Source organism: Erysipelatoclostridium sp. AM42-17 (assembly GCF_003480255.1).
Classification (GTDB): Bacteria; Bacillota_I; Bacilli_A; order Erysipelotrichales; family Coprobacillaceae; genus Faecalibacillus.
The window spans coordinates 1-46101 of sequence record NZ_QUIN01000021.1; the positions used below are offsets into that span (position 1 = coordinate 1).

General features: G+C 29.6%; 46 protein-coding genes, 2 tRNA genes and 1 riboswitch. Of the genes, 32 read left to right on the forward strand and 16 right to left on the reverse strand.

Annotated elements, in window-relative coordinates; translation table 11 throughout:
- Positions 1-151: 151 nt before the first annotated feature.
- The 6 genes from DW911_RS11355 to DW911_RS08320 all read right to left on the reverse strand — a co-directional run bounded on the left by DW911_RS11355 (position 152) and on the right by DW911_RS08320 (position 5095).
- Complete coding sequence (locus DW911_RS11355; RefSeq protein WP_118432478.1) at positions 152-247, reverse strand: Rieske 2Fe-2S domain-containing protein; 96 nt, start codon at positions 245-247, stop codon at positions 152-154.
- 116 nt (positions 248-363) lie between these two features.
- A complete protein-coding gene (locus DW911_RS11260; RefSeq protein ID WP_118432337.1) occupies positions 364-660 on the reverse strand; it encodes an FAD-dependent oxidoreductase in 297 nt (98 codons plus the stop codon).
- Positions 642-1373, reverse strand: coding sequence for an NAD(P)/FAD-dependent oxidoreductase (locus DW911_RS08305; RefSeq protein ID WP_158568179.1), 732 nt, complete (start codon positions 1371-1373; stop codon positions 642-644). Before DW911_RS08305 ends, DW911_RS11260 begins: the two co-directional genes overlap by 19 nt.
- A 59-nt stretch (positions 1374-1432) precedes the next feature.
- On the reverse strand, positions 1433-2356 hold the full coding sequence (locus DW911_RS08310; RefSeq protein ID WP_118432341.1) for a glycosyltransferase family 2 protein: 924 nt from the start codon (positions 2354-2356) through the stop codon (positions 1433-1435).
- Entirely contained in the window at positions 2349-2750 is a 402-nt protein-coding gene (locus DW911_RS08315; RefSeq protein ID WP_233541834.1) for a GtrA family protein, read from the reverse strand. Before DW911_RS08315 ends, DW911_RS08310 begins: the two co-directional genes overlap by 8 nt.
- A complete protein-coding gene (locus DW911_RS08320; RefSeq protein WP_118432343.1) occupies positions 2729-5095 on the reverse strand; it encodes a YfhO family protein in 2367 nt (788 codons plus the stop codon). Before DW911_RS08320 ends, DW911_RS08315 begins: the two co-directional genes overlap by 22 nt.
- Positions 5096-5237: 142 nt before the next feature.
- Between DW911_RS08320 and DW911_RS08325 the strand changes: the two genes are divergently transcribed.
- The 3 genes from DW911_RS08325 to DW911_RS08335 are packed head-to-tail and all read left to right on the forward strand — an operon-like array spanning position 5238 to position 8451.
- Positions 5238-5876, forward strand: coding sequence for a PIG-L family deacetylase (locus tag DW911_RS08325; RefSeq protein WP_118432345.1), 639 nt, complete (start codon positions 5238-5240; stop codon positions 5874-5876).
- 36 nt (positions 5877-5912) lie between these two features.
- Positions 5913-6608 carry a response regulator transcription factor gene (locus DW911_RS08330; RefSeq protein ID WP_118432347.1) on the forward strand — a complete coding sequence of 232 codons (696 nt, stop codon included), beginning with the start codon at positions 5913-5915 and terminating at the stop codon, positions 6606-6608.
- A complete protein-coding gene (locus DW911_RS08335) occupies positions 6601-8451 on the forward strand; it encodes a HAMP domain-containing sensor histidine kinase (RefSeq protein WP_118432349.1) in 1851 nt (616 codons plus the stop codon). Before DW911_RS08330 ends, DW911_RS08335 begins: the two co-directional genes overlap by 8 nt.
- Before the next feature lie 30 nt (positions 8452-8481).
- Here the strand turns inward: DW911_RS08335 and DW911_RS08340 are convergent, their stop codons facing one another.
- The 3 genes from DW911_RS08340 to DW911_RS08350 are packed head-to-tail and all read right to left on the reverse strand — an operon-like array spanning position 8482 to position 9465.
- Positions 8482-9099 (reverse strand): manganese catalase family protein, encoded by a 618-nt coding sequence (locus DW911_RS08340; protein WP_118432351.1) that lies wholly within the window; start codon positions 9097-9099, stop codon positions 8482-8484.
- Positions 9063-9338 carry a spore coat protein CotJB gene (locus tag DW911_RS08345; protein WP_118432353.1) on the reverse strand — a complete coding sequence of 92 codons (276 nt, stop codon included), beginning with the start codon at positions 9336-9338 and terminating at the stop codon, positions 9063-9065. Before DW911_RS08345 ends, DW911_RS08340 begins: the two co-directional genes overlap by 37 nt.
- Positions 9331-9465, reverse strand: a complete 135-nt coding sequence (locus tag DW911_RS08350; RefSeq protein ID WP_118432355.1) for a spore coat associated protein CotJA — start codon at positions 9463-9465, stop codon at positions 9331-9333. Before DW911_RS08350 ends, DW911_RS08345 begins: the two co-directional genes overlap by 8 nt.
- Before the next feature lie 127 nt (positions 9466-9592).
- Here DW911_RS08350 and DW911_RS08355 point away from each other — a divergent pair.
- The 19 genes from DW911_RS08355 (at position 9593) to DW911_RS08445 (ending at position 30910) form a co-directional block, all read left to right on the forward strand.
- Positions 9593-9668, forward strand: a tRNA-Glu gene (locus DW911_RS08355).
- Positions 9669-9674: 6 nt separating this feature from the next.
- Positions 9675-9748 (forward strand) — tRNA-Trp (locus DW911_RS08360).
- A gap of 105 nt (positions 9749-9853) precedes the next feature.
- A complete protein-coding gene (locus DW911_RS08365) occupies positions 9854-11455 on the forward strand; it encodes an ABC-F family ATP-binding cassette domain-containing protein (protein WP_118607699.1) in 1602 nt (533 codons plus the stop codon).
- Between the two features lie 86 nt (positions 11456-11541).
- Entirely contained in the window at positions 11542-12375 is an 834-nt protein-coding gene (gene dapF / locus DW911_RS08370; RefSeq protein ID WP_199669468.1) for a diaminopimelate epimerase, read from the forward strand.
- 11 nt (positions 12376-12386) lie between these two features.
- On the forward strand, positions 12387-13091 hold the full coding sequence (gene dapD, locus DW911_RS08375; protein ID WP_118432361.1) for a 2,3,4,5-tetrahydropyridine-2,6-dicarboxylate N-acetyltransferase: 705 nt from the start codon (positions 12387-12389) through the stop codon (positions 13089-13091).
- 8 nt (positions 13092-13099) lie between these two features.
- The gene (locus tag DW911_RS08380) at positions 13100-14230 is read left to right on the forward strand and encodes a M20 metallopeptidase family protein (RefSeq protein WP_118432363.1); all 1131 of its coding nucleotides are present in this window, start codon (positions 13100-13102) and stop codon (positions 14228-14230) included.
- Between the two features lie 2 nt (positions 14231-14232).
- Positions 14233-15423, forward strand: coding sequence for an aspartate aminotransferase family protein (locus DW911_RS08385; RefSeq protein WP_118607701.1), 1191 nt, complete (start codon positions 14233-14235; stop codon positions 15421-15423).
- Positions 15424-15496: 73 nt separating this feature from the next.
- The gene (locus tag DW911_RS08390) at positions 15497-17521 is read left to right on the forward strand and encodes a cysteine peptidase family C39 domain-containing protein (protein ID WP_118607702.1); all 2025 of its coding nucleotides are present in this window, start codon (positions 15497-15499) and stop codon (positions 17519-17521) included.
- Positions 17522-17529: 8 nt separating this feature from the next.
- On the forward strand, positions 17530-17991 hold the full coding sequence (gene ybeY / locus DW911_RS08395) for an rRNA maturation RNase YbeY (RefSeq protein WP_118432368.1): 462 nt from the start codon (positions 17530-17532) through the stop codon (positions 17989-17991).
- Between the two features lie 12 nt (positions 17992-18003).
- Entirely contained in the window at positions 18004-18897 is an 894-nt protein-coding gene (gene era / locus DW911_RS08400; RefSeq protein ID WP_118432370.1) for a GTPase Era, read from the forward strand.
- Positions 18887-19636 carry a DNA repair protein RecO gene (recO, locus tag DW911_RS08405; protein WP_118432372.1) on the forward strand — a complete coding sequence of 250 codons (750 nt, stop codon included), beginning with the start codon at positions 18887-18889 and terminating at the stop codon, positions 19634-19636. Before era ends, recO begins: the two co-directional genes overlap by 11 nt.
- A 76-nt stretch (positions 19637-19712) precedes the next feature.
- Positions 19713-21557 carry a YgiQ family radical SAM protein gene (locus tag DW911_RS08410; RefSeq protein WP_118432374.1) on the forward strand — a complete coding sequence of 615 codons (1845 nt, stop codon included), beginning with the start codon at positions 19713-19715 and terminating at the stop codon, positions 21555-21557.
- The gene (locus tag DW911_RS08415) at positions 21554-22468 is read left to right on the forward strand and encodes an alpha/beta fold hydrolase (RefSeq protein WP_118607703.1); all 915 of its coding nucleotides are present in this window, start codon (positions 21554-21556) and stop codon (positions 22466-22468) included. The genes DW911_RS08410 and DW911_RS08415 overlap by 4 nt, the downstream gene beginning before the upstream one ends.
- A gap of 134 nt (positions 22469-22602) precedes the next feature.
- Entirely contained in the window at positions 22603-23976 is a 1374-nt protein-coding gene (locus DW911_RS08420; protein ID WP_118432378.1) for a glycine--tRNA ligase, read from the forward strand.
- A gap of 14 nt (positions 23977-23990) precedes the next feature.
- Positions 23991-25748: a DNA primase gene (dnaG, locus tag DW911_RS08425; RefSeq protein ID WP_118432380.1), complete on the forward strand. Its 1758-nt coding sequence runs from the start codon at positions 23991-23993 to the stop codon at positions 25746-25748.
- A 3-nt stretch (positions 25749-25751) separates the two neighbouring features.
- Positions 25752-26993 carry an RNA polymerase sigma factor RpoD gene (rpoD, locus tag DW911_RS08430; protein ID WP_118432382.1) on the forward strand — a complete coding sequence of 414 codons (1242 nt, stop codon included), beginning with the start codon at positions 25752-25754 and terminating at the stop codon, positions 26991-26993.
- A 2-nt stretch (positions 26994-26995) separates the two neighbouring features.
- On the forward strand, positions 26996-27688 hold the full coding sequence (locus tag DW911_RS08435) for a tRNA (adenine(22)-N(1))-methyltransferase (protein WP_118432384.1): 693 nt from the start codon (positions 26996-26998) through the stop codon (positions 27686-27688).
- Positions 27675-28433, forward strand: a complete 759-nt coding sequence (locus tag DW911_RS08440; protein WP_118432386.1) for a Nif3-like dinuclear metal center hexameric protein — start codon at positions 27675-27677, stop codon at positions 28431-28433. Before DW911_RS08435 ends, DW911_RS08440 begins: the two co-directional genes overlap by 14 nt.
- 65 nt (positions 28434-28498) lie before the next feature.
- A riboswitch (cyclic di-GMP riboswitch) is annotated at positions 28499-28580 on the forward strand.
- A 44-nt stretch (positions 28581-28624) separates the two neighbouring features.
- Positions 28625-30910, forward strand: coding sequence for a fibro-slime domain-containing protein (locus DW911_RS08445; RefSeq protein ID WP_118432388.1), 2286 nt, complete (start codon positions 28625-28627; stop codon positions 30908-30910).
- A 28-nt stretch (positions 30911-30938) separates the two neighbouring features.
- On the opposite strand, the gene DW911_RS08450 is transcribed toward DW911_RS08445, so the two are convergent.
- Positions 30939-31790 (reverse strand): Cof-type HAD-IIB family hydrolase, encoded by an 852-nt coding sequence (locus tag DW911_RS08450; protein ID WP_118607704.1) that lies wholly within the window; start codon positions 31788-31790, stop codon positions 30939-30941.
- 110 nt (positions 31791-31900) lie between these two features.
- On the opposite strand from DW911_RS08450, the gene DW911_RS08455 reads away from it, so the two are divergent.
- Positions 31901-33235, forward strand: a complete 1335-nt coding sequence (locus DW911_RS08455; protein WP_118432392.1) for an MATE family efflux transporter — start codon at positions 31901-31903, stop codon at positions 33233-33235.
- 10 nt (positions 33236-33245) lie between these two features.
- Here the strand turns inward: DW911_RS08455 and DW911_RS08460 are convergent, their stop codons facing one another.
- Together DW911_RS08460 and DW911_RS08465 are read right to left on the reverse strand one after the other, a co-directional pair.
- Positions 33246-34157, reverse strand: a complete 912-nt coding sequence (locus DW911_RS08460; RefSeq protein WP_118432394.1) for a 4-hydroxy-3-methylbut-2-enyl diphosphate reductase — start codon at positions 34155-34157, stop codon at positions 33246-33248.
- Between the two features lie 18 nt (positions 34158-34175).
- On the reverse strand, positions 34176-34508 hold the full coding sequence (locus tag DW911_RS08465) for a hypothetical protein (protein ID WP_118432396.1): 333 nt from the start codon (positions 34506-34508) through the stop codon (positions 34176-34178).
- 77 nt (positions 34509-34585) lie between these two features.
- Between DW911_RS08465 and DW911_RS08470 the strand changes: the two genes are divergently transcribed.
- The 3 genes from DW911_RS08470 to DW911_RS08480 are packed head-to-tail and all read left to right on the forward strand — an operon-like array spanning position 34586 to position 37769.
- The gene (locus DW911_RS08470) at positions 34586-35479 is read left to right on the forward strand and encodes a LysR family transcriptional regulator (RefSeq protein ID WP_118432398.1); all 894 of its coding nucleotides are present in this window, start codon (positions 34586-34588) and stop codon (positions 35477-35479) included.
- Positions 35480-35535: 56 nt separating this feature from the next.
- Positions 35536-36906, forward strand: a complete 1371-nt coding sequence (locus DW911_RS08475) for a DEAD/DEAH box helicase (protein WP_118607705.1) — start codon at positions 35536-35538, stop codon at positions 36904-36906.
- The gene (locus tag DW911_RS08480; protein ID WP_118432402.1) at positions 36906-37769 is read left to right on the forward strand and encodes a deoxyribonuclease IV; all 864 of its coding nucleotides are present in this window, start codon (positions 36906-36908) and stop codon (positions 37767-37769) included. Before DW911_RS08475 ends, DW911_RS08480 begins: the two co-directional genes overlap by 1 nt.
- On the opposite strand, the gene DW911_RS08485 is transcribed toward DW911_RS08480, so the two are convergent.
- The 4 genes from DW911_RS08485 to rpsT form a co-directional block, all read right to left on the reverse strand.
- Entirely contained in the window at positions 37742-38002 is a 261-nt protein-coding gene (locus tag DW911_RS08485) for a hypothetical protein (RefSeq protein ID WP_118432404.1), read from the reverse strand. The genes DW911_RS08480 and DW911_RS08485 overlap by 28 nt on opposite strands.
- Before the next feature lie 48 nt (positions 38003-38050).
- A complete protein-coding gene (ispG, locus tag DW911_RS08490; protein WP_118607706.1) occupies positions 38051-39106 on the reverse strand; it encodes a flavodoxin-dependent (E)-4-hydroxy-3-methylbut-2-enyl-diphosphate synthase in 1056 nt (351 codons plus the stop codon).
- A gap of 76 nt (positions 39107-39182) precedes the next feature.
- On the reverse strand, positions 39183-40949 hold the full coding sequence (gene pepF, locus DW911_RS08495) for an oligoendopeptidase F (protein WP_118432408.1): 1767 nt from the start codon (positions 40947-40949) through the stop codon (positions 39183-39185).
- A 35-nt stretch (positions 40950-40984) separates the two neighbouring features.
- On the reverse strand, positions 40985-41245 hold the full coding sequence (gene rpsT / locus DW911_RS08500; protein ID WP_118432410.1) for a 30S ribosomal protein S20: 261 nt from the start codon (positions 41243-41245) through the stop codon (positions 40985-40987).
- 128 nt (positions 41246-41373) lie between these two features.
- On the opposite strand from rpsT, the gene gpr reads away from it, so the two are divergent.
- The 6 genes from gpr (at position 41374) to DW911_RS08530 (ending at position 46050) form a co-directional block, all read left to right on the forward strand.
- Positions 41374-42324 carry a GPR endopeptidase gene (gene gpr, locus DW911_RS08505; protein ID WP_118432412.1) on the forward strand — a complete coding sequence of 317 codons (951 nt, stop codon included), beginning with the start codon at positions 41374-41376 and terminating at the stop codon, positions 42322-42324.
- A 50-nt stretch (positions 42325-42374) separates the two neighbouring features.
- On the forward strand, positions 42375-43091 hold the full coding sequence (locus DW911_RS08510) for a stage II sporulation protein P (RefSeq protein ID WP_118607707.1): 717 nt from the start codon (positions 42375-42377) through the stop codon (positions 43089-43091).
- Entirely contained in the window at positions 43088-43375 is a 288-nt protein-coding gene (locus DW911_RS08515) for a hypothetical protein (protein WP_118432415.1), read from the forward strand. Before DW911_RS08510 ends, DW911_RS08515 begins: the two co-directional genes overlap by 4 nt.
- Positions 43376-43387: 12 nt before the next feature.
- Positions 43388-44341, forward strand: a complete 954-nt coding sequence (gene fmt, locus DW911_RS08520) for a methionyl-tRNA formyltransferase (protein ID WP_118432417.1) — start codon at positions 43388-43390, stop codon at positions 44339-44341.
- Positions 44342-44451: 110 nt separating this feature from the next.
- The gene (locus DW911_RS08525) at positions 44452-45288 is read left to right on the forward strand and encodes a Cof-type HAD-IIB family hydrolase (RefSeq protein ID WP_118432419.1); all 837 of its coding nucleotides are present in this window, start codon (positions 44452-44454) and stop codon (positions 45286-45288) included.
- 24 nt (positions 45289-45312) lie between these two features.
- Positions 45313-46050, forward strand: a complete 738-nt coding sequence (locus tag DW911_RS08530) for a MurR/RpiR family transcriptional regulator (RefSeq protein WP_233543054.1) — start codon at positions 45313-45315, stop codon at positions 46048-46050.
- The last annotated feature ends 51 nt before the right edge of the window (positions 46051-46101 follow it).

The following is a 46101-nucleotide window of genomic DNA, read 5'->3' on the forward strand; positions in this document are numbered from 1 at the left end:
CTGCGACCCCCTGGTCCCAAACCAGGTGCACTACCAAGCTGTGCTACTTCCCGCTGTTGCCTTATCTATTATACGGATTTATATATATAAATCAAGTAAAATTTCAAAAATATTTATATTTTTTATATAAATAAAAAAGATCTTATTCTTTTTAGGAATGTAGATCTTTGATAGATGGATTATTTATGATGGCTCCCGTATCTTTAAATGATGATCCATGACAGGGACATTCGTAGTGTTGACCTATTTTTTTTTAAATGACATCCTAGATGAGGACATCTTTTTCCTTTAGTAAAGAGAAAATGATAAAGGACAATACCCATTTGTTTAAAAACGGGGATGAGAGGATATGGACGATATGGTTTAAATCATATCTGATATAATTTTGGCTGCAAGCATTGAAGAAGTAAAGCCCCATTCGTTATATCCTGTAGCAACATATAGATTGTGCGATAAAATGCTGTATTTACCAATATAAGGGATTTGATCAAGTGACATACAATCTTGATTAATCCATCTTTTTACTTCTATTGCTTGAGGAAAATGTGTTGCTACAAATTGTTCAATTTCCTGATAAAGATTTTTTGTACATCCAGTTCTTTTAGATGGACTTACTACAAGTGTATAGTCACCATAACTTCTTAAGGAAAGGGACCATATGCCTCAAGATACATGTTGTCTAGAGGTTTAATGTTTTTATATGCAATAATAGCACTTTTTTGTTGATATAATTTTAAGGGATATAGGCCTTTTATTTTCAAAATTGGATAGTGAGTGGCTACGATGATCATATTTGCTTTAATTTTGTATTGATGTGTATAGGCACTATGGTTTTCTATTTTGATGATGCGTGTATTTTCATATATATTGAGATTTTGTGCTAGACAGTGAATTAATTTTAAGGGATTGATTTGTAATTGATTTTTGAAACCAATCATATAATTATTTTGATATTTTTTAAATAAATAAGGAATTTTTAATTTTTTGTATGCATTTATCTCAGCTTCAAGTTCAGAAATATTTTTACTAAAAATATAGTGATCTTTTATTTCTAAATCAAAATCATATTTTTTGCTTAAGTCTATATATTGATTAAGAGAATATTGCATAGCTTGATAATATAATTGAGCTTTCTTTTTGCTAAGTTTATGATAGATTAAACCATGTTGACTTGTTACTTTAGCTGTAGCGTGACCTGTACTTCCTTGACCGATATGCCTTGCTTCAACAATCGTTATTTTTTTATTTGTATCTTTTAGAAAGTAAGCAGTAAGAATGCCGGTTAAACCACCACCGATAATTAAAATATCAGTAGTGAGATTGTTTTTTAGAGTAGGATATGTTTTGTATGGTTGATACCAAATCGTATTCATATAATCACCATTATTATTCTTAATTAAAATAAAAAAAATATACATATGAGATGTATATTTTATTGAGTTAAATTTTTGCTTGTTTCTTTCACAATATAAATAGGACGTTGTTTACTTTCTAAATAGTCCTTGGTTGTATACTGTCCAATAATTGCAACAAATAACATTTGTAGACCACTTAGAAATAAAATGAGACATACAAGTTTAAAAAATTGTGAAGTATGGAAGACTAACCCAAATAATATAATAACAATAGAAATTATCATAATCATACAACCAATATTTCCAATCCATACAACAGGTGCAGTTGAAAAAGAAAACATACCTTCTAGTGCATAAGAAAAGAGTTGTCTAAAGTTCCATTTGGAATGACCAGCAGCTCTTGCTACATTATGATATTCAATCCATTTAGTATCAAAGCCAACAAAAGAAAATAGACCTTTCATATAACGATTATATTCCTTAAGTTCTAAAATGGCATTGACCATTTGTCTTGACATCATTCTAAAATCTCCAGCGCCATCTGACATATCCATTTTACATATTTTTTGCATGATTTTATAAAAACTATGTGATAAAAAATTACGAAGTTTACCTTCACCAGTGCGATCAACTCTTTTTCCGGCGCAACAATCATAACCTTCCTGATTGACAGCGTGATACATTTCTTTTAGTAAGTAGGGAGGATGTTGTAAATCAGCATCCATGATGACAACATAGTCACCATTAGCTTTTTTTAATCCTGCAAACATAGCGGCTTCTTTACCAAAGTTTCTAGAAAATGAAACGAATTCACAATGCTGATCTTGATTACAAAGAATTCTTAAAAAATCTTTGGTATGATCACTTGAACCATCATCAATAAATAAGATCTCATAGGTAATATTTTTTATTCTTTCTAATGTTTGTTTGACTTGTTGATAAAATAAAGGTAATACTTCTTCCTCGTTAAAACAAGGAACAATGACACTGATTTTATTCATAAATAATTCCCTCCTTTTGGGTAAAAATATGTGTTTTACATAACCAATAATTACTTATAACAGTAACAATACTGACAATGATTTTAGATATCATGTTAGGTATGCTTAATAAATCAATAAATAAGGCTAATGATACATTTTCAATAATTAAGGTAACAAATCTTAATTGTAAAAATGTCCAGAGTTCATTTTTTATACAATTATGTGAATGGAAGACGAATTTGCGATTGCTGATATAAGCAAAAATAACAGCGCCACACCATGCTATTGTATTGGCGAAAAACCAATGCCAATGAATATACAGACATAACCAATAGATTAAGTAATTAACAATCGTTGTACAAATACCGATTATTCCATAATAAATAAATTCTATAATCTTCTTTTTTTCCATAATAAATACCCCCAAATTAATGATGAAATAATTGTTAGCGTAAGCCCCAGTTGTTTACCTGGTGCTTTAAATTCAATAGTAATTTTATGTTTTCCTTTACTGATAGGACATCCTAAAAAAGCTTTGTTTACTATTTCTGGTGTTACTTTTTTACCATCAATGATAATGGTGTATCCTTTTTGATAAGGTAATGAGGTGACAAAATAACCATCTTGATCATGATTGATCGTACCTTTTAAAATTTCATGATCTTGCGTCTTTTTTTGATTTAATGGTGTTAGAGTAGAAAGACGATTCTGTAAAGCGTTTTTATTTAAAGAATAGAAATGTATATTTTTTATTTCATAATTTCCTTTTGAAAAAGTCATTTTTAATGTGTTGAGATTTTTTGATGATAATATATAGGTAAAATGAGTGTTATTGTTATAGTAAATAAAATTCTTTTTAGATAAGGTATTCGTAAGTTGATCTATTTTTATTTTGACTTTTTTGTTAGTATGATTGATGACGTCAAAGTCTACCAAAAGATATGAATTAATATTTTTGTTTAGTTTCATTAGACAAGAACTTTTTTTAGAAGAAAAGATATGATATGTATTTTTCTTTTTATTTATAGTAAGAGATTTTGATTGATGGATGAATTGAGGTGTTAATGATTCTTTTTTGATTTGACTTGTATAAGTGTTATCTTGAGCTTTGCTTACAACAGTACGGTTAAATAATGTATCTAGTGTATAGGGATAATGTAGTTTATTAAAGTTTTTTTCACTTATTAAATCACTTGTACCATAAGCTAAAGGAAAGACGTGTTTATTTTCTAATAAGTAGTAGAATCCTTGTTGATCTTTTATATGATAGCCAGGGTAATCTTTTTCTTTAGAAATAATATTTTGAATGGACATCATTTTTTCAAAAAAGATGTTGGGACTATCGGCGTTAACAGTTCTATTTGTTTGGGATATTGGATTTTTAATGATATCGTAGAAAAAATAATTATAAAGTGAATTACTTGTTGAAGTATAAGAAGATGTTTTATATTCGTTTAAATGATAAATGCGATTACTTGTCTGATAAACATCATCTAAGTCTAGTGTTCGATTATTTAAATTGTTTCTTGAAACAAGGAGTTGTTTATTCTTGTTGAAAACACGATGATATTGTTGAAAGGATAAATAAGATGTATTGGAACTGATAAAAATACTGATGGGAATTAAAAGATAAATAGTTAGTAATTTTGGGTGATGATGGAAATACAGATAGATCAGTAAAGTACACATTATACCATCAATAAAAGCCACTTTCGGTAGTAGACAAAGTAAACTAAGAACAAGAGGTAACCATGCTATTTGCTTTTCATTAAGCCACGAGCAAAGAATATATAAAATAAGTGGTAAACATAATATAAGAATCTTAAAACGAGCATACAGTGTACCGTTAAGGATATAGCTGAATATAGGGAAGATAAAAAAGCAAATAAGCAAGTAAGATAAGTATTTTATTTTTTTAATTTTTGTTCCTTGCCCCAAAGCAATCCAAGTTATAGCCGTTAATCCACAACCATAATGACTATAGAGTAATCCTTTTGGATAAAACTGAGGAATAAATAGTTGAGTAAATGAAATTGCAGATGTTTGTCTTTTGTTTTCTAAAATATAAAGACCAGTAGGCAGCCATAAAAATGAGGCTAACAAGATGCCAAGTAAATTCCAAAGACAAAATTGAAGGCATTCTTTTTTGTTTGGCTTTAAATAGAAAAAATAGATCAAACTCATGATGAGGGCACCAATGCTATAAAAATAACTATGTATTAACATATTAAAAACAATAAGAGGAATCCAATAGTATTTTTTTAAATCAATAACGAGATACATTAAAAATAAAAATGGTAAGATATTAACAAATATGATTTGGCGATGGGTATGGAAAAAGCATAATGCAAAAGTACATAAAATACTTACAAATAAACAAAGTGAACGAGAGAAACATTTATTTCTTAACCAAATATAACAAAGCATACCAGTTAATGACCAAAGTAATAATGCATAACCAATAATAAAATAATAAACAGGGATATTTTTAAACAGATAAGAAATGAGAATATCTGGTCTTAATAACCCATAGTAAGAATAAGCAAATGTATTAGAACCTCCTTGTAAATGGGGTAAAAAATCTGGAATCAGTTGATGGTTTGTATAAAATAGTTCTCTTAAATATTCAGGAACTGTAATATGTTGTGACAACCAATCTATTGATGATCCGTATATTTTTCCATGTGATAGAATTAACGCTAATAAAATTGGAATTAAAAATAAAAGTATTAAGTTTTTTATATCATTTTTTTTCATGCTTCTAGTATGGCATTGAATTCTTAAATATTGGTTTAAATAAATATTAATTTTTTCTAAACTATTTAAGAATTCTTAAGAAAATTCTAAGACGTAATTTAAGAAGTAATTGGTATGCTATCAATTGGAAGGAGAATCTATAATGAAAATAAAATTAATATTAATAATAATGATAGTTATTTCACTTATTCCTTTGCCTGTTCAAGCAAGTGAGGAAAAATCTTTAATGATTGTTGCTCACCCGGATGATGAAACGATATGGGGTGGTAGTCATTTGTTAGAAGGAAAGTATACAGTATTATGCATAACAAATGGGAATAATAAAAAAAGAAAAAAAGAGTTTTTAGAAGCAATGAAAAAAGCAAAGGTCCAAGGGGTTATTTTGAATTATCCAGATAAAACAAAAGGGAAAAGAGATAATTGGAAAAAATGTTATTCAAAGATTAATCAATCTATTAAACAGTATATAGATAGTCAAAATTGGAAACAGGTTGTGAGTCATAATCCAGACGGGGAGTATGGACATATTCATCATAAAATGGTATCTAAAATGGTGACTAAAGTCATGGAACGGGAAAATAAAACGCAACAATTAATTTATTTTGGACGTTATGTAGCGAAGAAGAATAAAAGAAAATTACTCATTAGAAAACCAGTAGCTTTAAAATTGTATGGTAAAAAGAAAACAATGATTCAATGTTATCCATCACAGAAAAAAGTAATGGATCATTTAGGTCATATGCTTCCTTATGAAAATTGGGTGGCTTATTCAAAATGGTAATGGCCGTGATATAATGATAAAAAGGGGGAATTCATATTGAAAGAGCGTATCTTAGTGGCAGATGATAATGGAGAAATTAGAGAAATATTAAAGATATTATTGTCAGGTGAAGGGTATGAAGTAATCGAAGCCAAGGATGGTCAAGAAGTTATAGAATTGTTTGATGAAAATATTGATTTGGTTATTCTTGATATTATGATGCCGTACTTAAATGGTTATCAAACTTGTATGAAATTAAGGGGAAAAAGTAATGTGCCTATTTTCTTTTTAACAGCAAAAGGGATGGATTGTGATAAAACATTAGGTTTTTCTAGTGGTGGTGATGATTATTTAGCAAAACCTTTTTCTTATAGTGAACTTATAGCAAGAGTTAAAGCAATATTAAGAAGATATCGAGTTTATCAAGGAAAAAATCATGAAATAGTTGAAGAAAAATTACTACAACGAAAAGACTTGGTTTTAGATTGCCGGCATGGACAAGTAGAGATAAGAGGTAAAAAAATAGAACTTACAGATATTGAAATGAATATTTTATCGTTGTTGATGAATAATCCAAAGCAGATTTTTTCTGCAGAAGATCTTTATGAAAAAGTCTGGCATGAACCTTATTATTACTCTGCTAATAATACGATTATGGTACATATTCGCAATTTAAGAAAGAAAATAGAAAAAGATCCTGCTAATCCTTGTTATATAAAGACAGTATGGGGAAAGGGTTATTGTTTTGATTAAGAAAATAAGATGTTTTTATTTATCTTTTTTATTGTTTTGTTTATGTTTCTTTTCCATTTATTCTTTAAGATTGTATGTCTATGATTTTATTCATGATACATATGGGTATAGTGATACGTTAAATAAAGATGAAATAAAAAAGATAAAAAAATATTTAAAAAAAGCTAAACAAGAGAAATTGACACTTACGCAAAAGTCTATAGATTTAAATGCCTTAATTACAAAAGGAAGTTATCAGCTAGTATGGCGTGATGTAGATAAATCAGGAAACGTTAAAGATTCATGGATATCGTTTAATGGACAGGTTCCATCAAAACATATTCAAAAATATAAAATAATAATTAGTATAGAGAAGCATAGTTTTGTTGAATGGATGCCATTGTTTGAACATTATTATTTTTATTATCGTATTTTTGATTTTTTAGTGAGTATTTTTTTGATTGTTTTATTTAATAAATATATACATCATTCGAAGTTATACTTATTTATTAGAAATCATCTTCAATTAAAAACATATTATTCTTTATCGTCTAAAATGGCGATGACATTTTTGATTTCAACGTGTTTTGTTTTTGGTTCTTTTGCTTTTCTTTATTATCATCGCTCATCTGTGTTTGAATTTGTAATGGATACATTTTATCAAAGTGAAAACTATGATGATTGTGCTCATCATATAATGGAAGAAGTAAGAGAAATTGATTTTACCAAAGACAATAAAAATCAAATTCAACAAGTTATAAAAAAATATGTACCACATCACGCTATGGTTTATATTTATGATCAAGATGGAGTATACTTTACAGGTAAAACAGCACCTTTATTAAAACAAAATTCTATTGTTGGTGATCATGATCAAGAGGATATTATGGATACGCCTTTATACTATACTTATGCTTTATCATTAAAAGAGCAACATGCTACTCTTATCATTACATCTTTTCCCTTAATGGAATATTTTATTCCTTATTTAATTGTTATATTATTTATTTCTTTTTCCTTTTATTTCATGTTTTTTCAAGAATTTATCAAGAAAAGAATGAATGCTATCCAAAATCTACAAAAAGATGTTTTTTGTTTGGCTCAGGGAGATTGGCAACATGAAGTGAGCATAGATGATTTAGATGAAATAGGGTTACTAGCACAAGAATTAAATACAATGAGGAAAGCTTTTTTACTCAGTCAAGAAAATGAACAAGTAGCTAAAAAAGCAAATCGGGAATTAATTAGTTCTTTATCACACGATTTAAGGACGCCTCTTACTACTTTAAAAGGATATTTAGAAATTGTTCAACTAGAAAAAGAAAGCGAAGAGAAACGTAAAGAATATTTACAACGATGCTTAAATAAAGTAGAAGAAATTAGTGATTTATCAAATAAAATGTTTGAATATACGCTGGTTTTTTCAACTGAAGATCAAATCAAGTTAGAGCCATTGTCTACTGAAAGCATTCAAATGATGATTCAAGATCATATTCAGTATTTAAGAGAATTGGATTTACATGTAAATGAATGTTTATGGGATAAAGAACATTTTATTTATGGTAATACTATGTTGATACAAAGAATTTTAAATAATATTTTTTCTAATATTCAAAAATACTGTGATCCATGGCAAGACATTATAGTACAAACATTCGTTGAAAAAGAGTCATATAAAATGTGTTTTACTAATACAATTAATCAAAAACTTGATAAAGTAGAAAGCAATGGAATTGGACTAAAAGGTGTCGAAAAGATGGTCAAGATGCAAAAGGGAACATTTTATAAAAAAGATGTTAATGATCTATTTATTATTGTGATTACAATACCTTTGCATAAAAGTTATTCACAAAAAAGTGAATAACTTGTGCGTTATGTGAATAAAAGACTTGCGTTATTGGCAAGTCTTTTTACATTGGGGCTGAAATGCGGGATTAAAAGCGTAATAATTACTAGAATCTAAGTGACATTTAACGTATTCAAGTGCTTCTGCAAATCTTTGATAATGGACAATTTCTCGTTGTCTTAAGAAAGTAATGACTTTATTGACTTCTTCGTTTTGACTTAATGTCAAAATATTATCATAAGTGACTCTGGCTTTTTGCTCAGCTGCCATATCTTCTGTTAAATCAGCAATTGGATCACCAACGGATTGGAAAGTTGCGCTACTAAATGGAACACCAGCACTATTAACAGGATAAATTCCTAGAGTATGATCTGTAAAATAGGCATCTAAACCACTTTCTTTAATATCTTTAGGACAAGCTCCCTTGGTTAATTGATAAAAAAGAGTACTAATCATTTCAACGTGTGCTAGTTCTTCTGTTCCTATATCTGTCAATAACGCTTGGATATTAGGGAAAGGCATGGTAAATCTTTGACATAAATAACGTAAAGCAGCACCTAATTCTCCATTCGGTCCACCTAATTGTGAAATAACAATTTTTGCGGTAGGTAAATCTGGTTCGGTGATATTTATTGGAAATTGCAATCGTTTTTCATAGCACCACATGTGTTTTCCCCTCCATCCCATGGAAATGGTTCATTAATATATTGGTTGAGATTGGCACATTGACGATTTGTTAGTGCACCACCACGTTGAATAAAGGCTTGTTTTAATCTTTGAAGACGACAGCAGGCTTCTTGATAATAGCGCATGGCTTCTTGATCACAAGGGTGAGTATCTAAAAATAAACAAACGTCATTGACACAAAAATCTAATTTACTAATTTCTAAAAGCATCTCATTCATGACATGACCCCCAAGGTTTATCTAAATCTTTAAAGATAGTTCCTCGACAAAATGCAATATTTGATGGATAAATATTTTCAAAACATTGTATTTTAATTGATGAAATTGTTAATTCTAAGCAATTCATATTTTTCCTCCTTCAAAATTAGAATATGTTATATTTTTGTAATATTTTAGGTTTTATACCTATAAAAATTGAAGAAAAGACTTGCTTATAATGAAAAAGCATGTTATATTGATTAGGCATTGGATTTGGCTCGTTGGAGAAACGGTTAACTCACATGCCTTTCACGCATGCATTCACGGGTTCGAATCCCGTACGAGTCACCAAAAAATAGGGGTATAGTTCAATGGTAGAATACCGGTCTCCAAAACCGTTGATGTGGGTTCGACTCCTACTACCCCTGCCATTAGAAATCAAATCCTGATTATTCAGGATTTTTTTATACTATAAATATTGTATGTTTATGATATTTATGACATAATCATTCAATGGTTGAAAGGAGAAAGTATTGATGATATCAACACAAAATGTTTCTTTACGATATGGTGATCGTGCATTATTTGAAAATGTTTCGGTTAAATTTACTGAAGGAAATTGTTATGGAATTATTGGTGCTAATGGTGCTGGTAAATCTACTTTTTTAAAAATTTTATCTGGTGAAATTGAACCTAATAAAGGGGAAGTTGTCATTGAACCAAATAAAAGACTTTCTGTTTTAAAACAGGATCATTTTGCTTTTGATGATAATAAAGTAGTAGAAACGGTTATAATGGGTAATAAACGTTTATATGAAATTATGCAAGAAAAAGAAAAACTATATGCTAAACCAGATTTTAATGATGAAGATGGAATTCGTTTAGGTGAATTAGAAGGCGAATTTGCTGATATGGACGGATGGAATGCAGAAGCAGATGCTGAAACAATGCTTAATGGTTTAGGAATTACTTCACAATATCATGATTTATATATGAAAGATTTAGACGGTAATCAAAAAGTAAAAGTTTTATTAGCTCAAGCATTGTTCGGTGATCCTGATATTTTATTATTAGATGAACCAACAAACCACTTAGATTTAAAAAGTATTACTTGGTTAGAAAACTTTTTACTTAACTTTAAAAATACGGTTATTGTGGTAAGCCATGACCGTCATTTTCTAAATAAAGTGTGTACCCATATTGCAGATATTGACTATAGTAAAATTCAATTATATGTAGGAAATTATGATTTTTGGTATGAATATAGTCAAATGCAAATTCAACAAGCCAAAGATGCTAATAAAAAGGCAGAAGCAAAGAAAAAAGAATTAGAAGAGTTTATTGCTCGTTTTAGCGCTAATGCTTCTAAAGCAAAGCAAGCTACATCGAGAAAAAAATTATTAGATAATTTAGAAATGGTAGATGTTAAGCCATCTCTTAGAAGATATCCTTTTATTGGCTTTAAACCAGCAAGAGAAGTAGGAAATATCGTTTTAAATGTAGAAAATTTAACTAAAGTTGTTGATGGAAAACCATTATTAAATCATGTATCTTTTTCAATTATGCCAAAAGATAAAGTGGCTTTTGTAGGTGATGATAAAGCAACAGAAGCCTTCTTTAAAATTATTATGGGTGAAGATGATGATTATGAAGGTGAATTTAAATGGGGTGTAACAACATCACAATCATATTTTCCTAAAGATAATTCAAAATATTTCAATGATTGTGATTTATCATTAGTAGATTGGTTAAGACAATTTACAGATGGTAATGTTTATGAACAAGATTTAAGAGGATGGCTTGGAAGAGTTTTATTCTCTGGTGAAGAAGCATTAAAAAAAGCATCTGTTTTATCTGGAGGAGAAAAAGTAAGATGTATGCTTGCTAAAATGATGATGGAAGATGCCAATGTTTTGGTTTTTGATGAACCAACAAACCATTTGGACTTAGAATCTATTCAAGCATTAAATCAAGGTTTAATTCAATTTAAAGAAAATATTTTATTTACTTGTCATGACCACCAATTTGTTCAAACAGTAGCAAATAGAATTATTGAATTTAATGAAGAAGGAATTATTGATCGTTTATCATCATATGATGAATATTTAGAATATAAAGAACAATTAGAGGCTGCTTAGCCTCTTTTTTTAATTTGCTTCATATTTGGATTGAAAAAAAGTTATTGATTTGTTAAAATTTTGTAAATAATAGAGGAGGGATGAGGTTGGAATTATCTTTTACAAAAATGGAAGGGATAGGTAATGATTATATTTATGTTGATGGTATCAATCAAGATGTACCTATGAACCCAGAATTTATTAAAAAAATTTCAGATCGTCATTTTGGAATAGGCAGTGATGGAATGATTGTTATTCTTCCATCTGATAAGTATGATTTTAAAATGAGAATGTTTAATCTTGATGGTAGTGAGGGAATGATGTGTGGTAATGGAATTCGCTGTTTTGCTAAATTCTGCTATGATCATCATTTAACTGAAAAGACTTATCTGCAGATTGAAACAAAGTCTGGATTAAGAACAGTAGAATTAATTTTTGAAGATAATCAAGTTGTCGGGGCAAAGGTTGATATGCAAGAGCCAATTACAACTTGTAAAGAAATACCTGTTTTGTTTAATCAGGATAAAATGATTAATCAACCTGTTGATATTCAAGGAAAAACATATCATCTTACAGCTATTTCTATGGGAAATCCTCATGTTATTACGTATGTAGATGATCTTACACATTTACCTTTAGAAAAAGTGGGACCAGTTTTTGAATATCATCCTATGTTTCCTGAATCGGTCAACACTGAATTTGTTGAAGTTGTAAATGATCATTATTTAAAAATGCGTGTTTGGGAAAGAGGCAGTGGTGAAACAATGGCTTGTGGAACAGGAGCGTGTGCTGTCATGTATGCAAGCTATTTAAACGGTTATTGTCAATCTAAAGCAACAGTAGAACTTTTAGGGGGTTGTTTAGAGATTGAATATCGTGATGGACATATTTTCATGTCGGGACCAGCTACTACTGTTTTTGAAGGAAAAATTAAAATTTAAGGAGAATGAGAATGCTAAATAGTGCAGAAGAAATTATTAAGTTTATTGGTGATGCTAAAAAACAAACACCAGTAAAAGTTTATCTAAAAGGTCATGATTTACCTGAAGTAGATACATTTAAAATGTTTGGTGATGACACAAATAAAGTATGTATAGGTGACTTAGATTTAATTCAAGCCTATATGGAAGAAAATAAAGATAAAATCAAAGATTCTTATCTAGAACAAGATCGTCGTAATAGTGCAATTCCATTGTTAGATATGAGAAATATCAATGCTCGTATTGAACCAGGATGCTTTATTCGTGAACATGTATCTATTGGTGATAATGCCGTTATTATGATGGGTGCTGTCATTAATATTGGTGTTAAAATTGGCGAAGGTACGATGATTGATATGGGTGCTGTTTTAGGAGGACGTGTTGAAGTAGGAAAACATTGTCACGTTGGAGCAGGTGCTGTGTTAGCAGGAGTTATTGAACCACCTAGTGCTTCACCAGTTGTATTAGAAGATGATGTATTAATCGGAGCTAATGCTGTTGTTATTGAAGGGGTGCATATTGGTAAAGGCGCTGTTGTTGGTGCTGGAAGTATTGTTACTCAGGATGTTCCAGCAGGAGCTGTTGTTGTGGGAAATCCAGCAAGAATTGTAAAAGAACAAAAAGATGAAAAAACTGAAGGTAAAACTCAGTTAATGGATGATTTACGTAAAATTTAGGTGATGATATGGAAACACTTGAAGAGTCAGTTTGTCGTTGGCGTAAAGAATTGCATCAGATTCCAGAAATTGGTTTTCATGAAAAAAAGACAGTTCATTATTTAGAGCATGAATTAAAAGAAATGGGATATCACCCAGAATATATTTTGGAAACCGGATTATGTATATTCTTAGATTATGGAAAAAACGCATCTATTGCTTTTAGAAGTGATATCGATGGATTAAAAATCAAAGAAGAAACACATTGTGCATTTGCAAGTCATCATGATGGATATATGCATGCATGTGGTCATGATGGACATATGGCAGCTTTGTTAGGACTAGCCAAAAAATTAAAAGAAAACAATGATTATCCATATAATATTGTTTTAATTTTTCAACCTGGTGAAGAAGTATGCGATGGGGCTAAAAAAGTGATTGAAACAGGTATTTTTGAAAAATACTGTATAAAAGCTATTTTTGGAATGCATATGTTCCCAGATGTAGAGGAGGGAATGATTGCTTGTCGTAAAGGTCCTTTAATGGCAGAAAGTGGTGAATTGGATGTGACTGTTCATGGAAAAAGTGCTCACGCTGGGAAATATCATGAAGGTATTGATTCGATTGTTATTGCGAGTCAATTGATTAGTAATTATCAAAGTATTATTTCAAGAATGGTATCACCGATGGAACCGGCTGTGTTAAATATTGGTTATATTCAAGGTGGAACAGTGCGTAATATTGTAGGTAGTCAAACTGTATTTAATGGTACAGTAAGAACCTACAGTGAAGCTGTTTTTGATCGAATTGTAAAAGCAATGGAAGGATTTAATAAAGGATGTGAAGAATCCTATGGATGTAAAATAGATTTTATGTGCCATCCTTTTAATCCACCTGTATTAAATGATGCTTATTTGTATAATCAGGTAAAAACATTAGCAGGAAATGATTACATTGAGTTAGAAGAACCGGTTATGCTTGCTGAAGATTTTTCGCATTATCAAAAAGTAGTGCCTGGTGTATTCTTTTATCTTGGGACAAGAACTCATGAGTTTAATTCTGGATTACATACTGCTTCTTTTCAATTTAATGAAAAAATATTAATTAAAGCAGTTGATTTATATTATAAAATTGCGACATTTTTAGATTTGGGGGAATAATAATGAGTCAATATTATGATAGAGCACAAGATGCCCTTTTACACGCTTATGGTCGTTTTGATATTACTTTTGATCATGGACAAGGAGTTCATTTGTATGATGTTAATAATAAAGAATATTTAGATTTTTATTCGGGAATAGGGGTTAACTCATTTGGAACAGCTTATCTTGAATATGTAGAAGCTTTACAAAATCAATTACATCGTTTAATGCACGTTTCTAATTATTTTAATACAGTAGAAACAATTGAAGCAGCTGAACTCGTTACACAAGCGACACATTTATCACAAGTTTTCTTTACTAATTCTGGTGCTGAGGCTACTGAAGGAGCTTTAAAACTAGCACGTAAGTATTATTATCTAAAACATAAAAAAGCAGATAGTGAGATTATTTCTTTTATGAGTTCTTTTCATGGAAGAACAACAGGTTCTGTTACATTAACAGGAAATCCACATTATCAAGAAGCATTTGGTCCTTTAATAAATGGCGTTAAATATGCAACATTTAACGATTTGCAAAGTGTTAAAGAATTAATTAATGATAAAACAGCTGCTATTATTGTTGAACCAGTTCAAGGTGAGGGTGGTGTTCATGTTTGTACAAAAGAATTTTTAACAGGACTTAGAGATTTATGTGATCAGCACGATATTGCTTTGATTTTAGATGAGGTTCAATGTGGTATGGGACGTACCGGAACGATCATGACTTATTTCCAATATGATATTTTACCTGATATTGTATGTCTTGCTAAAGGAATTGGTGCTGGTTTTCCGATGGGGGCTTTTGTAGCTAATGATAAATTTGCTAAAGCAATGGAACCTGGAGATCACGGAAGTACATATGGTGGTAATCCTATGGCTGGTTGTGCATGTAAAACTGTGTTTACTTTATTAAAAGAAAAAGATATGTTACAACACGTAAGAGATATTTCAGAATATGTTATTGAAAAACTTGATGATTTAAAAGAAAAACATTCTTGTATTTTAGAAAGAAGAGGTCTTGGATTAATGATTGGTCTTGAATTTGATCAACCAGTAAAACCATTACTTCAAGAATGTTTAGATCAAGGGCTTATAGTTATTAATGCTGGTGCCAATGTGTTAAGAATGTTACCACCATTTATTATAGAAGAATCAGATGTTGATCATATGATTGATATTTTAGATCAAGCAATTTGTAAAATTTATGAGTAAAACCGAAAGGTTTTACTTTTTTTAAAAGAAAAATCATAAAAAAAAACATATATAATATTAGGAGGTATTATATATGTCAAAATATCCAATTTTTAAACAAGATGATGAGACAAGTTGTGGTGTTTATTGTATTAAAATGATTTTAAATTATTTTCATTTTGATGATGAAATCATCAATATTAAAAGAAAATGTCGTTTAACGCATCAAGGAGTTACGGTATATGGTATGATTGAATGTTTAAAAAGTTATCATATTGATGCTAAAGCGTATAAAATTGAATTTAAGGATTTATTTCATGAGGTACATCAGCCTGTTATTTTGCATTTATATCGTGATAATTTATATCATTATGTTGTTTTATATCAGGTAAATGATCGCTATTTTTTAATAGGGGACCCTGGAGATGGGTTAATTAAAATGTCTTACGAACAACTCCATGAACAATTTACTGGGGTTATGATTGATATTTATCATGTGGGACGATCACCTTTAAAATGTAAAACAGAAACGTTTAAGAATTTTATATTATCTCATTTAAAACATCATTATTCTAGTATTATATCTTTGAGTGTAAAATCACTTTGTATTACTGGCATGATGTTATTATTATCTTATTATTATCGTTTACTTATTGATTATTTTGTTAAAAAATCATTTCTTTTCATTATTATTTTTTCAATTGGCGTTTTTGTTGTGTTTTTAGTCAAGCAATTATTGTTTTTTTATCAACAAAAAGAAACAATTGAATTAAAGAACAAATTAGATCAATATTATTTAATTCGTACTTTAAAGAATCTTGTGTATATAGATGTTGATCAATTTTATATGTATCAAGAAGGACAGTTTATAACTCAGGTACAGTATTTAGAAAAACTCAGTCAATTTTTTATTGAATTGTATCGAGTTTTATTTATTGATGTTTTAATGGTTATTTCTTTATTGTTTTTAGTTATGTTTCTACATCAATCGTTATTTGTTGTAATATTCATTTTCATGGTAGGGTACTTTGTACTTTTTTATTACATTGCTCGTCAACTTAATCAATATGATAAGCAAATTATGTCAAAAAAAGAACAAAGACAACAACAATTATTAGAATATTATCATAATTTTTTTAATACAGCTCAATTTTCTATGAAGAAAATGATGAAGAATAAAACGCATCATTTTCAACAATCTTATCTTTTATCGCAAATAGACAAAGATCGAAAGATAAATCAATATCATATATATTTAGAAATATGGATGCAACTGATGATTATGGTTGTAATGGTTTTAGGAACAAATTTATTAAAAAAACATATTTTCAGCGTTGGAGAAATGATGTTTGTTTATATGCTTATTTCTTATTTACTCAATCCGATGATGGATATTGTTTCTTTGATTGTTGAATTTGAAGAAATTAAAATTATTTTTGAAAAATATAAAGAAATGATACCTAGGATTCAATCAAAGAAAAGAAAGATTCGTCATATAAAAGAAATACAGATAGATTGTTTAACTTTTAGTTATGGATATAGTCAACCTTTATTTGATAAATATAATTTACATATAGATCATTCATTAGTTATTCAAGGTAGTACGGGTGCTGGAAAATCAACACTATTAAAAATAATCAGTGGACAATTGCAACCAGTTAGGGGAACAATAAAAATAAATGGGTATGATTTAGCTGATCTTGATAAAAGAAGTTTTTATAAATGTTTAAAATACCTTGATAAAACGCCCCATTTTTATCAAGATACGCTTCAATATAATTTATTGCTTGATCAATATGATAAAGCTAAAATGTTTGAGTTATTAACATATTTTTGTTTAGATAGTCTTATTTCCTGCCTAGAACAAGTGGTGGATTATCAAGGAGGTTTTTTATCTTCGGGGCAAAGACAGTTAGTTATGATAATAAGAGCTTTGCTTTCAAAACCTGATGTCTTGATTTTAGATGAAGCTTTTAGCCATGTTGACTATGATAGAATTCAATTATTACTAGATTATTTGACAAATCAAAAGATGATTGTGATTATTGTGGATCATCGCATAAAGTTGATGAACAACAATTATGACTGTGTTATAATTGACGTAGAACATAGGAAATGAGGATAAATATGGAAGTAGATTTAATGGTAATTAATGAAGTACCAACTTTTGATGGAACTTATCAAGATGTTTATAAAAATATTGTTGATGAAGCGATTAAACAATTAGATATTAAAGAAGATATTGAGTTATCGGTTATCTTTGTTGATGATCAGCGTATTCATGAAATTAATAAAGAATATCGACATATTGATCGTGCAACTGATGTTATTTCTTTTGCATTAGAGGATAATGAACAATTTTATGTACCAGGAATGCCAAGAGAATTAGGCGATATTTTTATTTCAGTTGATCATGCAAAAATGCAGGCTGAAGAATATGGACATAGTGTTTATCGAGAAATGTGTTTTTTATTTACTCATGGTTTATTACATTTGTTAGGATTTGATCATATGGAACCAGATGATGAAAAGGAAATGATTCAAAAACAAAAAGATATTTTGAATGCATTATCAATTGAAAGAAAATAAGGTGGTGAATACATGTTTAAATCAGGATTTGTAAGTATAGTAGGTCGTCCTAATGTTGGAAAATCTACACTATTGAATACGATTTTGAAAACAAAGTTAGCTATTATGTCAGATGTAGCGCAAACCACAAGAAATACTATCCAAGGTATTTATACTGACAAGGAAGCTCAGATTATTTTTATGGATACACCTGGCATTCATAAGCCACAAGATAAATTAGGTAACTTTATGAATACAACAGCACTAAATAGTATTTTTGGTGTAGATCTTGTTTTATTTATTGCTCCGGCTAATGAAACAATAGGACGTGGTGATCGTTTTATTATTGAAAGATTAAAGGAAGCAGATGGACCTGTATTCTTAGTACTCAATAAATGTGATTTGGTAAGTAAAGAAGAATTAGCGAATAAATTGAATGAATGGAAGAGTTTATTTGACTTTAAAGAAATAATTCCCATAAGTGCCAAAGATAATAATAATGTTGATACAATGCTTAATTTGGTAAAAAATGAGTTACATGAAGGAATGATGTATTATCCAAGTGATCAAATGACGGATCATCCTGAAAGATTTGTTTTAGCTGAATTTATTCGTGAGAAGATTTTATATTTTACACGTGATGAAGTGCCTCATAGCGTAGCGATTGTGGTAGAAAGAATGAAAGAATTAGAAGATGGTAGTGTAGAAGTCATTGCTACTATTGTCGTGGATCGCAATAGTCAAAAAGGGATCATTGTAGGAAAACAGGGGTCAATGATTAAGAAGATAAGAGTTAACGCTCAAAGAGAAATGAAACGCTTTTTACAAACAACAGTTCATTTAGAATTATTTGTTAAAGTTGAGCGTGATTGGCGTAATAAACAAAAATATTTAAAAGAATTCGGTTATAACGAAGATGACTATTAAAAAAGAAGAAGTTGTAGCTAAAGGAATTGTTTTAACGAGTAAGCCTTATAAAGAAAGTGATGCTTTAGTTACGGTATATTTTAAAGAATATGGGAAAATGACTTTAATTGCTAGGGGAGTAAAGAAAATTAAAAGTAAAAATGCATCAGCATTGATGCCACTTACTTATTCCGAAATTACTTTTATTCCTAGGGTAGGTCTTTCAACTTTAGTAAAAGCGTCATCTCAATGTTTTTATCGTTATATTAAAGAAGATTTATTTTTAGAGGCATATGCAAGTTATTTTGTTGAATTTATTATTCGTAATGAGTCGGATAATTTACCGGATGCCAATATCTTTAATTATCTAAAACAATCATTAGATTTATTAGAGCAAGGTTATGTGCCACAACTTATTTATTTGCTTTATAATGTCTTCGTATTAAAGCAAATAGGATCACCGCTTATGGTAGATGCTTGTAGTCAATGTGGTCGCACTGATCATATAGCGGGTATTAGTTTTCAAGGTGGTGGTTTTGTATGTAGTCATTGTCTTAGCCCTTATGATTATCGTTTGAATAAGGACCAACTTAAACAATTTAGACATTTACACAAAATAGATATTCAGCATATAGATAACCTAAAAATAGATGAGGCTTATTATCCGGATTTTATTAAGATAATGGATCGTTTTATTGATGAATATTCTGGAATTGTTTTTCGAAGTAGAAAATTTATAAGACAAATTTCAAAATTATGACAAAAATAAAATTTTTGTCTTTTTTTGTATACATTTTTTGACTATAATAGAGGGTAAATAGGAAGGGAATTTTTTTATGTCGCAATTTTTACCAATGAATCGTCAAGAAATGGAAGAAAGAGGTTGGCAAGAAGCTGATTTTGTTTACATTTGTGGTGATGCTTATGTTGATCACCCATCGTTTGGTGCAGCTATTATTTGTCGTACTTTAGAAGCTCATGGTTTTAAGGTGTGTTTTTTGGCACAACCTGACTGGCACAATATTGATGAATTTAAACAATTTGGCAAGCCAAGGTTAGGTTTTTTGATTTCTTCTGGGAATATTGATTCAATGGTAAATCATTATACAGTATCAAAAAAGAGAAGACATAAAGATTTATATACTCCCGGTGGTGAAGGGTTTAAAAGACCGGATAGGGCTGTTATTGTTTATAGTCAAATGGCACATCAAGCCTTTCATGACGCTAATATAATTATTGGTGGAATTGAGGCAAGTCTTCGTCGTTTAGCTCATTATGACTATTGGAGTGACAAAGTAAGAAAATCTATTATTATTGATGCTAATGCAGATTTACTTTTATATGGAATGGGTGAAAATAGTATTGTTGAGGTTGCAGAAGCGTTAGATAGTGGTTTAGAAATTAAATATTTAACATATCTAGATGGTACTGTTTTTAAAACTAAAAATATTGAAGATGCTCATGACTATATTATGCTTCCTAGTTATGAAGAAATATGTGTGTCAAAGAAAAAATATGCTGAGTCATTTCATGTTCAGTATTTAAACACGGATCATTTTAATGCTAAAACATTGGTTGAACCATACCAAGGATGGTATGTTGTTCAAAATAGACCTAATCGTCCTTTAACACAACGTGAATTCGATCGAGCATATTCGTATGATTATAATCGTACTTATCATCCTAGCTATCAGCATGTTCCCGCTATTGATGAAGTTAAGTTTTCTTTGATTTCAAATAGGGGATGCTTTGGTTCTTGTAATTTTTGTGCTCTAGCATTTCACCAAGGAAGAATTGTCCAAACACGTAGTCATGAATCAATCATATCTGAGGCTAACAAAATGGTATGGGATCCAGATTTTAAAGGCTATATTCATGATGTAGGGGGTCCTACAGCTAACTTTAGAGCACCTGCTTGTAAAAAACAAATGAAACATGGCGCTTGTCCAACTAAACAGTGTTTATGGCCTAAAGCTTGTCAAAATTTACAAGTAGATCATTTAGATTATCAAAAATTACTTAGTGATTTATCAACTTTACCAAACGTAAAGAAAGTATTTGTACGTTCAGGAATTCGCTATGATTATTTGATGTATGATAAAAATGATAGTTTTTTTAGAGATTTAGTTCAAAATCATATATCCGGTCAATTAAAAGTTGCGCCAGAACATATTAGTGATCATGTTTTAGATAAAATGGGTAAACCTCGTAGAGGCTTATATGAAAAATTTGTTGATAAATATTATGCGTTGAATAAAGAATATGGAAAAAATCAATTTTTGGTTCCTTATTTAATGTCTTCACATCCAGGTTGTCGATTAGAGGATGCTATTGAGTTAGCAGAATATTTAAGAGATATCCATCATCAACCTGAGCAAGTTCAAGATTTTTACCCAACTCCAGGAACTTTGTCTACAACAATGTACTATACAGAATTAGACCCTCGTGATATGACACCTGTATACGTACCAAAAACCCCAAAAGAAAAAGCAATGCAAAGAGCGTTGATTCAATATCGAAACCCTAAAAATTATGATTTAGTGTATGAAGCTTTGTGTAAGGCACACCGAACGGATTTAATAGGTTATTCAAAGAAATGTTTAATTCGCCCCAAAAGTAAAAATCGTTATCAAAATAGAAAACCTGATCGTTTTTCAAAGAAAAGAGGTCATGTTAAATGAAAACAACAGAAACTTATACTTCCTCTTCAGCAACCCATGTTAAATTTGATCTTTATGTTCCTAATGTTATATTAAGATATAAGGGGATTGTTCAAATACATCATGGCATGGGAGAATATTCAGACTGGTATCAAAAATTTGCTGAATTTATTTCTAATGATGGTTATATTGTGGTAGTGAGTGATTTTCCAGGTCATGGAACATCTTTGAATAATTTTGAACAGGGTTATTTCGGTTATGGTGATTCAATTGAAACTTTAGTTGAAGATATGCAAAGATTAAGAAATATCATTTCGAGTCGTTATCCAGAATTACCCTATTTTATGATTGGTAATCAATTTGGATCGTTGGTTCTAAGAAAATATATGGCAAGTTATGGAGATTTTATTCAAGGAGCTATTTTAATTGGAACGGCAGGTCCTAGACATGGCTTGTTCTTAGCTAAGTTATTAATTGAGTTAGATATTTTATTTAAAGGAAATATGCATCATTCTAGAACGATGAGACGGTTTGTACATGATTTTTGGATAAAAGGATTTTCAAAAAGAAACTATAAAACACAAGATCAAACACAATTAAAAAAGTATATTGATGATCCGATGACAGATTTTATTTATACTAATCAGGCCTATTTAGATATTCTAAAATATTTAAAGGGTGTCAATGAAATTGAAGAAATAGATAAAATACCAACATATTTATCAATATTTATTATTTCTGGTAAAAAAGATGCATTTGGTAAAAAAGGTAAAGGACCACTATGGTTATATAAACATTTAAAACAAAAACATATAAAAGATTTAACGTATCATCTTTACGAAAGTGACTATCAAGATATCTTACATGAAGTAAATAGGAAAGAAGTTTATCATGATGTTATACAATGGCTAAATCAGCACACATACATATAAATAGTACCCTTATAATTGGTTGACAAAGACCTACTATAAGGGTATTTTTATTGTACATAAAAACGTATATATAAAAAGATAGGACTTGGAGGGCCAAGTCCTTCTTCGATATATAGGGATAGAAGGAGATAAATATGGCAAATAAAGATATGGATAAAATTGTTAATCATGCAAAATCAACTGGTTTTGTTTACCAAGGATCTGAAATCTATGACGGTCTTGCTAATACATGGGATTTTGGACCATTAGGAGTAGAAATGAAAAATAATATTAAACAATTATGGTGGAAAAGATTTATTCAAGAATCACCATATAATGTTGGTTTAGATTCAGCAATCTTTATGAATCCAAAGGTATGGAAAGCGAGTGGACATGTTGATGGCTTCTCTGATCCATTGATTGATTGTAAAGAATGTAAAACACGTCATCGTGCTGATAAATTAATCGAAGCATATGATCCAGATGTACATAGTGAAGGTTGGACAAATAAACAAACAATGGACTATATTAAAGAACATCATATTGTTTGTCCACAATGTGGGAAAAGCAATTTTACTGATGTTAGACAGTTCAAATTAATGTTTGAAACACATATGGGTGTAGTAGAAGATGATAAATCTGTTGTTTATTTACGTCCAGAAACTGCACAAGGTATTTTTGTCAATTTTAAAAATATTCAAAGAACATCACGTAAAAAAATTCCTTTTGGAATTGGTCAAATTGGGAAATCATTTAGAAATGAAATTACTCCAGGTAACTTTATTTTTAGAACAAGAGAATTTGAACAAATGGAAATTGAATTCTTCTGTAAACCTGATACAGATTTAGAATGGTTTGCATATTGGAAAGACTATTGTCAAAAATTCTTATATGATTTAGGGTTAAATAAAGAAAATCTTCGTTTTAGAGACCACGAAAAAGAAGAATTATCATTCTACTCAAAAGCAACATGTGATGTTGAATATAAATTCCCATTTGGATGGGGAGAATTATGGGGTATTGCCGATCGTACAGATTACGATTTATCTCGTCATATGGAATACTCAAAGAAATCTTTAGAATATCTTGATCCTCAAACAAATGAAAAGTATATTCCTTATGTCATTGAACCTTCTGTCGGGGCAGATCGTTTATTCTTGTCTGTTTTCTGTGATAGTTATCAAGAAGAAACATTAGAAAATGGTGAAACAAGACAAGTTATGAAATTACACCCAGCAGTTGCACCATATAAAGTTGCTGTTTTACCACTTACTAAAAAACAAAGTGATAAGGCTGAAGAAGTTTATGCAATGTTAGCTAAACATTTTTCAGTTGAATATGATGTGTCTGGACAAATTGGGAAACGTTATCGTAGACAAGATGCCATTGGTACACCATATTGTGTTACTGTTGACTTTGATAGTTATGATGATCAAGCTGTAACAGTACGTGATCGTGATACAATGGAACAAATCCGTTTACCAATAGATCAATTAGTAGATTATATCAGCGATAAGATTGCATTTTAAAAAAGGAGGCAATCATGCCAAGACTCACACCTGAAAAGATCAATGAAATTAGAAGTAGCGTAGATATTGTTGATGTGATTGGAAATTATTTACCATTAGAAAGAAAAGGACGTAATTATATGGCAGTATGTCCTTTTCATAATGATACACATCCTTCAATGTCGATTTCTCCTGAAAAACAAATTTATAAATGTTTTGTTTGTCATCACGGAGGTAATGTTTTTACTTTCTTAAAGGATTATTTGAAAATATCATATATTGAAGCAGTGAAAATGGTCGCTGAAATGGGACATGTTGATATTCATGAATTTGATTTTCCTGAAAAAAAAGTACAGGTTGACAAAGAAAAAGAGCCGTTTTATTTAATGCATGAAGAAGCAAATAAAATTTATCGTCATTATTTAAATACTAAGTTAGCTATTGGCGCAAATGATTATTTAAATGATCGACAGATGACACAAGATATTATTGATTATTTTGAAATTGGTTATGCACCTGATAAAAATATCTTATTAAATGCTTTTGAAAAATTAGGTTATAACAAAATGCAGGCTTTTGCTTCAGGCTTAGTGATTGAATCAAATCAAGGTTATGATCGTTATCATGATCGAATTATGTTTCCTCTCCATAATAGTGATGGGAGAATTGTTGGATTTAGTGGGCGTATATATAAACAAAATAATCACGAATCTAAATATATGAATTCACCTGAATCTAAAATATTTATTAAAGGTGAAACTTTATATAATTATCATCGTGTAAAAGAAGCGGTTCGTGAAGAAAATGCAATTATTGTTTTAGAAGGATTTATGGATGTCATAGCGTTGTATAAAATAGGTATTAAAAATGCTGTGGCTATTATGGGAACGGCACTTACAAAAGGACATCTTCATCTTTTAAGACGTTATACAAAAAATATCATATTATGTTTGGATGGTGATCGTGCTGGAAAAAGTGCAATGATGAAATGCATTGACGAACTTATTCCTGCTGGTTTTCAAGTATCGGTAGTTGCTATTCCTGATAATAAAGATCCAGATGAATATATTAAAGATAAAGGAAAAGAAGAATTTATTCATTTATTGAAAAATCCATTGTCTGCAGTTTCTTTTAAAATGAATTATTTTTATGAAGATATGAATAAAGATAATTATGAAGATAGAAGAAAGTATTTGCAGACAATGGTTGAAATTATCGCTAGAATTGATGATTTTGTTGATCGTGATTATTATGTGGGTCAATTAGAAAATAAATCTGGATTTTCTAAAGAGATAATTTATAATTTACTAAATCAACAGCATCATGAAGAAATACCGCAACATCAAGAAATACAACATATTTCTTATAAGCAAACTCAAAAAATGGTAGATAAGTACCAAAAAGCAGAACGGGATTTATTGTATTATATGATGTTGGATAAAAAATATGCAGCAATGTATGAAGCAAAGGCAGGATTTATGTTTGATCATATTAATCGAATTATTGCTTCTTACATTATTGATTATTATCGGCAACATCAATTTATGCAAATTGCTGACTTAATCAGTAGTATTGATGATGATCAAATTGTGCAAACTATTATTGATATTGCTTCTTTAAATTTACCTAGAGAAAGTAATAATCAGGCAATTGAAGATTATATATTAATGATTAAAGAAAGAGCAAAGATAGAAAGAAAAGAAGAATTAACAAGATCATTAGTGGAGACTTATGATCCTAAACAAAAAGCACAAATTTTGGCTGAAATTATAGCTTTAACAGAAAAGGAGTAGTATATGGCAAAGAAAAAAGTACAAGCAGTATCATTTGATGATTTAGAAAAAATTGTTTTATCAGAAGCAAAAAAGAATAGCAATGTTTTAACTCAAGAACAAATTGATGAGTATTTATCTACATATGATTTAAGTGATGAAATGGCTGAGCAACTTATAGAGTTTATAGGAAATCAAAATATTCAAATATCTGATGATGGATTAGATGCTTTAGATGTTGATGATTCAACATTACTGTCAGATGTTCCAGATATTACTGATGATGACTTAGCTGTTGATGATATCAAAGATGATGAGCCTGATTTAGATTTTGATGGTGATTTTGATATGATGACTGGAGATACGCTTCATATGTATCAAGTTGCTGATGAAGATAAAGAAAGCGAACATACACAACTTGGAAGTAATGTCAAAATTAATGATCCAGTTAAAATGTATTTAAAAGAAATCGGACGTGTAGAATTACTTTCACATGATCAAGAAATTGATCTTGCTAAACGTATTTTAGATGGTGATGAAGAAGCAAAAAAAGAACTTGCTGCAGCTAACTTAAGATTAGTTGTATCGATTGCAAAAAGATATGTTGGACGTGGAATGTTATTTTTGGATTTAATTCAAGAAGGAAATATGGGATTGATTAAAGCTGTTGAAAAATTTGATTATACTAAAGGGTTTAAATTTTCAACATATGCAACTTGGTGGATTAGACAGGCAATTACGCGTGCAATTGCAGACCAAGCTCGTACAATTCGTATTCCAGTACATATGGTTGAAACAATTAATAAATTAACTCGTATCCAAAGACAATTAATTCAGGAGTTAGGACGTGAGCCTACAGCAGAAGAAATTGCAGAAAAAATGGATGGTTTAACACCTGAAAAAGTACGTGAAATTCAAAAAATATCTTTAGAACCTGTATCATTAGAAACACCTATTGGGGAAGAAGATGATTCTCATTTAGGAGATTTCATTGAAGATGAAGGCGCTATGTCGCCTGATGATTATGCGGCTAATGAATTATTGAAAGATGAGTTAAATGAAGTATTATTAGAATTGACTGATCGTGAAGAAAAAGTTTTACGCTTAAGATTTGGATTAGATGATGGACGCACACGTACATTAGAAGAAGTAGGTAAAGAATTTAATGTTACTCGTGAACGTATTCGTCAAATTGAAGCTAAAGCGTTACGCAAATTAAAACACCCATCTCGTTCTAAAAGATTAAAAGATTTCTTAGATCGTTAATGATGAAATTATCTAAAAGATTACAGCTTATAGCTGATATGATTAGTCAATATAAACAAGGAAGTAAGATTGCTGATATAGGGACCGATCATGCTTATTTACCATGTTATTTGGTTGAAAATAATATAGTAAGTCATAGTTACGCATGTGATGTAGCACAAGGACCCTATGAATCATCACTTTCAACTATTAAACAATGTGGTATGCAAACGCAAGTTACTGCACTGTTAGGAAATGGATTAGAGCCTATTCTTGATAAAAAAGTAGATATGATAAGTATTGCAGGAATGGGATCTTATCTTATTGTTGATATTTTAAATCAACATCTTGATTATCTTAATCAAGTCAATGTTTTATTTTTACAGCCCAATGCGAATGCTGATTATTTAAGAAAGTATTTGTTTAGTCATAATTTTGGTATGATTGATGAAAAATTAATTAAAGATGGACATCATACTTATGAAGTTATGGTTGTACGAAAACTACAAAGAAAAGATATTTATTATAATGAGTTAGATGAAGAATTTGGTCCAATTTTAAGAAGAGAACAAACATCGTTATTTAAAGAAAAATGGAACAATCAGTATTGTACTTATAAAAATATTGTTAAAGATTTACCAAACAATCATCCTAGAACGAAAGAGTTAAATCATAAAATAGAAATGATAGAGGAAGTTTTAAATGAAAGCAAATAAGATAATGGAATATTTAGAAGGCTACTTTCCTTTATCCTTACAAATGGATTTTGATAGATGCGGATTACAAATAGGAAATAAACAAACAGAAGTGAACAAGGTATATATTGCCCTAAACGCAGATAATGAAACATTACAACACTGTATTGATGAACAATGTCAAATGCTCATTACTCACCATCCATTTTTACTAGAAGAATTAGTTAATATAGACTTGGAAAATCATCAAGGAAAATTTATAGAAAATGCAATAAAAAATAATATTGTTGTTTATAGTTTGCATACTTGTCTAGATCGAGGAAAAAATCATATTTCGATGAATGATTGGCTAATTAATCAATTACCAGTTGAAAATGTACAATGTTATGATCGTCATGAAATTGGTAAAAAGGCAATTTTAAAAGAACCTATGAAGGCGAAAGATTTTGTAGACTATATTAAAGATGTATATCATTTATCATATGTAAGATGTTCAAATAATGAAGATAAAATGATTCAAAGTATTGCTATATGTGGCGGAAGTGCAGCAGATGATTTAGAAGTCCTTGCTGGAGAGGTTGATTGTTTTATTACTGGTGATAGTAAGTATCGCCACGCTAAGTATGCTATTGATCATGATATATTTTTGATTGATGCAAACCATCATTTAGAGGTTATTTTTGAAGAAGAATTGGCTAAATTACTAAAAGAATTACCTCTTGAAGTAGATGTTCATCATAGTTTAGATTATTTTAAATATAAATAGAGACTGCTAAATAGTTTCTATTTTTTTGTTTGATATATTATTGTATATATTTTATAATACATGTAGGTAAATATTGGCAAAACTATTGAAAAATAGTGACGCAAAGCTACAGAGCTGAACCATAGAGAAGCTGGCTGAGTTGCATTTATTGTAAGTCGGTTTTCTATGGTTTTTTATTTGGAGGAAAGGTTATGTTTAAGAAGTTTATAATTTGTGTTGTGGTAATGACGATGATAGTACCACTTTTTCAATTACAAGTAAGGGCTAATGATAGTATGTCATTGCCAGTACAGTTTTTCGATTATGATGCAGATGGACTGTTTTACGAGTATGCACTTTATAATGGGATGGATACATTTGGGTTAGGAACTTCAAATAATGAAGATGTTACAAAAGGTTTAGTTGAAAAGACGCTAGGTAAAGATGGAAATCCTGTTTATAAAAGAAGTGCCATTGAAAGTGCAGCAAGCACAATTCATGAGAATCTTATAAATTTAAAAGATGATCAAAATTTAAATAAATATGATATTTTTAAAAAATTTTCCAATTATTCGAATGCGAGTGGTTCTGTACATACTAGTCTTTCTGGTAGTGATACAAAACCATTTTATAAAAATTGGAAACTTGAAAATATAGATGGATCTGGTGATGGAGAATATTTACATTCTGGTAATGGAGTCGTATGGCAACAGGAAACGGATGGTGTTCTTAATTATGGTGTCAATGATCATTTGATTAAGGAAATTAACGTAGTTCCTAATACGGAATATAAATTTCATTATTGGATAACAGAAAAAGCAGGCGCAAGTAATGAATTGAAATACCGTGTATTAGATAAAAATGGTAAGGTTTTACTTGATAATAATCCTATTGATACAGTATTTAAATCTTCAACAGATACTATTACGATAGATATTTATCGAGTTGGTCAAACAAAGGATGTCCTTAAATTTTCTAATGTGTACTTAATTAGAGATGATAACACATTTACAGAAAATTATTTAGGTAATATCGAATCATCTTCAACAAGTAATTTCATTGATAAAGGATGGAAATCTCAATTATATAATCAAGCATCTAAAGAGAATGGAAAAATAGTAGATGGTAAAAATTATTGGCAACAAAAGGGTGATGGTATTATTTGTTTAAATGATTCTGCTATCTGTTTTGATACTGATATACCAACGAATCAATATATAAAATTTAATTATTGGTTAGATGAACAAAGTAACAATGGTAGTTTATCAATTGATATATTAGATGAAAATAATCATCTATTAGTAAGTAAAGAAGTAGATAAAAACGGAGGATGGCAAACATTTTTATTAGATATTCCTTCGGGACAAGGTAATATTAAAGTAAGAATTAATGGTCAAGGTGTATCTCCAAGAATGGCTGCACTATCAGTCACTCCAATGGGACAAGTTCTTCCATTAGGACAATATCAAGAAACATTAAATAAATATAACAATAATCAATTAAATGTTATCGATGATTGTAAAACATGTATGGACTATGCTTTTTTACGATTAACAAATTTCTACAATACTCATTTTTATTTGAATAAAATAGATACAACTTATTCAAAAATGATTTTAAATAAGACAGTTAATAATGGTAGAGAAGAGTATCTATTTGATTCATCAAAGCCTATTACCTACAAAAATGGTGAGTTCTATAATGATGGAAATGGTATTTTAGAGAGTGGCTTTTTCCCACTTGATTATCTATCAAATAGTGAAAAACATAGTGATGGGCAAGTTGACCACAATTTTCATTTTGGTATGAAAGTAGATGGTGAATTCATTTATAAACAAAGTTCAAAACAGTTTTTTGAATTTACAGGAGATGATGATGTTTATGTCTTTATAAATGGTCATCTTGTTGCTGATTTAGGTGGAGCACATAAAGCTGCCAATACAATAGTTAACATTGAAGATTTTGCTAAAGAACAGGGTATAAAAAATGGTGAAAAGTGTCATCTACAATTTTTCTATTTAGAAAGGCATACTACAGCGAGTAACTGCAAAATCCAGACCAATTTAAATATAGGAAAACGTGTTGAATATAAATTTGAAAGTGGTACACCAAACATGACACTTCCTAATAGCATATATGAATATGTTCCTATAGATGAAAAAGAATACTATTATGGACAACAAGTAAGTATCGATTTACAAAATAGAAAATTCAAAGATATTCGTGATGATACAAATAAAGGAGTATGGCGTTTTATTGGATGGGATCATAATAGCAAAATTATGTCAAATGATGCATTGCAATTTGTTGGTAAATGGGTTTTTATATCAGATGAAGAGTTACAAAAACAAATTCAAATTGTTTCAGATACTCATTCAAATCAAAATAAAAAAACGCAAATCAATACAGGTGATCAAACTCAAATAGTTCTATATTGTATTATTGCTGTTATAGCGTTATTGGGAATTGTTATCATTATAAAAAAAGCACATAAATAAAAAGTATTGAAATTATTTCAATACTTTTTTAAATAAGTGAATGTTTTTTCATTGTATTATATATACCATTATCAGCAATATCTTCGCAAATTTCATCAGCAATATCTTTTAATCCTTGCTTTGCATTGCCAACAGCTACACCATGATGAACAAATTGTAACATATCTATATCGTTCAATCCATCACCAAAAGCATAGGTGTTGTTGATGTCTATCTTTAAGTGATTAATAACTGCTTGAATTGCACTTGCTTTGTTAACACCAGCAACAGATAGTTCACCACTGTCCTCTCCAAATGAAGGTACTGTACAATGAATGACTTGAAAAGCATCATCGAAGTTCTCTTTTATTGTTGAAAAAGGAATATTTGGATTTTCAAGAAAACATATTTTATTAACATCACTTCGATACATTGAATAGCCTTCTTTTAATGAATTAATAAAATGGCTTGGTTTTTCTTTTTTCATTTTTTTGGCATTTTCATCATTTTCTAAATCGCCATAAGTAATATATTCAAGACGTGGGATAAGATGTTTACTAGCAAATAATCCACCATTACTTTCTAAATAATAGTCATAATGATTTTCTTCAAAAAAATCAACCACTCTTTTTACATCAGCATCACTGACTTTATTATGATATAGCATTTTATCACCGATTAAAACAAAACCACCACCTGCGCCAATGATACCATCAAATCCAATATCTAAAATGTGATCAAAAATTTCTGGTAAACTTCTTCCGGTACATAAAAAGCATAAATTGCCTTTTTTACGCGTTTCTTGTATTGCTTTGATTGTTGATGCAGGAACATATTCTTGGGAAGGTCTTACATCTACTAAGGTTCCATCAACATCGAAAAAGATAATATTTTTTTTCATAGTTACCTCCTGATCGTATTATAGCAAACCTTTGTTTTGTAACTATAGATTTTCAGTATTTGTAATTCTTTATTATTAAGAGTAGAATAGGCACATGGAGGTGGAAAAAGATGAAAGTAAAAATAACGGATTTAATACATGGCTCTGTTGGAAAATCAATTTTTTATTTTTCAATTCCTTTATTAATTGGAAATTTATTTCAACAACTTTATAATACAGTGGATTCTTATGTTGTAGGGAATTACGTTGGAAAACAAGCGTTAGCTGCTGTAGGTGCAGCTTCTCCTGTTATCAATATGTTGATTGGTTTTTTTATGGGATTAGCTACAGGTGCTGGTGTTGTTATTGCACAATATTATGGCGCAAATGATCAAGAAAAATTAAGTAAAGCAGTCCATAGTGCAACTTGTTTAACAATAGTTATGTCTATTTTTTTAACTGTTATTGGTGTTATTGCTACAAATCCATTATTACATGCTATTCGTATTCCTAGTGATGTTTTTCATCAATCATCTCAGTATTTAACAATCTATTTTGGAGGGATTGCTTTTACTTTGATTTATAATATGGGTGCAGGAATATTGAGGGCTATTGGTGATTCCAAAAGACCTTTATATTTTTTGATTATAGCTTCTATTATAAATGTTATTTTAGATTTTCTTTTTGTTAAAACATTTAAAATGGGTGTATGTGGTGCTGGTTATGCAACGTTAGTAGCTCAAGCAATAAGTAGTATCATGGTCTGTTACATACTATTTACAACTTCTCAAAGTTATCGAATTAGAATTAAAGATATTCATTTTCATTTTCCAATATTAAAAAAGATTATTCTTATAGGATTACCAACTGGACTTCAACAAAGTGTTGTTTCTTTATCTAATGTTGTTGTTCAATCTTATGTTAATGATTTTGGTTCTAGTGTTGTAGCTGGTTATTCGGCAAGTGTTAGAATTGATGGTTTTGTCAACCTACCACTTCAAAGTTTCAATATGGCTATTACAACTTTTGTAGGACAAAATATAGGTGCTAAACAGTATAATAGAGTAAAAAAAGGAGCGCGTACAACCATGATTATGGCTACATCTGTTATTGCAACTATTTCGCTTGTTTTATTCTTCTTTGGTGAAAGTATTATTGCTGTATTCAATGGTGAGGCAGATGTTATCCAAGCAGGTAGAACCATGCAATTAGCCTTTGTACCATTTTATATTTTACTTCCTATTAACCAAGTTTACGCAGGTGTACTGAGAGGGGCAGGAAAATCCTCTATACCAATGTATATTATGATTTTTAATTTTGTTATTTTAAGACAGATTTATTTGGCTATTATTACTCAGTTTAAAGCAGAAGTCTTTTATGTCTTTATGGGATGGCCTCTTACATGGATCACATGTGCAATTATGACAATGATTTATTATCGTCATGCAAAATGGCTGCCAGAGTAACTGGCAGCCATTAGTCTAATATACGCTGTTTATCAATTATTGGCTTTTGATAAGTGTTTTTATCATTGTAATCGAATTGTTTTAAATATTCAATCACTTGATTAGTGAGATATGTTGGGGTAGAAGCACCGGATGAAACAGCTGCGGTTTGTTTATGCTTTAACATATCAATTTGAATATCTTTAACACTTTCAATCATATAGACTTCATGTTTTTCACTAGCAATACTTGCTAGTTTTTTTGTGTTATTTGAACGAGGGTCTCCTACAATAAAGACAACATCTACGTCATCTTGTATATTATGAATAGCTTCCTGTCTGATTTTAGTAGCAGTACATGTTTCTTTAGCAATTTCGACATGTTTTAAGTGCTTTTTTGCATATTCACATAAATCATAGACATCATAAAGTGACATCGTTGTTTGATTAGTTAATACGTATTTTTTTGACTGATCTAATTGAAAAAAATCATCTTTTTTTGTTATGAGATGAATATGTTTTGGATCAATAGATATGGCTCCTTCAGATTCAGGATGACCATCTTTTCCAATATATAAAATATCATACCCCTCATTTAATTTGTTTTTAATTAAATCGTGAGTTTTAATTACATCTAGACATGAAGCATCAATAACATCCAATCCTTTTTCTTTGGCTTTAATAAAAACCTGATCACTTGCTCCGTGAGCTGTAATAATAACACACCCATCATCTATTTGATCTAATAATTCTAAACGTGTTTTTCCTTTTTGATCAATTGTTTGAATTCCTTTATCTTGTAATGCTTGCACAATATATTGATTATGTACAATCATTCCTAGAATATAAACAGGTTTATCTTTGGGTGTATTTTTTTTAGCAATATTAATAGCTCTAACAACACCTTTACAATATCCTCTAGGAACAATTCCTATTACTTTCATTCAATCACCTCATTTTTATTATAGCATATTTTCAAATATTTCTTCTTCAACATCATCTTTATTTGTATCTATTGGGTGAATTGAATCAACAATCTCATCAAAATTTAAATCATCTATATGACGTAATGCTTTCATAATAAAAATTCCATTTTTAGTATTATAAATTAAAGGTTTAACTTGATTGATAATGGGGACAATTTGGTTAATTGTTGCAATTGATCTAATTGCAATATTAATTGTTCTTTTTAGTTTCATTTTGTTTTGCATAGTTTGATAATTAGGTAATGAATAGGGATTATATGAATAAGGTTGAGATTGAAAATAATAGTTTTCATCATTGAAAGGATTCATATTCTTACCTCCTCATATTAAAATATGAAAAAAATGTAAAAACGTGATATAATGAGGTAACTTATGGAGGAATTATCGTGGGAATTAGTTATGACTATTATCGTATTTTTTATTATGTAGCAAAATATAAAAGTTTTTCAAGAGCAGCTCAAGTTTTATCAAGTAATCAACCTAATATTACGAGATCAATGAATAATTTAGAATCACAATTAGGTTGTGTTTTGTTTATAAGATCAAACAGGGGAATTATTCTTACAAATGAGGGAAAACAATTATATGATCATGTAGCTATTGCATATCAACAATTACAGGCAGCAGAACGTGAACTCGCCAATACAAAAAGTTTAGAAAAGGGAATAATTAATTTGTGTGTAAGTGAAACAGCTTTAAGAGTTTACTTTTTACCTATTATGAATGAATTTAGAAAGAGATATCCCCATATTCATTTACAGCTTTCTTCTCATACAACACCTCAGGCGTTACAATCGCTAAAAAATGGTGAATCGCAACTTTCAATTATTACAACGCCAGCTACGGTTGAATATCCATTACGACAAACTCAATTATGTGATTACGAAGAAATATTAGTTGCTGGGAAAAAATATATGTCACTTGCTGACAAGCCAAGACATTTATATGATTTGGAAGATCATCCCCTTATTTGTTTATCTAAAGATACGATGACTTATGCTTTTTATCATGATTTATTTGTTAGCAATCACGCTCAATTTCACGTTGATATTGAAGCGGCATCAACAGATCAAATTGTTCCGATGATTGAAAACGAATTAGGAATTGGTTTTGTAGCTAAAAGCATTGCAAAAAGTGCAATCAAACATGGCAAAGTTGTAGAAATTCCTCTTATAGAAAAAATACCAAAAAGATATGTTTGTTTGGTAGAAGATCGCAGTCATCCTTTAGGAGTAGCAGGACGTGCTTTAAAAAGATTACTTATTGAGAAAAGTGAATAATTATTGAAAAGTATAATGAATATGTTATAATGATTTGACTTAAAAGGAGGAAAGATATGAATAATTTTACATCATTTCATTTTAAAGAGTTTTGTTATCAAGTTATAGATGAATTGGGTTTTAATAAACCAACTCCAATTCAAGAAAAAGTAATTCCTTTAATTAATAAAAAAAGAGATATTATTGGTATTTCTCAAACAGGGACAGGAAAAACACATGCTTTTTTATTACCAATAATGAATAATATCAATACTGCACATGATAGTGTTCAAGCAGTTATTACCGCACCAACAAGAGAACTTGCTTCTCAAATTTATCAAAATGCTAAATTATTTATGAAATATAATCCTCAATTAAGAGTATCTTTAATAGTGGGTGGAAGTGATCGAAATAAAGCTGTACAAAAATTAACAACGCAACCACATTTAGTTATTGGAACTCCTGGAAGAATTAAGGATTTATCTTTAGAAGCACAGGCTTTAAAAATTACAACAGCTAAAATATTTGTTGTTGATGAAGCGGATATGACTTTAGAGTTTGGATATTTAGAAGACATTGATGCTGTAGCCGGTAAAATGGCAGACGATTTACAAATGATGGTTTTTTCGGCAACAATTCCTCAAAATTTAAGACCTTTCTTAAAAAAATATATGAAAAATCCAGAAACTGTTGAAATTAATAGCCAACTAGTAACAACAGCAAATGTTGAACATATTTTACTAGCAACTAAACATCAAGAACGTTATCGTGTTTTAAAAGATATCATGGCAACAATTGATCCATACATTTGTATTATTTTTGCTAACAGAAGAAGCGAAGTTTCTACAATTACACGTCGTTTAAGAGAAGATGGCTATAAAGTGGGGGAAATTCATGGTGACTTAGAGCCACGTGAACGTAAACAAATGATGCGACGAATTCAAAATATGGAATATCAATATATTGTAGCGACAGATATTGCAGCCAGAGGGATTGATATTGATGGAGTAAGTCATGTCATTAATATGGAATTACCAATGGAACCTAATTTTTACATTCATCGTTCAGGAAGGTGTGGTAGAGGTAGCTATACAGGTGTTTGTTATTCAATGTATGATTCAAATGATGAAAAAAACATTGCTGTATTAGAAAGAAAAGGTATAGAATTCAAAAATGTTGTCTTAAAAAAAGGACAATTTGTGGATTTAGGCGAACGTGAAAAACGTAAGAAAAGAATTAAGCAACCTACTGAATTAGAAAAACAAGTTCAAATGATTGTTAGAAAACCTAAAAAAGTTAAGCCAGGGTATAAAAAGAAAAGAAAACGTGAAGTTGAACAATTAGTTAGAAAACAAAAACGTGCTTTAATTCGAGAAGATATTAAACGTCAGAAAAAAGAAAGAGCACGACAAGCTCAAATTGCTAAAAGAGCTATGGAGGAAGATTAATGATTATTGGATGTCATGTATCTATGTCAGGTAAAGATATGTTACTTGGTTCAGTTAAAGAAGCTTTATCATATGGTGCAAATACTTTTATGTTTTATACAGGTGCACCACAAAATACAAGACGTAAACCTGTTAGTGAACTTAAAGTAGATGAAGCAAAAGCATTAATGAAAGAAAATCATATTTCACTTGATCATGTTGTTGTTCATGCACCTTATATTATTAATTTAGCTAATACTGTAAAGGAAGAAACATTCCAATTAGCAGTTGATTTTTTAAAACAAGAATTAGAAAGATGTCAAGAAATTGGGACTTCTATTTTAGTTTTACATCCCGGAAGTCATGTAAAAGCTGGAGAAGAAGTTGGTTTAAATCAAATTGTTAAAGGTTTAAATGAAGTTTTAAAAGAAACAACTTATCAAGGGAAGATAGCATTAGAAACGATGGCGGGTAAAGGGAGCGAATTAGGAAAAACGTTTGAAGAAATTCAATACATTATTTCCCATTGTGATTATCCTGAAAAACTTGGTGTTTGCTTAGATACATGCCATATTCATGATGCAGGATATGATTTAACTCATTTTGATGATGTTTTAGATAAATTTGATCAAGTGATTGGTTTAGATCGTTTATTAGTTGTTCATCTTAATGACTCAAAAAATATATGTCATGCAAGAAAAGATCGACATGCTAATATTGGGCAAGGTTATATTGGTTTTGAAACTTTGAATATGATTTGTCATCATGAAAAGTTAAAAGATGTTCCTATTATTTTAGAAACACCTTATATTGATAAAAAACCACCATATAAAGAAGAAATAGCCATGTTAAAGAATCAGACATTTGAAGATATATTAAAATAATCATTTAAAAATAACTTTTTAATTTTAAGACAGGTCTTAGGACTTGTCTTATTTTTTATAGTATTAAATAAAACAGGATAATAATGACTGTCTGTTGTAGCAAATAAATTATTTTTTAATATATCAAAAATAATTTTTAGATGACGTTCTTCAATATTTAGTTCTTTAATTTCTTCTTTATTTTTAAATTCTTGATAATTAATTTCTGCTAAAAATATCGTTAATTTTTCCATTTCATATCTCCTTATAATAGAGAATATGAAAAAGATGGTAAAATAGAACTATTTTACCATCTTAAGTATTTCCTCTTTTAATACTTTAACCATATCTTCTTGCTTTACTTTTCTTATAATTTCACCTTTTTTGATTAATAGCCCTTCATTGACACCACCGGCAATACCAATATCAGCATTTTTTGCTTCACCCGGTCCGTTAACTGCACAACCCATAATAGCAACTGTAATGTCACTATGAATTGTGTTAAGAAAATCTTCAATTTCTTTTGCAACGGGAATAAGATTATATTGAATACGACCACAAGTTGGACATGATACCAATGTTGGAACATGATCAATTAAATTTAATTCTTTAAGTAAAATTTTAGCAACTTTGATTTCTTCAATAGGGTCATCACTTAATGAAATGCGGATTGTATTACCAATACCCTGATATAATAAAGTTCCAATCCCTAATGATGACTTAACTGTTCCTCCTAAACGAGTACCCGCCTCTGTTACACCAATATGAAGCGGACAGGAAAAAGTTTTACTAGCAAGAGTATAAGCTTCTATTGTAAGTAAAGTGTCTGAAGATTTTAAAGAAATACAATAATCATAGAAGTCTAAAGATTCTAGAATATCAATATGTTTTTTAGCACTTTCAATCATTCCTTGTGCAGTAGGTTTACCGTATTTAGCTAAAATATCCTTTTCTAAAGAACCACTATTAACTCCAATGCGAATAGGTATATGATGCTCTTTACAGGCTTCAACAACAGCTTTAACTTTCTCAATACTTCCAATATTACCAGGATTAATGCGAATTTTATCAATACCTGATTCAATAGCAATCAATGCTAAACGATAATCAAAATGAATATCAGCAACTAAAGGAAGAGATACTCTTTTTTTTATTTCTTTAATAGCTTTTGCATCATCTTGATTTAAAACAGCCATTCTTACAAGTTGACATCCAGAACGTTGTAATTGATTTATTTGTTCAACAGTTCGATCAACATCACTTGTTTTTGTATTAGTCATAGATTGGATAATAACTTGATTATTACCACCTATAGTTAAATTTCCAACATGAATTGATCTTGTTTCTTTTCTTAACATAATTTAACCTCATTTCTTATTTTTATTATACTGATGTTTAAATTAATTGTATAGAAAAAAAGGAATAAATTCCTTTTTAAATAAGTGTTTCAAATTGATTTAGTAAATCTTCAAAATAGTGGAAAGCATCATCGTAAATAGCATCCTCTAGAGGGTTAACGCCAGCCTTTGTAAGTAAATCTACAGGTGATTGACTACCACCAGATTTTAAGAATGCAAGATAATTTTGCACTTGTTGTTGATCACCCTTTAAAATACGGTTAACTACCGCTAAAGCAACGGTCATTCCTAAAGTATACTTATAAACATAATAATCATAGTAGAAATGAGGAACGTAATAACATGACCAGCCAACGAGATCATCCATTTTTACATCTTCACCAAAATAATCTTGGTTAAGTTTTGCATATAAGTCAGTGATAATTTTTGAAGACATCGGTTCATTATTTTTTGCCATTTCATGTAAACGGTGTTCAAAATCAGCAAACATAGGTTGTCTAAAAATTAAACCAACACAATTTTCTAATTGTTCATAAATGTAATAAGCTTTTTCCTGGTTATCTTTTGCATGATTGATCATGTAATTAATAAGTAAAGTTTCGTTGACAGTAGAAGCCACTTCAGCAACAAAGATACGATAATGACTATTTACGAACTCTTGGTTATGATTAGATAAATAAGTGTGTACACTATGTCCTAATTCATGAATCATTGTTGAAAGTGAATTATAGTCACCAATAAAATTCATTAAAATAAAAGGATTAGTTCCATAACTACCACTACTATAAGCACCTATTCTCTTTCCTGTTGTTGGATAGAAATCAATCCAACGTTCATTTCTTGCTTTATGAATAATATCTAAATAGTCTTTACCAAAAGGTTGAAGAGCTTGATCAATAATATCAAAACATTGTTCAATTGTATATTTTTTAGTCACATCCTTGACTAAAGGAATATTTAAATCATAATTATAAAAATCATCAATTTTTAATATTTTCTTTTTTAATTTATTATAACGATGAAATAAATGACGATACTGATGATTTGCTTTATCTAAAATTTTAAAGAATAAATCAGTAGGAACATCATCATTAAATACACTTGACGCTAGGGGTGAATCAAAATGACGAACATCACTATAAAAAGCATCTTTTTTCATTACCCCGGCTAAGGTTGTTGCAAAAGTATTTTCAAATCTTTTATATTCTTTAAAAAAATGATGATAGGCTTGTTTTCTTACATTAATATCTTTGTTTTTTAAAAATTCATTTAATGTTGCATTATTTAAAGTTTCTTTTTTACCATTAACTTCAACATCTTCATATTCTAATCGTAAAGAATCAAATACTTGTTCACTTATATCAGCTAAACCATCTACTTTAGCGATGAGAGTTTCTTGTTGATCATCAAGTAAATGAGGTTTGTATTTTAAAACTTGTGAAATTGAATATTGATAACTCTGCAAACGAGGATCTTCTAGATAATGGTTGACTTTACTTTCATTTTTACATATTTCATTATCTACATAGACAAGTTTTACACTTGTATCTTGTAATAGTGTCATGACTGTTGCCATCATTTTTTGGTATTGTTGATTTTGAGGTTCAACGTCACAGTTTAAATGGGCATAACAATAAGCTTTGTTTAATATAATGCTCATTTCGTCTTTAGTTTTTAAAAAAGAATAGAAGTGATCAAAATCATCACATAAATGATTTTGATATGAAGCTAATTCATTAAGTTGATCTTTACATTTTTCAATATCTTGATAGAATTCTTTATCATTTTGATATATTGTGGATAAATCCCAAGTATATTTTTCTTCAATATCTTTTCTTTCCATACAATTTTCTCCTTTAAACTAAAAAACTCTATCAATTAGATAGAGTTTACTAACTTAGCTAATCTAGATTTTTGTCTACTAGCATAGTTTCTATGATGAATTCCTTTTGTAACAGAAGCATCTAATTTACTTGCTGCTACGCTATATGCTTTAACAGCTTCATCTTTATTTCCATTTTCAACTGCTGCTAACACGTTTTTGATTGCAGTTTTTAATGCTGATTTGTATGAAGCATTTTTTGCTCTTTTTTTGTTATCGTTTTTGTAACGTTTGATTTGTTGTTTCATATTTGCCATGATCTTTCACCTCGCTTTGCAACTTGCCTTTACATTATATATAAAAAAATGTGTAATTGCAATGTTTTTTTCAATTATATTAATAGAATAGAAAAAGAAAAATAGAACATACTCATTATGGTGATATAATGGGACAAAATCAAATTCATAGTGATCTAGCAAGTGAAGTTTTAACCCAATTAAAAGAAGGTCAATATTATACAAGAGAAGAAAAAAAGTTTAATGAAGTTAAAGTAGAAACAATTCATATTTTAAAGGAAGGACAAATTTATCATCCTAAAGGTCAGTACATTGAAATATCTTTTCAAGATTACTTAAAAGAACAGGATATCATTCACGTCTTACATCAATCTTTAAAATCATTTATTATAAACATACCAAGAATATTGATAGTTGGTTTAGGGAATCGTTACTTAACTAACGATGCAATTGGTCCACAAACTTTACGGGATATTAAGATTACACATTATTTAAATCAAGAAGTCAGACAAAGAAATCATTATTATGATATCTTGGCTTTAGCACCAGGGGTGATGTATCAAACGGGAATGGAAAGTTCTAAAATTATTCAATCTTTAGTCAAACAGGAAAATATTGATTTAGTTATTGTAATTGATGCACTTTGTGCCAGTAGTTATGAAAAATTAGGACATGTTATACAAATTAATAATACAGGTATCTATCCTGGAAGTGGCGTAGGTAATCATCGTTTAGGAATAAATAAGGATAGTATTGGTTGTCAGGTTATAGCGATAGGGGTGCCTACTGTTATATATGCTGGAGCGTTATTCAAAGATCTTTTAGGCTATCTAAAGGGTTATTTTGGAGATGCCTTGAATCCTGTAAACAAATTAAAAGTAGGGAAAAGAAAGCAATATCAAGGTTCTTTAAGTAATCAACAAAAAACACAATTATTAGGTGATATAGGCTTATTAAATGATCAAGAACTATTAAATCTTTTCAATGAGATATTAGATCCAATAGATGCTAATTATGTTTTGTCTGATAAAAAAATTGATGAACAAAATGAAGTATTATCTAGAATTATTGCAAAAAGTATTAATCTATTGACGTACTAATCCTACAAAATATGCATATGATGAATTGTATAATAGTACAGGGTGATCATATGAAATTAAAAACATCAATACAAATTATCATAAAACTAAGCATTATTATGGCATTATTATGGTATTTACCAACTTATACTTTATCAAGCGCAAAAGTGTTTAAGGCTATTGAAGTGCCAAAGCCTGCACAGCCAGTACAAAAATTAATAAGTCAAAAAAAGATTCATATATACAACACTCATCAAGGTGAAAAGTATCAAGGGTATAGTGTTATTGATGGGGCTAAACATTTAAGTAATTTATTAAATAAAATGGGATATAGCTGTGACGTTGAAAATAATGATTTTGAAAACTATAAAGCAGTACACAAGATAGCTTATGATCGTTCTTACCTTGTATCAAAGCTTTATTTAGAAAATGCAATTCAAAGTCACGGTCATTATGATTTAGTGATTGATTTTCATCGAGACAGCATTCCTAAAAATTATTCAACACTAACATTGAATAATCATGCTTATGCAAAAATTTTGTTTGTAGTAGGGAAAAGTAGTGGTAAATTTGAGGCAGTACAAGCGTTAAGTCAACAGTTATCTAATCGTGCTAATCATTATGCTAATGGAATATCAAAAGGAATTATGGTTAAACAAAATCACTATAATCAAGGAATATGTGATCATACAGTTTTAATAGAATTTGGTGCTCAAGATAATACAAAAGAAGAAGTGCAAGCAACAATTGAAATTGTTGCTCAAGCTATTAGAGATTATTTACAGTGAAAGAATATTTAGTAGATATTTGTTTGGTTGCATTATTGATATTCTTTATAAATGGTTTATTTGGGCATAATCAAATTGAGCATCAATTATTCAATCAAAATTTAACTTCCTTTGAAGAAAAAATAAAAAAGCAGGAGGTCAGTGAAGAAAAACAAGGAATGAATTACCAGCAAGATGATAATCAGTTCTCTAAAATAATAAAAAGAATAAGTGATTTTTGTATATCATTTATTAAAACAATTGTATTGATTATTTCTAATTTTATTAGTACACTTTTGTCGTAAGGATGTGAAAAAATGAATAAAACAAGAATTGTATTTATGGGTACTGCAACATTTTCTCAAGCAGTATTAGAAAAATTAATAGAAAATCAATATCATATTGTTGGTGTTGTATGCCAACCAGATCGTCTTGTAGGACGTAAAAAACAATTAAAAATGCCTGAAGTCAAAGAAGTGGCTTTAAAGTATGATATTCCTGTCTTTCAACCAGAAAGAATTAAAACAGATTATCAAACAGTTTTAGATTGGCAGCCAGATATGATTATTACTGCTGCTTATGGACAACTCATTCCTCAAGCTATACTTGATTATCCTCAACTTGGTTGCATTAATGTTCATGCTTCTTTATTACCACGTTATCGTGGGGGCGCTCCGGTTCATTATGCTATTATTAATGGTGATCAACAAACTGGTGTAACAATTATGTATATGGCTAAAAAAATGGATGCAGGAAATATTATTAGTCAAAGAACAGTAGATATTTTACCGGTTGATACGGTAGGTGTTTTATATGATCGTTTATCAGATGTTGGTGCAGAATTATTAATTGATACTTTACCATCAATCATTGAAGGAACGAATGATTCGATAGAACAAGATGAAAGCCAAGTTACATATTCACCAACTATTTCTCGTGAAGATGAAAAAATTAATTGGGATTTATCAGCAACAGAAATATATAATAAGGTAAGAGGAACTAACCCATGGCCGGGAAGTTATACGACTTATCAAGGAAAGAATATTAAAATTTGGGCTGGTCAAGTGCATCAATGTCAAAATGCAATTAAACATCATCAACATCAAGAAAATGGAACAATTGTTAAAATATTTAAAGATGCTATTGGTGTAAAGGTACATGATGGAGTATATTTGATTACTGAATTACAAATTCCAGGAAAGAAAAAAATGTCAGTTAAAGATTATTTAAATGGGCATTGTATGTTTGAAGTCGATACAAAGTTTGAATAAAACTTTGTATTTTTTTCTTTTCTTGATTAGAAACTCATTTTGCAATGAATCATGCTATAATATACATATAATAAATGAATAGAAATATGAAGTAGTATTGAGGAGGATGTATGAAGTTTATATTTTTTGATATTGATGGTACTTTAACAGGGAAAAGCAGACAAGTTACACCTAAAACAGTTGAAGCTATTAGACAGGCACGTGCTAATGGTAATAAAGTTTTTCTATGTACTGGACGTGCTCCAGTTTCCATTATGAAAAGTATTAGAAATATAGGATTTGATGGAGTTATTTCATCAGCTGGCAGTTTTATTGAAATAGATGGACAATATATTTGTGAAAATTTTATTAATCAATATTTATTACAAGAAGTCATATTATTGTTTACGAATGCAAATGTTCTTTATACTTTAGAAACCAAAGATTGTTTGTATCAATCTCCTGGTGTTTTAGAATTCTTTAATAAAAGACACAAAAGAGATTCACAAAACAATCCTGAACTAGCACGTTTTTTAGAAGCTAGACAAAAAGAAGAAGTGAGAAAACCAGTAAGTCAATTTGATATAGGACATCATAAAGTAGCAAAGGTTGTCTTTATTGCTAAAGATAAGTATGCATTTTTAGATACAGTCCCTTATTTAAGTGAGTTTTTTAATGTTGTTACTTTTTCTCAATATAATGATGATTTTATTAATGGTGAAATTATTATAAAAAATAGAACTAAAGCAGATGCTTTGAAGGAAGTTGTTGAATATTATCATGGTGATATGAAAGATACCATTGCTTTTGGTGATAGTATGAATGATTACCAAATGTTAGAAGCAGTCAATTATGGTGTTGTTTATGAAGGAGCATCAGATAAGGTAAAAGCAGTAGCTAATGATACTTTTATCGATCCAGATCAAGATGGTATAGCACTTAGCCTAAAAAAACTAAATATAATATAGAAAGAGGGTATAAATATGGGAGATGTGCTTTTGGCAAGAATTTTAAAATATTTGAATGGAACATTATTTTTAGATGATGGATATCGTTTTTGTGTTTTCTTTATCAAAAATTATGTTGGTTTTTATAAATTGACCTTATCACAAGTAAGTGAACAATCGGGAATAAGTGAAGAAGCCATTTTAGAGTTTTTAACACATCTAGGTTTTTATCGCTTTGATGATTTTCAAACAAGATTGTATCAAGATGTTATTTTAAGAATGGATCAAATTCGTGCTAGGATGATTGGTATTGATTTACAAGAATTGGTTGATCGAGTTCATTTAGAGAATGATGGAATACTGGATATGATTAAAGGTATTTGTCATGATATTCATCAAAGTAAAAGAGTGATACTCGTTGGTGCTCTTTATCCAATGTCAATATCAGTTGAATTACAGACAGATTTAATTACTTTTGGAAAAGAAGTTATTCAATATCATTCTTACGATAATGAATTGACTTTTGAAGAGGGTGATTATGTCATTTTTATTTCAGCCACAGGAAGAGCGATGGAAAACTTTTTATACCAAAAACAACATCTTTCATTAGATAACCCTCAATCATTACTCATTACTCAAAATCAAACTTATGAAAAAAGAATGATTACTAAAAAAACATTACGTGTACCTGGTAAATTTGATAGTATCAATTTTAATTATCAAATTATGACAATCTTTGATTTGATACGTGTTATTTATTATCAAACTTATCAACAAATTTAGGGTAACCAAATAATTTAGGGGGAAAGCCAAATTATTTAGGGGACAACTTTA

Coding starts and splice junctions, on each gene's coding strand:
- DW911_RS08305 (WP_158568179.1), bottom strand. CDS start 1,373: ATGAATACGATTTGGTATCAACCATACAAAACATATCCTACTCTAAAA.
- DW911_RS08310 (WP_118432341.1), bottom strand. CDS start 2,356: ATGAATAAAATCAGTGTCATTGTTCCTTGTTTTAACGAGGAAGAAGTA.
- DW911_RS08315 (WP_233541834.1), bottom strand. CDS start 2,750: ATGGAAAAAAAGAAGATTATAGAATTTATTTATTATGGAATAATCGGT.
- DW911_RS08320 (WP_118432343.1), bottom strand. CDS start 5,095: ATGAAAAAAAATGATATAAAAAACTTAATACTTTTATTTTTAATTCCA.
- DW911_RS08325 (WP_118432345.1), top strand. CDS start 5,238: ATGAAAATAAAATTAATATTAATAATAATGATAGTTATTTCACTTATT.
- DW911_RS08340 (WP_118432351.1), bottom strand. CDS start 9,099: ATGTGGTGCTATGAAAAACGATTGCAATTTCCAATAAATATCACCGAA.
- DW911_RS08345 (WP_118432353.1), bottom strand. CDS start 9,338: ATGAATGAGATGCTTTTAGAAATTAGTAAATTAGATTTTTGTGTCAAT.
- DW911_RS08350 (WP_118432355.1), bottom strand. CDS start 9,465: ATGAATTGCTTAGAATTAACAATTTCATCAATTAAAATACAATGTTTT.
- DW911_RS08365 (WP_118607699.1), top strand. CDS start 9,854: ATGATATCAACACAAAATGTTTCTTTACGATATGGTGATCGTGCATTA.
- dapD (WP_118432361.1), top strand. CDS start 12,387: ATGCTAAATAGTGCAGAAGAAATTATTAAGTTTATTGGTGATGCTAAA.
- DW911_RS08380 (WP_118432363.1), top strand. CDS start 13,100: ATGGAAACACTTGAAGAGTCAGTTTGTCGTTGGCGTAAAGAATTGCAT.
- DW911_RS08385 (WP_118607701.1), top strand. CDS start 14,233: ATGAGTCAATATTATGATAGAGCACAAGATGCCCTTTTACACGCTTAT.
- DW911_RS08390 (WP_118607702.1), top strand. CDS start 15,497: ATGTCAAAATATCCAATTTTTAAACAAGATGATGAGACAAGTTGTGGT.
- ybeY (WP_118432368.1), top strand. CDS start 17,530: ATGGAAGTAGATTTAATGGTAATTAATGAAGTACCAACTTTTGATGGA.
- era (WP_118432370.1), top strand. CDS start 18,004: ATGTTTAAATCAGGATTTGTAAGTATAGTAGGTCGTCCTAATGTTGGA.
- recO (WP_118432372.1), top strand. CDS start 18,887: ATGACTATTAAAAAAGAAGAAGTTGTAGCTAAAGGAATTGTTTTAACG.
- DW911_RS08410 (WP_118432374.1), top strand. CDS start 19,713: ATGTCGCAATTTTTACCAATGAATCGTCAAGAAATGGAAGAAAGAGGT.
- DW911_RS08415 (WP_118607703.1), top strand. CDS start 21,554: ATGAAAACAACAGAAACTTATACTTCCTCTTCAGCAACCCATGTTAAA.
- DW911_RS08420 (WP_118432378.1), top strand. CDS start 22,603: ATGGCAAATAAAGATATGGATAAAATTGTTAATCATGCAAAATCAACT.
- dnaG (WP_118432380.1), top strand. CDS start 23,991: ATGCCAAGACTCACACCTGAAAAGATCAATGAAATTAGAAGTAGCGTA.
- rpoD (WP_118432382.1), top strand. CDS start 25,752: ATGGCAAAGAAAAAAGTACAAGCAGTATCATTTGATGATTTAGAAAAA.
- DW911_RS08435 (WP_118432384.1), top strand. CDS start 26,996: ATGAAATTATCTAAAAGATTACAGCTTATAGCTGATATGATTAGTCAA.
- DW911_RS08440 (WP_118432386.1), top strand. CDS start 27,675: ATGAAAGCAAATAAGATAATGGAATATTTAGAAGGCTACTTTCCTTTA.
- DW911_RS08445 (WP_118432388.1), top strand. CDS start 28,625: ATGTTTAAGAAGTTTATAATTTGTGTTGTGGTAATGACGATGATAGTA.
- DW911_RS08450 (WP_118607704.1), bottom strand. CDS start 31,790: ATGAAAAAAAATATTATCTTTTTCGATGTTGATGGAACCTTAGTAGAT.
- DW911_RS08455 (WP_118432392.1), top strand. CDS start 31,901: ATGAAAGTAAAAATAACGGATTTAATACATGGCTCTGTTGGAAAATCA.
- DW911_RS08460 (WP_118432394.1), bottom strand. CDS start 34,157: ATGAAAGTAATAGGAATTGTTCCTAGAGGATATTGTAAAGGTGTTGTT.
- DW911_RS08465 (WP_118432396.1), bottom strand. CDS start 34,508: ATGAATCCTTTCAATGATGAAAACTATTATTTTCAATCTCAACCTTAT.
- DW911_RS08475 (WP_118607705.1), top strand. CDS start 35,536: ATGAATAATTTTACATCATTTCATTTTAAAGAGTTTTGTTATCAAGTT.
- DW911_RS08480 (WP_118432402.1), top strand. CDS start 36,906: ATGATTATTGGATGTCATGTATCTATGTCAGGTAAAGATATGTTACTT.
- DW911_RS08485 (WP_118432404.1), bottom strand. CDS start 38,002: ATGGAAAAATTAACGATATTTTTAGCAGAAATTAATTATCAAGAATTT.
- ispG (WP_118607706.1), bottom strand. CDS start 39,106: ATGTTAAGAAAAGAAACAAGATCAATTCATGTTGGAAATTTAACTATA.
- pepF (WP_118432408.1), bottom strand. CDS start 40,949: ATGGAAAGAAAAGATATTGAAGAAAAATATACTTGGGATTTATCCACA.
- rpsT (WP_118432410.1), bottom strand. CDS start 41,245: ATGGCAAATATGAAACAACAAATCAAACGTTACAAAAACGATAACAAA.
- gpr (WP_118432412.1), top strand. CDS start 41,374: ATGGGACAAAATCAAATTCATAGTGATCTAGCAAGTGAAGTTTTAACC.
- DW911_RS08510 (WP_118607707.1), top strand. CDS start 42,375: ATGAAATTAAAAACATCAATACAAATTATCATAAAACTAAGCATTATT.
- fmt (WP_118432417.1), top strand. CDS start 43,388: ATGAATAAAACAAGAATTGTATTTATGGGTACTGCAACATTTTCTCAA.
- DW911_RS08525 (WP_118432419.1), top strand. CDS start 44,452: ATGAAGTTTATATTTTTTGATATTGATGGTACTTTAACAGGGAAAAGC.